Genomic DNA, 57671 nt, shown 5'->3' with positions numbered 1-57671 from the left:
GTTCATTATTTATAGAAATATCTCATTCTAATAATTATGTCTTCAATAACTCAGAGAGGATTTATATTGAAAAAATTAATGAAATATAAAGAAATTATTTTGCTATTTATATTGTTAATATTACTTTTTGTATCACTAGTTTTGATTATGTCAATAAAAATACCTTCATATAAATCATGCTACATATATGAAGATCATGGAAAATTATTTGTTAATGAATCACTAAATTCTATAAATAAAAAAAGTGAAATAATTATTAAGTTCGAAAATAAAATATACAAATATTCATGTTTAATACTTGAAACTAAAAATCAAAAAACTAATATTAATATATTAGAACCTATTAATGAAAAGCTTAATTTTACAAATGGTCTTAGTTGTTCTATGTTTATCAAATCAATTAATATATTTTGTATATTAACAAATAAGTAGTGTTTTAATTTGAGAACAAAAAAGTTAATTTAGCAATATTCTTGGACCTAAATGAAATAAATAATATGCTATAATTTTTTTATGAATAATTTGGATAAAAATATAGAAATCAATTATGCAAATCATAGGAAATACGGTTTTAAATTCAAAAAGGAATATCAAGAAATTTTAAAAAATCTTGTTAAACATTTTAATATTAAGAAGGATATTCAGGTTGATGTAACTTTTGTTGATAACAAAAAAATTAAGGAATTGAACAAATCGTACAGAAACAAAGATTATGTCACCGATATATTATCATTTGACTTTGGAAAAATAGATTTTAATTCAAAAATACCTTTCATTCATTTGGGTGAATTAGTAATATCTTCGCAAAAAGTTGAAGAACAATCGCAAGAGTTTAATCACTCTTTAAAGAGAGAATATTGTTATTTATTTGCTCATGGACTAATTCACCTGATGGGTTATGACCATGAACTAGAAGATGAAAGAATAGAAATGAATAAATTGGTTGATACTATATTTTCACCTTTAAACATTACAAGAGAAGAGGAATAATAATGGAAAATAAAAAATTAAGAGAATTACTTGCTAAGTCATACTCACCATATTCAAAATTCAAGGTTGCCGCAATCGCAATTGACAATGATGGAAAAGAATATTATGGAGTTAATGTTGAAAATGCAGCCTATCCATCAGGACTTTGTGCTGAAAGAAGCGCTTTATTTGGTTCGGTTGCTTATGGTGGAAAAGTGGGTGATTTTAAGGAGATTCATATCATCTCTCAACTTGATGATTATATCAGTCCTTGTGCTGGTTGCAGACAAGTTATGACTGAATTTATGAAAGACGATGCAAAAGTATTTATGTACAAAAACAATGCAATAGATTTTAGAAAAGTGACAATTAAAGAGTTGGTTCCATTCCCAATTAGAAATGATGATATATTCTAATGAAAGTATGTTTCTGCACGATATTAGGAAGGCCAAATGTTGGTAAGAGTTCTTTATTAAATTCGATACTTTCTTATAATCTTTCAATAGTAACTCCAACGCCTCAAACTACCAGAGATCAAATTACAGGTGTGTATAACGAAGAAGGATATCAAATCATATTCACAGACACACCAGGAATACATAAACCAATCAATAAATTAGGTGAAGCATTAAACAAAAATGCCTATGACACAGTTAAAAACAATGATCTAGCGCTCTTTTTAACACCTGCTGATGAAACAATTGGTAAGGGCGACATTCTTATATTAGATAATTTAAAACACATTAAAAACAAAGTAGCAGTTATAACAAAAGTTGATAAAATCAAAGGTAAGCCTGAACTAATCGAGCAAAAATTAGAAAGCTTAAAAGAATACGGATTTAATAAAATTCTTTCAACATCAACCCAAAATTCTAAATCAATAGATTTTCTTATAAGTACACTAAAAGAATTTACATATGAAGATAACGCTTATTATGATCAAGACTATTTAACGGATAAGCCAATGCGTTTTTTAGCAAAAGAAATTATAAGAGAAAGTGCTATTAATTCATTATATGATGAACTACCACATTCTATAGCTGTTGAAATTGATGAATTCATAGAACAAGATGAATTCATGGAAATAAAAGCAACTATTTTTGTTAAAAAAGATTCACAAAAAGGTATGGTTGTTGGAGTGGGTGGCAAGAAAATTAAAGAGATAGGAACGTCATCACGTTTAAAAATATCACATCAGTTTGGTTGTAGAGTTATTCTTAACTTAAATGTTAAAGTGGCTAAAAAATGAGTTGATGATGAAAAAATAATTAAAAAATTCGGATATTAATTTTAAAAAACAAAGGTGTTCAAAAATAATTCCTTTGTTTTTTAAAAGTAATTTATAAATCATAATGCATATTAAAATTAATTATTTATAATATATACATTGAAAGGAAACTATGATTACAAAAATAACAAATACACGTAATAGTTCACAACTATTAAAAGCCGTTTTTAAAAAGGATGCATATCCAAAAACATTACTGGAAAAGAAGTTTTCTGTGACAGATTACTTTGATACAAAAGAATCGCTTGTTTTTATGGGTGACAAAAAAGAATATAAATTAGAAGATGCTATTTCATTTGCTAAAACAATTTCAAAGTCAGCACAAAGAGATTACCAAATAGATTTAGATTCATTCGTAGCAGGTGATGTAACAATTCAACAATTGGTTAAATTCTTTGTTGAATCATATAACTATACTAGTTACAAACTTTGAAATCTAAAAACAAAGAAAGATGAACCTAAATTCGAAATTACATTATTTAGTTCAGTTAATGAAACGGAATACAAAGAAGCGCTTACCGAAGCTTTGATTCTTTCTGAATCACTTAACTTTGCTAGAGAATTACAAATTATGGCTCCTAATGTTTGCAACTCAGAATATTTAGCTGATGTAGTAGCAAAAGAAGTTAAAAAACATAAAAACCTTACACTTAAAGTTCTAAACAAAAAAGAAATTGAAGATCACAAAATGGGTCTATTACTTTCTGTTAATAAAGGAAGTGTTTATGAACCTAGAGTTGTAGTAATCGAATATACCGGAAATCCTGCAAGTAAAGAAAAAACAGTTCTTGTTGGAAAAGGAATTACTTTTGATTCAGGAGGTTATAGTTTAAAACCTTCTAAATCAATGCTTGGAATGAAATTCGATATGTCTGGTTCAGTTATAGTAGCTTCAACATTATTAGCTATTGCACAACTAAAACCAAAAGCAAACTTTTCAGCAGTATTATGCATTACAGATAATAGAGTAAACGGTGATGCTTCATTACCCGATTCTGTATGAGTATCGATGAATGGAAAATCAGTTGAAATTAATAACACTGATGCTGAAGGAAGATTAGTTATGGCTGATGGATTAACCTATGCAGTAAGAAAACTTAATGCTACAAGATTAATTGATGTCGCTACATTAACTGGTGCTATTCTTGTTGCTCTTGGATCAACATACACCGGAGCATGATCAACAACCGAAAAAGGATGACAAGAATTATCAATGGCTGCTAATACACAAAATGAATTGATTTGAAGAATGCCTCTTGATGAAGCTTTTGCAAAAGAAATTAGAAATAGTTATGTAGCAGACCTTAAAAACACTGACTTATCAGGAAATGGCGGTGGTTCATCATCAGCTGCTATGTTCTTAAAAGAATTCACCGAAGGTGTTGAATATATTCACCTTGATGTAGCTGGAACAGCAGACCTTGGCGGACAACCAACAGGAGTAATGATCAAAACACTTACACAAATGGCTTTAAACAACAAATAGTAAAATAATAACGACCTTACTTAGGTCGTTTTTTATGTAGTCATATATAAATCTAATGATTTTCTATATTTTAATTTTGTTCATAAAATCATGACTAGTTGTTCCACCAAAAAACAATGTCACCTTATACAATTACTCTGAATTTTTCAATAAACTATTACTAAAGTTTTTTAGAATTAAAATATTGTTTTGTCGTTTTTATAATAATTAACCAAGACGTGTTTTAATCGTTATATTTTGATAAATTTCACTGAAAACATCAATATAAAACGAATTATTAACCTACAATGGAGTTCTATTAGATAAAAGAACACAACTTTTAATTACATAGTCTTCAAGTTTACTAATTTACTCAACACTTAAATTAAAAAGTCACTATCTATATTATATGAACTATGAGTGATTTACATTTCATAACTTTTTTTATTTTTGAAATACATTTATAATCAATAATTTTAATCACCTTTTTCTCTATTTTCTTCCTAAAAAATTCTTTCGTAATATAATTTTTAAAGTAATAAAACATAAAGAGGATGGTAGTCTAGCAACTAACACCATTGCCAACCTGCTTACTTTTAAAAAGTAAGTAAGGTGGAATGCTAGGAAGTGAAAACTTTAACATGTTTAAATTTTTATTTCTCTTTTTTATTACATAGAAGAGGTATATTATGAAAAAATTATTTACAAGCGAATCGGTTGGAAAAGGACATCCAGATAAGGTATGTGATCAAATTTCTGATGCTATTTTGGACACATACTTAATGGCTGATCCATATTCAAAAGTGGCAATAGAAACTTTAGCAAGTGGTCATACAATAGTTATAGCCGGTGAAGTTTCAACTAATGCAGAAGATATAGATGTAATTGCTATAGCAAAATTTGTTTTACATGATTTAGGCTATTTGACACCACACACAAAGTTTATAACTGACATTAGAAAACAAAGTCCTGATATTGCTCAAGGCATTGATTTAAAAGATGGTCAAATTGGAGCAGGTGATCAAGGGCTTATGTTTGGTTATGCAACTGATGAAACTAAAGAACTTATGCCTTTAGCAATTATGATAGCTCATAAATTAGTTGAAAGAGCAGAAAAATTAAGAAAAAACGGTTCATTTAAATGAGCTGGTTCAGATATGAAAAGTCAAGTTACGCTTGACTATACAGATCCAAAACACACAAAAGTTGATACAATTTTAATGTCAATTCAACACAGTGAAAATTTTGAAAAAGATGTCTTTAACCGATTTGTAAAAGAACAAATTATAAAACCGGTAATTTACCAATATGGCTTTGATACAGTTGAAAACAGAATTTTGATAAATACTACAGGTAATTTTGTAATAGGTGGTCCTGAAGGAGATACTGGACTTACTGGTAGAAAAATTATAGTTGATTCATATGGTGGTTATGCTCACCATGGTGGTGGAGCTTTTAGTGGAAAGGATGCTACCAAAGTTGATAGAAGTGCAGCATATGCAGCTAGATGAGTTGCAAAAAACATAGTAGCTGCTAAATTAGCTAAAAAAGTTGAAATTCAAATAGCTTATGCAATTGGTGAACCAAAACCAGTTTCAATTTATATAGATACTTTTGGAACATCAAAATATGACAATGATTTAATTTCACAAGCTGTTCAAAATGTTTTTGATCTTACACCTAAAGGTATAATTGAAGGTCTGAAATTGAGAAGACCAATTTATTATGCAACCGCTGCTTTTGGGCATTTTGGAAGAGAAGAAAAAGATTTCACCTGAGAAAAAACCGATAAAGTTGATGAATTAATTAACGCAATTTCACAACTAAAAAAATAATTTAAATTTATGGAAACGAAAATTAGCCAACATATGGCTATTTTCTTAAATAAAAAATTATTGCATTATATTATTAAAATGTATAATATAAGATAATTATGCAAAAGAATAAAATTGTGCTTGCATGTCAAGAATGCAAAAGAAAAAACTACTCAACCAATAAAAGTTCTGGTAACCAGGATAGAATTTCGGTCAAAAAATATTGTACTCAATGTAAGGTTCATACAATGCACAAGGAAGAGAAATAATGAGGAAAAACAAAGAATTGGTAGTTCCTAAAAAGGAAAGAAAAAAGAAGTATTACTTTCGAAAATTTGTTTTAGATATCAAAAGAGTTAGATGACCTTCAAATAAAACTAATTGAAGTTCATTAACCAAGATAATTATTTTTACATTAATTGTTGTGGGATTTGTTTTTGCTATAACAACACTATTTGCATATATTTGAGCCAAATTAAAAATTGGTCTATAGGAGATTACAAGATGTATAAGTTTAATTGATATATGGTTTCAACAGTATCCGGAAAAGAAGATAGAGTTGTTGAAGCACTTAAAAACCGTATAATAGCAGAAGAAGTTAGTCATTCATTCGATTCAACAGCTACTGAAAATGGGGCTTTTAAAATTTTTAAAAAACCTGTTTTAACACCTAAAGAAGCAGAAAAAAAATTAAAAGGTGAAGAATACAAAATAAAATGGGCTAACATGTACCCAGGATATATTTTTATCAAAATGGATATGACTGATGAGGCTTGATTCGTTATCCGTAATACTCAATTTGTTACAGGATTAATTGGTTCAAGTGGTAAAGGAGCTAAACCAACACCAGTTCCAGAAAAAGAAATTAGAAAATCTTTAATTCAAGAAGATAAAGCACTGGAAGACTATAAAACAGGTAAATACTTAGTTGAATTTAAAGCTGACGAAATAGTTGAGGTTATAGACGGACCTTATCAAGGTGAAAAAGGTCCTATTCTAAGTATTGATCATAATAAACAAACAGCGATAATTGAATTGGAATCTTTTGGAAAAAAAGTACCTGTTGAACTTGAATATAAATTGCTAAAATCAGATAAATAACTTTTACAAAAAAGTTATTTTTTTCATTTTTTTTACTTATTTTTTAAAAAATAAAAATTCTGAAAATTGAATAATTTATTTTAAATATTAATGTAAAATAAAAAAATAAAAACGCGTGCGTATATTTTAAACAATAGGAGGTTGTATATGAAAATAAATTTAAAACTTCAAATTTTTAAAGAATGATTTAAAAGACAAAGAAACTTAATTAATATTTTAAAGTTAGTAATTATTGTTGCTCTATTTGCATTTAACATGGCGCTACTTGTCAAATTCGATAAATCATTTTTTAGATTTGGAGTAGAAAGAAATCCGTTGTATTATGTGTTATTTACTAACTCAGAAAAATGGTATCAAGCGAATGTCGTCTCGATAACTTCTTCATTGATTTTTTATATAGTGATAGTTTCTACATTATTAAAGAATTCAATTAACTTAACAGAAAGTAAAAGTAATGCAAAAAAATATTTACCTATTTATTTAATTTATCTTTTCTTTTCTATTGGACTTATGGCTACATTTTTTTCACTTGATAAATTGCAAAAATTCATAAATCCATTATTTGTTGTTGCAATAGTTGCATTTGTATATTTACTTTTAAACATAATAAATGTTTTTATCAAAAGATTTATTAATGCTAATAAGTTATATCCAATGGATTATCAAAAAACATCAATAATTTTAATAACATACATATTTAGATTTATCTTATATTTCTTAATAGCTTTATTAATTTACTTTTGAACTGATTTATTAATTGGAAATGAAGCAATTGATCAAAACGCAACAATTATAAACATAAAATCGTTCTTTAAAAAAGGAACTGTAATTAGTACTTTTGCATTTACAGTTTTAATAACATTAGTAATCGTTTTACTTCTCGGTTCAAATCTAGATACTATTTACAGATTAATCAAAAAAGAAAACGTTTCAAGAAAATATAAAGTTTATGCAAGTTTTGCATACACAATATTGGCAACATTAGTAATTTGAATATTTATGCATTTTCCAAGAATATCAAATAACTTATCACTAATAAAACCAACAGTAATTAACTTTGAACTTCTGGTATTCCCGATTATTTTATTAGTTTTATTTGCTGCATTAGTTTTAATAAATACTACAAAAATTATTAAAACACCAATCTACCAAAGATTAACAAATTTACTATTTGTTTTAATAACATGAATAGTAATATTAGTTTTTGAACTACTAAATAAAAACAATTATTGAATATCTCTAGGTTCAATACTAATAGCAATTTTAACAACAGGATTGGTAGGAATTTGAGAAATTAAAAATCCTAAAAATACTGCAACGAATCTATATATGCTAATTGCTTTAATATATTTTGTTGTAATAGCAACATTTATTAATGCATTTAGTTTAGATTTATTTAATAATGGAAATTACATCTACTTGATGAAACATTATCAATTAAAAGTGTCAGATATTATAAATATATTAATTGTTGTATTAGCCTTGTGTATAGTTGTTTACAACTCAACTACAATAATAAAAGTTGCATTTATAAAAGAAAAATCAATAGAAAAAATCACCATTGATGGTGAACAACAAAGTAATATTAATCTAAAGGAAATTAAGGAGTAACCATGTTTAAAAAGAACAAACAAACAAATGAAGAAATTTTCAACGACCAACAATATAACCAATATTCAAATGATAAACAATTTATATCGTTTGAACAATTAACTAATAACGCACTACTAATTAATAATATTTCAAGAAGTTCAAATGCTTACCAAGAACTTCTTGAAAAATTTAACTTAGTAATATCTAAAAAACTTGAAGTAGTTTATAAATCTTTTACTATTTCATGATTAACAAATAAAAGATTTACCAAAGTTAATTTAATCCCTGTTCTTCTTGAACATGAAACACAACATGTTGATAATATTAACTTATCAAACACACAAGACCCTGAATTAGGAAAATACTTTGAAGATTTAAATCTGCTTATTGAAAAACTTTTATTTGTAGATTACAAAAAAGTTGAAGTTTTTCCAAAAATAATTGTTTATGCTTCACAAGAAACAAATACATTAAAAATTGCTTTTGATGAATCGGTAGCTAAATAATGGATTTAAGAAAATTAGTACAAAAAACTGTTGTATTAAATAACGCAAAAACCGTTTTAGAAGTTGAGAAAAGTTTATCTCTTTTAACAATTTTTAAATTATCTAAACTTCTAAATGCTAACCTAGCAAGAAGTAATCTAAACAAAAGCAATATAGAATACGTTTCTAGATTAATTGATTACAATAACGTTTTCTTTGTAAAAAAGAATAGAAACATAAAACCTAATATTTGAATCTATTTAACTGAAGATGAAAAATATGAAGTAGATGGTTATTCAAGATTTGAAAAAGTTATTCTTCAAAATTTAAAAACCGACGATCTTTTAATAACAATTGGTAAAAGAGCAAAAGAATTTACAGAAAAAAATAACTTAGTGACTTACAAAAGTTTTGATAATGCTCAAAGCGACAATATAATTAATAATGTTGTGTCTTTAATTATTAAAAATTATTCAACAGGAAAATTTGATTTTGTAAAATTTGTTCTTAACACAACAAAGTTACATAATAAATACATCGATATTTTACCTATTCAAAATATGGATGAAAGCTTCCTGGGATACAATGAAAACAAAACAAATGATTTAACTAATAAATTTGTATATCCAAATGCCGAAATTTTTGTACAAAATGAAATTCACAACTATTTAATTTATGTTGTGCAATCACTTTTTATTGAATCATCATTTTATACAGCAAAAAATAAACTTGTTTCTGAAAACCAATTATTAAATAAAATTGACGATGATATTTTTATTATAAAAAGAAAAATAGCAAGAATTAAATCAGAAAAACAAATTGAGGAAATTGTTATGTTATCTAAAAACAAAAGTTTTGTTCAGTTAGAAAAAGGTAATGATGAAAAATAGAACAATCTCAAAATTTAGCAAAATAACTTTTATTAGCATCAGTAACACAACATTATCACATTCAAATGCATCACTACACATTAATAAATCCTTAATTGATGAATGAAGTGTTTTAAATAAAAATGCAACAGGTTCTTTTTCATATGCATTAATAAGAATTGATGAAGAAGGAAATAATGAATATGTATACTACTTGTTAGAAAATGCAACAATTTATTCAAATGAGCAAGACGTGCAAATTGTTGTAAATAAATTACCTGAACCATACTTGTCATCAGCAAAAATTTCTAAACTTGATGATAAATTAAACTCAAAACTCAAATCAAGAATTAATAAACTTAAAGCCTTTGATGAACTTGGGCTTAATTTATCAAGTAACTATGATGTATATGAAATCGAAAAAGAAAACTATAAATTGGAAGCAATAAGAAACTTTCAATTAGTAAAGGAGTAAAATGAAAAAGAAAAACAAATTATTAATTCTTGGCTCTTTATCAATCATATCTCCTGTGCTATTGTCTCTTTCTGTTTCAACAACAATATCTAATAACGAACATAATTCAATAGTTAACAAAGCTGTTATGTATAAAGAAGGAACAACTCCATCAAATCCGACAGATCCTAAACCGGTTACTCCTCCTAAACCAAAACCGGTAAATGCAGTTGACTTTGGTGATTTCGATAAAGCTTTTGACGAATCACTTAAACAAGAACTTTTAAAAATAAAAGAAAACTTTAAACTTATGGTTGACGCAAGATTAGATGAATTAGGGAAGGACAACGATTTTCCAACACCAGAAAAATTCGAACAAATTCTTTACGCAAGGGCAATGAAAGAATTCTTAACAACTAAATTCGATAAGTTAATGACATACAAAGAACTTTTTGATAGCGGATATAGAATGGTCTTTCCTAAAATGTATGGAAATAGTAAAAACATTACTCTTGTAGCAGTCAAATATAGAGGAAATGATTATAATCCTGTAGGAATCGGTGAAGGCAATCCTTATGATTATAAGTACTTAATTGATGATAAACCAGTCCTTAAAGATAAAGATGGGAATGAAGTTAAAAACTTAATTAATATTGATCCAAAAGAAGTTCCAGAAGTAAATGCTAATTCAAAAGCTGAATACATCAAATTAGTAACCGATTACTTACAGCACTTTGGAAAAGCACTTCAAGATATTTTCTTCAATAAAAACGATGCTCCTAAATATGGAAAAGATTTCGAAATAGCAATTGACAAAATCAACACATCTATAGGTTTTTACAACATCAAACCTCTTAAATATGCTTCATGAGATGAATATATTGCAGAAAAAACAAAAATTCGTTTTACAGAGTTTGACTTAGAGGAGAACGTAGCTTATCATCAGGAACAACAACAACAAAACCAACCTCCTATTGTTCCACCTGCACCAGCTGATTTTTTCCCAGAAACAACTGAGCCAGCTAAACCAATTAATCCAAACATTGAAAACATAGCTCCACTTGAACCTTTATTAAATCCTGTAAATTTAACTAAGGACGAGTTTGAAAACGACTACAAATCAATGGCTGCTGGTTATGATTCAAACCCTGCTTTACTTGAACAAAAATCGAAAAAATGATTTTATTTTAACAATCCAATTAATATAAGATATAACTACCAAGTTACTAAAATTGTTCCAAACGGTAAAAAATATATTGCAACCGTTTTAATAACAGATAAAGCTAACTCAAGTACAAAAAGATTTTATAACCATGATCTCGATTTTAAAAAATATAGCTACTCAAGCGGAATGTCAAGATATGTAATTTATGAAGAATTTAGAAGAATATTTGAAAGCATCTATGGAGCTTTTAAATTAGATGAAAAACTTAATTACAATGAAATTCCAGATCAAAGTCTCAGAATAGACTTATTCAACGCAGTATATTTAGCCATTAAAACATTTGAGCTTAAAGAATTTGAGAATGAATATGAAAAACTAGCTAACAAAGTAGGAAATTCAAATGGATATAGCAATGCACTTGAAAATTCAAATGCAGTTAAAGTTGAAGAGTACAACCAATATTTAAGAAAACATACAAAAGCTTTGGTTTCTAGATTTCTTGAAGCTAGAGGAATAAGAACCGGTAGAGATGTTAAGGAAGATAAACCAAGAACATTTTGAGAATTCTTAAGTAAATCACTTGAATATGTTATAAATGGAGAGCCTTTTAAGACATCAAAAGGTGATTACAGAATACTAAAATTAAGACAATATTTAGAAGACAAAACATGAGAACCTAAGTTTAAAACATTCTTTGATTTGTACAAGAAAAATAACATAAAGATATCTGAAACATTTAGCGATTTACAAACAAGAACTGTTAATTTAAGAAAAATATCTAATCAGTTTTTAGTTTCTATTGACGATAGAATTAAAATGATTACTGATGTTTATGATGGTTTTTATAACCACGCTTCATTGTTTAGATTAGTTGATGAAGCAGGACAATATAAAGTTATTAATGATGATAATAAAGATAAAAAAGAAGAATATGATAAAAAAACTTTACCTATACTTAAAGATCTGCAAAATCGTCAAGACAATATACAAAAAGATAACTTTGCAAGAAATACAACATATTCCGTATTAGCCTTGCTTACAGCACTTTTTGGATCATTTCTTGTAATAGCAATGTTCATAATAATGAAAAAGAAAAATATAAAAATAAGTAAAACAATTATTTCTATAGCAAGCATAATTTCAATTATTGCCCTTGCTGCATTTATAAGCATTTTACTACTAATGATTGGAGTTTTATAATGAATAAAAAAATAATAATAATTGAAATTCATGACTATATAATCAAAGTTAAGGGTAATGTTGACTTTGCACAAAATCAAAAATTCGTTTTAGCAAAGAATAAAAATGCAAATGCTATTTTAATAACAGCAAACAATGACGAAGCCTATTTACTTGTATCAGCAAACGCTGGAAGTTATGAAGTTGGGGATATTTTAGTTCCTACGGATGATACCGAAGTTGTTACAACATCAAATAATTTTTATGGAAAAATTATTGACATTCACAACAATATAATTTGACCTGAAAGCAGTTTTTTTGAACAAAAACCTGAATATTTTGGGGATGCTAAGATATTTGGAAAAACACATAATTTAATGAGTGTTAAAACATTAAATAAACAACTTTATACAGGATTAATAATGGTTGACTTACTTGTACCAATTGGAAAAGGACAAAGAGAAGCAATTATAGGTAATAGACAAACAGGTAAAACTCATATTGCACTTAATACTATAATTAACCAAAAAACAGATAACGTAAAATGTATATATGTTGCTATTGGAGCTAAAAAACAAGAGCTTTCATTAATTTATAAAACACTTAAAGAAAATGGGGCTCTTAACTATACAATAATAGTTAGCGCCTCAGCTAATTCACCATATGAACAATATTTAGCACCATATGTTGGAATGGCTCACGCTGAAAACATTTCAGCAAATGATGATGTTTTAATAGTATTCGATGATTTGACAAAACATGCTAATATCTTCAGAGAAATTGCATTACTTGTAGATAAACCAGTCGGTAAAGAGGCTTTCCCTGGTGATATGTTCTTTACTCACTCAAGACTACTTGAAAGATCAGGAAACTTCGTTGGAAGAAAAACAATCACAGCATTACCTATTGTTAAAATAATTGATAATGATATTACATCTTTAATAGCTTCAAATGTTATATCAATTACTGATGGTCAAATTGTTACAAATTCAGATATGTATGCAAGCGGTAAAAGACCAGCAATCGATATTAACCTTTCTGTTTCTCGTACAGGTTCATCAGTTCAATCAAAAACATTAACAAAGATTTCAGGTGAAATGGCTAAAATTTATAAAGCTTATAGAAGACAAATTAAATTAGCTTCACTTAAATATGAATTGAATAAAGAAATGTCTGTATTATTAAATCAAGGTAAAATGATCGAAACAATGTTTAATCAAAAAGGTTTTTCATACTTTAGCCCAAATATACTTTTATTAACAACTAAGTTAATTCATTGAAATGTTTTTAAAGATATGAAAGACTTGCAAGTAGCACTTAAATTCTTAGATAAAATGATTATAAAAGATGAAACAACCAAAAAAGTATTTATAAATATTTTGAGTGGTGAAATCAACGATGAAGACTTAACTAAAAACTTCTTTAAATCACTATTATTAGACTTTTCTAATCTAAATAATTTAGGTTGAAAAATTAAGGTTAAATCAGAATTCCTAAAAACTGATAAGCAAATCATTGAAGAAATTTCAAATCAATTGGAGGTAAAATAATGAACGGTATTATAACAAGCATATCTACTGACGTTGTTAGCGTTAAGTTCAAAGTTGGTGCAATGCCTAAAACTAATAATGTTTTAACAATGCATAACGGTAAAACATTATTACTAGTTAAAAGTGCTATTGATGAAAAAACTGTAACAGCAATAGTTGTTTATAATGTTGCTCCAATAAAAATAAATGAAGAAGTTTATGACACAGGAAAAACATTCATGGTTCCAATTGGAAACGAAGCAAAAGGACACGTTTATGACTTTTCAGGAAAAGTAATTGATTCACTTCCTGTAAAGGAACAAATAAGGTATGTTGAAATGAATACAACTATACCAAAGCAAAATATAGTTAAGGTTAATCAAGAAATACTTGAAACCGGAATTAAAGTTATTGACTTTTTTATCCCAATATTTAAAGGATACAAACTTGGAATATTTGGAGGAGCTGGAGTTGGTAAAACTGTTTTGATGAAAGAAATTATTTTTAACACATTAAAACAAAACAATACAGATTCATCAATCTTTATCGGTTCTGGAGAACGTAGTAGAGAAGGTATTGAACTTTATGAAGAATTAATAAATTCAAAACTTATGAACAACTCAATGATGTTCATTTCTAAAATGAATGAATCACCTGGTGCAAGAATGAACATAGTTCCAATAGGAATTACATCAGCTGAATATTTAAGAGATATTCAAAGAGAAAATGTTTTGTTATTTATAGATAACATTTATCGTTATATCCAAGCAGGAAATGAAGCAAGTGCTTCACTTGGTAAAAAACCAAGTATTGGTGGATATCAATCAACTCTTGATAGTGATGTTGCCACAATTGAAGATCGTTTATTTGCAAACGAAAACGGTTCAATTACTTCATTCCAAACAGTATTCTTACCAATGGATGATATATCTGACCCTTCTGCTGTTGCTATCTTCAACCACCTTGATGCAACATTGGTTTTAAGTAGAGAATTGACATCAAAAAATATTTTTCCGGCAATAGATCCAATTTCTAGTTCATCAAATACATTAGATGAAAAAGTTTTGGGTAAAGCACACTATGATGCTATTATTGAAACTAAAAAAATACTTAAAAAATATGAAGAACTCGAAGATGTTATTTCAATCTTTGGTGTTGATGATTTAGACGAAGAAAATAAAGAAATAGTTCACAAAGCGCTTCAACTACAAAACTTCTTTACACAAAACTTCTTTATGACTGAACACTTCACAAAGGAACCCGGAGTTTATGTTCCGATGGAAGAAACAATAAAATCTGTTATTAAGATTCTTGATGGTAAATATATGAAACAAAGCCCAGAAATATTCTCTTATGTTGGTGGAAATAGTTCAATTCCAACTGATGAAGAATTAGGTTTGAAATAATATAGAAAAAATAGCCCAGGGATGGCTATTTTTATTATTCATTTAAAATATTTGGAAAGAAATATAAATTTAATTAAAGAATTTTTATTAAAAAAATAGAAACTTTGAAACAAACATAGAAATGAGAACAAACATTTCAGACAAAAAAGAGTGAATATGTTTAAGGGTTTATTATAATAGATATATAATTAATAACAATTTTATATAAGTGATTTTTTATTTTATGATAGATTTTTTTTATGATTTTTTATAATTGATTTGTGTACCTTGCGGTACATCATTATTATACCCCATATTTATGAAAATATTTGTTTATTTATATAAAATTTTCATAGATTATTTTCATTATAATATAGTATGATATTACTTATATATTGAAGGAGTAATATGTCATTAAAAGCAGGAATTGTAGGTTTACCTAATGTTGGAAAAAGCACACTTTTTAGTGCTTTAACAAAAAAACAAGTTGAAGCTTCTAACTATCCTTTTACCACGATTGAGCCAAATATTTCAACAGTTGCACTTAAGGATGATAGACTTGACAAAATATCTCAACTTGTAAAACCAAACAAAATAATTCATGCAACTTTTGATTTTGTTGACATTGCAGGTCTTGTTCAAGGAGCATCTAAAGGTGAAGGACTTGGTAATAAATTCCTAACCAACATCCGTGAAGTTGATGCAATAATACATGTTGTTAGATGTTTTGAAGACAAAGGAATTATCCACGTTAATAATTCAATAAACCCACTCAGGGATTTGGAAGTAATTAATTATGAACTAATACTAGCCGATTTAGAGACTTTAAATAATGTAATTAACCGTATAACAAAGAAGGCTAAAAGTGGAGATAAAGAGGCAATTTTTGAATATAACGTTGCACTAAAAATTAAGGAAAATCTTGAAAAGGAAACTTCAGCTAGAGATATAGAATTGAGCGATGAAGAATTAAAGGCTATTAAGTCATATCAACTTTTAAGTCTAAAACCAATGATATATGTAGCTAATTTGTCTGCTGAACAACTTCAAAATTTAGAAGATCCTAATTCATGGTTTTATAAGTTAAAAAACCATTTTAACAACAAGGTAAAAGTAATTCCTATTTGTGTTCAAGTAGAATCTGAACTTGTCTTAATAGACGATGAGAAAGAAGCCAAAGAGTTTCTAGGTATATATAATATTGAAACTTCTGGTTTAGATTTATTAACAAGAAATGCTTTTGATCTACTGAGACTTGAAACTTATTTTACCGCAGGTGTTCAAGAAGTAAGAGCATGAGTATATAAAAAAGGTACTGCTGCTCCGGGCGCAGCAGGAATTATTCATAGCGATTTTGAAAATAAATTCATAAAAGCTGAAATAATTTCATATAATGATTTTATTAATTTTGATGGAGAACAAGGAGCAAAAACTGCCGGTAAACTTCGTCAAGAAGGAAAAAATTATATAATGAAAGATGGCGATATTTGCCACTTTAAATTTGGAAAGTAATTTCCATAATGGGAGTTTAGCATATTGGCTATGCACCAGTCTCCAAAACTGTTTTAAATGGGTTCGATTCCTATAACTCCCGCCAACAATGACTAAGGTCATTTTTTATTTTAATTACTTATATTTATCAATAAATTCTATTTCTAAAAAGTTTATGATATAATAACAAAGCCATTAGAACAATAACATCGTAACCCGGTCAGGGCGTGATTGCAGCAGCCGCATCGAAACGTGTTGTGTCTAGTGGTTTTTTATAAAAATAATATTTTGTTTATTTATTTAATAAAGATTAAAAAAATGCTAAAATATACATAGTGTGGTCGCGTAGCTCAGCTGGATAGAGCACGAGCCTTCTAAGCTTGTGGTCGGAGGTTCGAATCCTCTCGTGATCGCCATTTTTTTATTCTTTTTTTGCTATCTAACTGATTTTTATTGTGCAATTTTTTTCATATTTGTGGAAATTTTCCACAAATATTATGATAAGATAATAACATGAAAACTATTTCTTATAAAGACATTTCTCGCATAGCTAATGTGTCCATTTCTACAATAAGTAGATATTACAATAATGGTTATGTTTCAAAAAAAACTAAACAAAAAATCGAAGACGTAATTGAAAGGTATGAGTATTTTCCGAATCATGGAGCAAGATTAATAAGAGGAAGAGATAATTCAATTTTTATTGTTATGCCTGATTGACCTCAAAATTCATATGCAACAATTGCTAATGGAATTGTGCAAGCGGCAAAAAGTCATGGTAAAAAAGTTAACATAACATTTACCGAAACAACAACAAGAGAATATATTGAATCGATTAGATATTTATTATCTTGAAGACCTACATCTATGGTGCTTTTTGTTCCTGAATATAATGAAGAATTATTTGACTATTTAAGAACAATTGAAGATACATCAATCGTAATTTTTGGCCACGAAGTTAAGGGACTGAATTGAATTAAAACTGATGATACAAACGCCTTTTATGTATTGACAAAATCATTCCACTCATCAATTAAAGATAATCAAAAAATGCTTTTTGTGGTAGATAAAAAACTTAACGATACGCTAATAGAAGATAGAAAATCTGGTTTTATTAATGCTTGTCATGAACTTGGAATTGAATTTGATTTTTATTATTTAGAATCAAAAACCAAAAAGGTAATAAGTGAGTTTATTAGATATACAAAAAAAGAAAATATATCTAATATTATTTGTTCAACACATGAAGTTTTTATAGCGTTAAGTGTTCTCGGAGATAAAGGTTTAAGATTAACAGATATTGGTTATCAATCAGTTTATGATTATATCCAAACATATAAAGCTAAAATATTTATTGACTATGCATATATTGGAATTGAAATAGAAAAAATGATATTAATTAATAGTTCTGAAGGTAAGTTGCAATCTAAATTAATAAGGGCTAAAATAATTAAATAATATGATCAAATTAGGAAGTCACATTTCTTTTACATCACCACGTTATTTAGTAGGTGCTGTTGAAGAAAGTTTAGATAATGGGGCTAATGTAATGATGATATATCTAGGGGCTCCTCAAACAACAAAAAGAGTTGATGTTGAACGTTATAATATTAGTCAATATCAACTCTTTTATAAAGATAAAATAGCTCCTGAAGATATCATAATTCATGCACCATATATAGTCAATCCGGCAAATCCTCTTAAATGAGAATTCTCTGCTAATTTCTTGGTTGAGGAAATAAATAGAATGAACAAAATAGGAGCTAAATATCTAGTTTTACACCCAGGAGCTTATACAACTTTTGATAGTGAGGGTGCACTTAATACGCTTGCTAATAGCTTAAAATGGATTTTAAACAAAACAAAAGATGTAGTAATTTGTTTAGAAACAATGTCTGGTAAGGGTACTGAAATAGGAATTACATATGAACAAATCATGTATCTTATTAACAATGTTAACTCAGATAGAGTTGCAGCTTGTTTAGATACATGTCACATTTGAGATGCAGGTTATAACATCAAAAACTATGATGAATTTAAAACACAACTAAAAGCAAGTGGGTTGTTAAAACACATAAAAGTTATTCACTTAAACGACTCTAAAAATGACCTTAACTCTCATAAAGATAGACACGAAAATGTTGGAGTTGGGTTTATAGGTTTCGAAACACTACAAAAAGTTGTTTATGATAAAGATTTTGATAATATTCCTATAATATTAGAAACCCCATGAGTAGATAATAAACCAATTTATAAAGAAGAAATTGCCAGACTGTTAGATAAGAAATAATTAAAATATTGCACATTTTGCAATATTTTTTTAAAATTTATTTGTGTGAATTTTTTATATCAAAAATTACACATTTTAGTGAGTTAGTAATCAAAAAACGTAAGTATATAAAATTATGATAATGATTAATATATACTTATTAGGCTACCATACAAGTATTTTAGAAAATAAGAGACAATTTATTTGGTTGAAATTATTTTTAAATTTATCATTATTAATAAAATTAATATCATAATTAGTAAAATCGTTTTTAGCAAGGGTTTTCATTATTACAATATTTAGGTTATTTTTTCTTAATTTGTAATTTCATTGTAATTTTTCGTTGCACTATCTTTATCTAAAAATTTATTTGATATAGAGAAAATTATTTGCGAATTACTTGAAATAATTTAGATTAATATTTTTTCTTTTTTTATTATCAACAGAAATATTTGTATTTGTAGATTTTACTATACTCAAAGCATTTACAACTTTGTTTGATGTGTTTATTAATTTAAACATTTTTTCTCCTTATAATATTTTAGTCTTATTATAAAAATTAATCTATATGCTTGAATTTTAATTAAGTATAAGTTTTATTAATTCATAAAGAAAACCCAACTCTTAAAAAAAGAATATTGGTACTTTACTTTATGAACGAATAATGATTAATAGAAATGAATATTATTTTCCATAATATTTTTTTTATTGTATAATTAACAAGAATTATGAAAAGGAGCTTAAAAAATGGCAAGAGAAGGTTACACACTACAATGTACAGTTTGCAAAATGGAAAACTACATTAGTAAAAAGAACAAAAAAGCTCACCCAGAAAAAGTTGAGTTAAACAAATATTGTGCTAAATGTAATGCACATTCATCACACAAAGAAAAGAAATAATCTTTGTATAAATAATTTAAGAATGTTCAAGAAATTGAGCATTTTTAAATTATTATTAATGAACTTAAATATAATTTTAATATGAAAAAAGACGAATTACTTTATAGCACCGAATGAATTGATATGTATAAAACAAAACATGGTTTTATATATTGTCAAAGAAAAGGAATCAACTCTATAGCTGCACTTGTATACAAAAAAACAAATGAAGGTTTTTTGTTCCTGGTTAGATATCAACCTTTGCCTGAAATAGCAGATAAAAAGGACGATTTTGAGCCTTATCCTTGTTCAATTACAGGAACTATTGAAAATAATAAAACAACCTTGCAAACAGCCATAAATGAAGTTTGAGAAGAAGGCGGAATAAAGGTTTCAAATAAAAACTTAAGAGCTCAAAATCAATATGTAGCAACAACACAAAGTAATGAAATAGTTTATGGATTTCTTTTTGAAGTAGATTCGAAAACAGAACAAAATAACAATAATTGTGATGGAAGTATTTTTGAGACAAAAAGTTTTAATGAATGACATACTGAACAAGAAGTACAAAAAATAATATCAAACAAATTGCATCACTCATCGCTAGCTGAACTTTATCTTCTTTTTAAAATTATTGGTAATAAATAAAAAAACATTATAAGAATAAAGTTAAAAATTTGTGTAAATAATTTATTACTAATCAATAATATTTTGATTATGTTTTTTATTATTGTTTATAATAGAAATAACTATTATTATAAAAGGAGAGATAAAAATGGATAAATCAAGACTAAATAAAATGTTTAACGAACTTAAGGTAGAGGCACTAGTTTCAGAAGCTCCTCAAACAAGATTATGATATTCAAATGTTCAAACAACAGATGGTTACATAATAATAGAACCAAAAAAAGCAACACTTTTTGTTGATGGAAGATACATTGAATATGCTCAAAACAAAGCAAAAAACGTTGATGTTAAACTCTTAACAGCAACATCAATGAAAGAATGATTTAAAGAAAGAGCATTTAAATCAGTTGCTTTTGAAAGCAATTATTTAACAAAAGATTCTGAAAATTATTTAACAAAAATAATAAATCCAAAAGAAGTTAAATGAGTAGATGGTCAAGTTCTTAGAATAATTAAGGATAAAGAAGAAATTGAAACAATGCAAAAAGTTGTTGATATATCTCTATCAGCATATGATGAATTATTAACATGAATTAAACCGGGAATGACTGAAAAAGAAGTAGCTGCATACTTAAACTACCTACTTAAGAAACATGGTGGAGACAAAGAAAGTTTTGATGAAATAGTTGCGGCTTCTACTTCATCAGCTGAACCACACCATCATCCAACAGATAAAAAACTTGTTGAAGGTGAACTGCTTAAAATTGACTTTGGTGCCTTATATAAAGGATTTTGTGCTGATATAACAAGAACACATGTTCTTGGTGGAGAAGATAAAGTTAACAATCCAAAATTATTAGAAATTCTTAACATTGTTAAACAGGCAGCTAAAAAAGGTAGAGATATTGTTAAACCAGGAATTAAAGCAAGTGATGTTGATAAAATATGTCGTGATTACATTGAGGCAGCTGGTTATGGCGAATATTTTGTTCACTCAACTGGACATGGTTTAGGTATTGATATTCATGAATTGCCAAGAGCTTCAAAAAATGATCATACAATTTTAGAAGAAGGAATGATAATAACTGTTGAACCAGGAATTTATATCGAAGGACTTGGTGGGGCAAGAATTGAAGATGACGTCTTAGTTACTAAAACAGGGCGTTATGTATTTTCAAGACCAGATGAAAGATAAAATAAAAAATCATACCGTGGTATGATTTTTTTTACTTTTTGGTTCTAAGTAACTTTAATTTAAGAAAAATCTTTCTCATTACTAGATGTCTAATTAAAAAGTTAGTTAATCTAAATCTATCTGCGTTATTTTTTTGTTCAAGTTCAATAGTTAACGAATTTGTTAAGAAATTGTAATATATTATAAAGTTAATTCCAGATGATGTTATATAACCGTTTATATAATAAATGTTGTCTCTTCTGAAGTTATAGTTAATAATTTCCATTATTTTATCTTTCTTAGTAATGTTCATGTTTAAAGGAAATGTACATTCTACTTCATTTATTTTTGAAGTGTCAAGTTTAATTGATTTTGTAAGTTTTGAGTAATTCGAATAAATTTCTAAACTTTGGTTATATTTATAGTTAAGCAAATCATTTTTATTTTTGTAATTATTCAATAATATAACAAGCATAATAATAAAACTTGTGTTATTTAAATTAAGATTGTTTTTAATTCCGCTTGAAAATTGGAAATTAGAATAATTAAATAAAACATTTTCTTCTGCAATATATTCGTTTTCATATATATGTTTAATGTGATAATTATCTAAAAGAGTAATTATTTTTTTACTTGCATTAGGTGGTAAAACAACCTTTCTATCAAGCATATTATTTTTTTTCCAAAACGAAAACATAAAATCTATAAAAATAAAAGCTATTGAATCCTGCCCAAATTTTTTTAGCGAACCATTTATTTTTAAATAAATTTCAAGCATGTTTCTTTGGTCACAAATAAAAAATAAATCCGGACTTTTTTTTGTGATTTTTAAAATATTTAGAAAGTTAAAAGCACCTTTTACCAAGTCTCTTCCCAACATATTTTTAGATACATTATTGAATTTAAAACCTAAATTTCTAATAACCTTTGTAAAAATTTCATATTGCAATTTATCATAAAAGTTTCCATATATAAATAAATTTTGAGTGTATGAAGGAAATTTTTCAACATAAATTTTTACTAATTCTTCAGACAAATGACTAGTTATTTTTTTTAGACTTGTTTGATCATATGAAAGCATAACTTCATCTAATTTAACTGTTTCATAGGTAAATATGGAATTAATTATGGATGTATAAACATCCTTATCAACTAGTTTTCCATTATTTTTAAAGAGTTTAATTTTACCATGTAAATTATCAACTTCATTCATAATAAATATTGAACAATCAAAGTTTTGACTATCAGCAACAGTTCTTATAATGTCTTCATTTATATTTTCATCAAAACCATTAGATAAAACTTTATGACCATGGAAATTAAAAGTTTTTATTAAATGTTCTTTCCAAGAATTAGGAAGAGTTTTGTCCATACCAACAAAGACATTTTTCTTCATCCCAAGACCACTAGAAATAATTGAACAAATGGTACTTAGGGTAAAAAGATTAAATGATGAATAACCAAATTCATCACTAAATTCTATAAAACCATTATAAATAGAAGGCTTGGTTAAAAATGACTCTTGCACATTTTCCCAATCAGAGTCTATTGTTTTTAAATCACCTAAAATATTAAGGTCATTTTCATAAAATTCAAATCACTTTTTAAGAATTACATATTTATCTATTTGCATATGATAATTTTAAAATATTTATTGTTTTTTAAAAATAAAAAACGGATAACCGTTTCTTAATTATTGTCATTGTCAATATCCAATAAATCTCTAGGATCAATAGTAATTTCTTGAGTTAAAGCTTTTTCTAATTCTTGTTCATTTTTAACTATTTCAACAGCAATAATTTCATCATTATCGCGAAGGTTAATTATCTTAACACCCTTTGTTGCTCTTGATGTTACCGAGATTTGAGAAATTAATATTCTAATTGTTGTACCTGCTGCAGTAATAATTAAAGCTTCATCATTTGGTTTAACAAATTTAGCAAAAATTAAATCTCCTGCTTTATCTGCATTAATTGCAGTTACACCCTTACCACCACGCTTAATTAATCTAAATTCTTCACTTGGTGTAAGTTTTCCAAATCCTTTTGTTCCTATCGAAAGAATGAAATCACCGTCTTTATCTGAAGAAGCTGTAAGAACTTTTTTGCCTTCAGCTAGTGTTATTCCACGAACACCAAATGAACTTCTTCCTAATGGACGTAAGTCATTTGAAGAGAATTTAACAACATTTTTACCGTTTGATGCAATAAGAATTTCATTTCCATCCTCAACAATAAATGCATTTACTAAGTGATCATTTTCTCTTAATTTAAAGGCATATTTACCGTTACTTCTAATTGATTCATATTGAGAAATTTGTGTTTTCTTAATTATTCCATTTTCAGTTACAGTAACTAAGTATTGCTCATCACTATAAGTTTCAACAGCTAGTAATGAAACAACTTTTTCACCCTCTTTTTCATTCAATGAAGGAATTATGTTTATAAATGGAGTCCCTTTAGACTGTTTAGAACCTTCAGGAATTTGGTGAGCTCTTATTCTATAAACTCTTCCTAAGTTTGTAAACAACATTAAATCAGTATGAGTTGTTGTTTGAAGAATTGTTGAAATATCATCATCAGCATAAGTTTTCATTGTATTTACACCAATACCACCACGATTTTGAACGTTATAGTCATCAAGTTTCATTCTCTTAACGTATCCCTTAACACTTGTTGTAATAACAATTGTATTAACGGGAATTAAATCTTCATCACTTATAGAACTTATAGCTGATTCATCAATTTCTGTTCTTCTCTTATCACCATATTTTTCTTTAATTATTTCTAGTTCATCAACAATTAAATCAATAAGTTTTTCTCTTGATTCTAATATGCTTCTGATATAAGAAATTTCTTTATTCAACTCATCGATTTCTTGGTTCATTTTTTCAATATTTAATCCAGTCAAACGACGTAAACTCATATCAAGTATTGCTTTTGTTTGTTTTTCAGTTAAATTAAATCTTGTTCCAAGTCTTTCTTGTGCTATCGCATCGTTTGCTGATGTTTTAATAATTTGAACTACTTCATCAATGTTATTGACAGCAATTTTTAAACCATCTAAAATATGTAATTTATCAAGTGCTTTTTCTAAATCGAATTTAAGTCTTCTTGTAACAACTTCAATTTGGTGATTTAAATAAATATTTAAAATTTGTTTTAAATTAAGTAGTTTCGGTTCACCATTTACTAGTGCAACTAAGTTTGCATTAACATTTGTTTGCAAATATGATTTTTGAAATAATTTATTTAATAAAACATGAGGGTTAAACCCTTTTTTAACATCAATAACAATTCTTATTCCTTCACGGTTTGATTCATCTCTTAACTCACCAATACCTTCAACAACTTTGTCTTTGTGAAGTTCAACAATTTTTTCAATAATTGTTGTTTTTTTAACTGCATAAGGAATTTCAGTAACTATAATTCTTGATTTTCCATTTGCAAATTCTTCAATTTTTGTTTTTGAACGAACAGGGATTTTTCCTTTCCCAGTTTCATACATATCAAGTATTCCTTTAACGCCAAGAATTGTAGCGCCAGTGGGGAAGTCTGGTCCTTTAATATGTATCATTAATTCTTCAGTAGTAATTTCATTATTTCTTGCAAAAGCAATTGTTGCATTAATTGTTTCACTTAAGTTATGAGGAGGAATTTCCGTTGCCATACCAACAGCTATTCCTGTTGCACCTGAAACTAGTAAATTTGGAAATCTAGAAGGTAAAACAACTGGTTCTAATTCACTGGCGTCATAGTTATCTACAAAATCTACGGTGTCTTTTTTAATTCCGTCTAACATTTCAGAAGCTAATTTGCTCATTCTAGCCTCAGTATAACGCATAGCCGCAGCTGAATCACCATCTATAGAACCAAAGTTACCATGACCATCTACTAATGGGTAACGCATTGAGAAATCCTGAGCTAATCTAACCATAGCTTCATATACAGAACTATCACCATGTGGGTGATACTTTCCTAAAACATCCCCAACAATACGAGCACTTTTACGATGTTGTGAAGAATAAGTAATTCCTAGTTCTAACATATCATATAAAATACGACGGTGAACCGGTTTCAATCCATCTCTTGCATCTGGAAGAGCTCTGGAAACAATAACACTCATTGCATATTCAAGGAATGAGTTTTTCATTTCATTGTCAACTCTAACTGGACTTAATCCTTCAAACGATTCAAGAATAAGCTGTGATTGAACTTTATATTCTTCTTTATCTTGAGGAGCAACCTCTTCTTCTTCAACAGGTTTTTGAACAACTTTTTTCTTGAAAACCATTCTATTGTTTTCTTCGTATTCATACTCTTGATCAAGTTCTAGTGAAACTTTTTTTTCTTCAGTTTCAAGTTTATTTTTATCTTTATTTTCACTCATTAGATACCTCTACTAACTATTATTTATATTTTACCAAAAAATAAATTTAAGTTATTTCATTATTTTAAATATTTTAAATAAAATCTACATATCTATCTTGAAAAAAATATTAATTTATTTAAATAACTAACATTAACATTAACTTAAGTACTATAAAAATAATTGCCTTAGATTTATTTAATTGTTTTAACTAGAAATTTTTTAATTTAACTTATTCACAGCCTAATATGAAAAAAAATAAAAAAACAACTAATTAGTTGTTGGTTTTTTTGCTTCTAAATAATTAATATTTTTTCCAACTTGTGACCATTTTAATTCATAGCCTGTTTTTTCATTTTTTTCATTATATTTACTGTTATGTAAATCATTAGTAAGTGCATTAATTTTTCAATTATTTTCGTTGAGTGATTCAACTGAAAAATTAAAAAATTCGTCGTTATCTGTCTTAACTTTAAGCGTTCCGTTTTCATTTAATATTTTTGCATATTCAGTTAAAAAATCCTTGTGTGTAAGTCTTCTTTTTTCATGTCTTTTCTTTGGTCAAGGATCGCTAAAAGTTAGTCACAATTCATTAACTTTTCCTTCAAAAATCTCGCTCAATTTATTTGCATCTTCACAAATAACAAATAAATTTTTTAAACTTAATTCATCAATTTTTTTTATTATTTTAGCCGCAACAGTTTGATACTTTTCTAATGCATAAAAAGTTATGTCTTGATTTTTTAAAGCTAATTGACTAATCATTTCACCTTTTCCTGCACCTATTTCAATAATGCAATTCTTATTAATTTTCACAGGAAATTTATTTAAAAAATAAATTGAATTATTTAACTTATCACCTGCACTTTTATCGTTTCTTAATCTCATAGATTTAATTTTAACACATAAAAACACAAGCAATAATGCTTGTGTAAATAATTTAAACTATTTTTAGTACCTCTTCTTTAGAAGATTTTTTACCTTCTAAATTATTTCTTTCAATATGGATTATTTCGATTTTCTCATTAGCCCTTGTGTGTTCACCACGTTTTTGACCACGTCTAAAACCTTTTATTAAGCCTTCTAGTTCTTCTAGTGAATTTGCATTTGCAATTATTTCTTGGCTAGCAACTAGTTTTGCCTTGTATTTGTACATTAATACCTCCATAATATTTTGATACATAATTATTATAACATTATGGATATGTAATTGGAAAAATTGCAATAAATTCCCATATTTTTTTTATTGTATATAACTTTTGGGTAATATAAATTATATTTAACAACTATTTTTGAATATACTTTAAAAAGCCTTTATAATTAATGAATAATGAAGATAATTGCTGACAACAAAAAAGAGAGAAGAAATTATGAAATTTTTGAGCTTTACGAAGCAGGAATTGTGCTTGAAGGTTGGGAAGTTAAAAGTGCAAGGGCTAATAAAGTTTCATTAAATAATTCTTATTGCTCAATTAATAAAGAACAAATGTGGCTTAATGAAAGTCATTTTAGTCAGTACATGTTGGTAAAATGCAACGAAGTCAGAGAACGTAAGTTATTACTTCATAAAGAGGAAATAAAAAAAATTAAGTTCAAATGTGAAAGTAAACAACTTACTATAATTCCAACCAAAATATATTTCAAAAAAGATAAAATAAAAGTTGAAATTGCATTGGCAAAAGGACTTAAGAAATTTGATAAGAGAGAGAAAATAGCTAAAGAAGAAGTTCAAAAAAATATCAAGAAAAAAATAATGAATGCTTTAAGATAAAAAGTTGAAAGGGGGTATGAATGAAAAAATCAAATAAAGGGTTAATTATAGGATTATTACTTTCTGGTGGATTGATTTTGGCTGGTGCTGTTGGTGCTTTTGTTTATATTTGACCAACAATTCAAAGAGAGTTCTTTAATGCTGGTAAAAAAGGTAATGAACCTTCTGGATCAGGAAATATCTTAGGCGGTGATAAAAATTCAATTATTCATAAAGATGACATGGATGAAAAATCAATAGATTTAAATAAAATTAGTTTTGTAAATTATCCAAAAAATCCAACAATGACCGATGATGAATATAAAAATTACATAGATAATATGAATATTTATTTCAAAGAAGAGACTCAAAAGATTACCGAACATGAAGATACAGAAGCTGGATATAAAAATGTTTTTTATAGACAATATGTAGATCCTATAACTCATGTCGCAATTCGTGATTATGCATATCATTTTAATGAAGATACAAATGAAAAAAGATATTTTTTAGGAGATAACGGATTAATTGCTCTAGCTATAGAATTTAGAAAAAAAGTAACATTTGGACCAGAAGTTGAAATGTTAAAAGCTATAAATATTAATGATTTTAGAATTATAACTTCCGAATCAAAGGGTTTATATATACCACTCAATAGATCAATATATATTAATACAATTTGAGGAATTGAAAAAGGAATTGATATTTTTTCAAAAACACAATTAATTCTTCCAACACTTTTCCATGAATATATGCACCATTGAGCTACTTGTTATGCAGAAGTTGGAGATAATAGAGTTAGCGAAGATAGAAGTTTCAATATCTTTAAACAACAAGTAAAAGATCCGCTTGTATTTAAAGAAAACATTGTTCACATTAATGAAGATAATATTTTAAATAAAGTTCCTTTCACAACAAAAATTGCATATTATGGTAATAGTAATTCCTTAAATCTAGGATACTGAAACTCTAGTTTTGTTAATAATTTTTACAAGACTTTAAATTATGATATACCAGTAAAATATAATGATATTCCAACCGCAAATAACTATGTAAAAAATAGTTTTAAACCAGATTTTGCTTTTAGAAAATTCAGTATTAATGACCTTTGAAATTATTCTAATGCAGACAGAAGTCTCATGACTATAGGTGAATACGACAAATTAACAAGAAGATTTGTAAATGAAGGTGATATTAAATTTACTTCATACAGTTCTTTTGGTTCATCGCAGAAAGGATATACACCTGAGCAAGTAAAATACTATTATTCAATGACTGAATTAGTACCAAGAGAGTGGTCTAAATTTACATTTGATTCTGAATTTGATAATACAAAAGTTGTTAAATTTAAAGGTTCAAATTACAATAAAAATAAATGAGCTTTAAGTTGATCTGGTTTATACATAAAAACAAATGATCAGATATTATTTTACCCTTCTTCAGTAGCGGACGATTGAGCCAAAGTTTATTTGATGGATATTTCAACGGTAAATTCTGATTCTGTTGGTCCTTACAATGCAAGTTCAAGAGATTTGGTTTATCCAAATACGACTGATTCATTAACTTATTCAGCGTGAGAGACAATTCAAAATAATAGCGACACAAATAAAATAAGAAAAGAAAATCGTGATATAGCATTTTATGAAAACTTTTTAAACGCAATGGGATATGGAAAAACTATTTCTCAAATAATGTATAAAAACGGAACAAAATGAATCAACTATAAAAACGGAGAAATAGAAACAAGTCAAGATTCATTTAGCAAAATAAAACTAATGGGTTATTTACCGAATAATAGCCAATATAAAGGTTTTGTTTTTGCTAATAAAAACGGAAAAAACGAACTTGTTAAATTCTCAATAAATCCTTTTAATGATTTCTTTAAAGGAAGCAAGTCAAAATATGAAGCAGAAGTAACAAATAATATGGCTTACAAAAGTTATATAACTCAAACTTACATTGACTTTAACACACTCGATTTAGAAACTCCAATAAAATATTGAATTGATAAAAATGGAGATGGAAATCTAGATGAAAACGAAATCGAAAACGGTGAAATAACACTACCTACAAGCCGATATGTTTCAACATTAGCAAGTTACAATTACAATAATAGAGATAATAAAAATTTCAAATGATATTCATTATCAAAAGATAAAGAAAATAATGTTAAAATATTATTTAAGAAGCTCCCAAGGTAATATGATGTTAGAAAAAAATTTATCAACACTAAAAATTGGTACTATGTTAAATGTTCAAGCTTACAAATATGACGGTGTTTTATATAGACAATGAAATAGCGCTAAAGTACTAAATAATAATTCAAAACACTTAGTTTTGTTTTTACTCAAAGCTCGTGTAAGTGACATAGATAAAAAACGTTGAGCTTATAGGGATCCCGTTTTATGATTTTTTCCAAAAAATAATTTATTTAATGCAGTTGTATTACTCCGAAAAAACGGTCCTTATATTTATATTAATGTAGCTTCGCAACCGGTTATTGAAGACGATGTTTTAAAATACATTGACTTTGATTTAGATATTAAATATTACCCAAACAAGGAACTCAAATTAGTTGATAGAGAAGAATATTACAAGAACAAAAAACAATTGAAATATCCTAAGAAACTTCAAAAAATGATTTATGAAGAACTTACAGAACTTATAAATCTATATAATAATTACTCATATATTTTTGACAACAAAGTAATTGATTATTATAAACATCAAGCGGTTGCCGACAAGAGTATTAGATATGATGCAATTTTTCAAGAAGAAGAATGCAATCACAAAAGTAACAGACCAACATTTAAAGTTAATAAAGAAAACAAAAACATAGAGTTTCAAAAAAATAAATTACGCAATGAAGCGTAATTTATTTTTGGTCATTTCTGAAATGGCGCGCCCGAGAGGAGTCGAACCCCTAACCTTTTGGGCCGTAACCAAACACTCTGTCCAATTGAGCTACGGGCGCAAAATAATGGAGGCGCCAACGGGATTCGAACCCGTAATCAAAGTTTTGCAGACTCATGCCTTGGCCGTTTGGCTATGGCGCCATAATAATGTGCTTATTATACCATAATATTTTTAAGTTAGCCACTTGTTCTATATTAAGTTTTGCCACTTATTTTTTTAATAAGTTTTTTAACCCTTCATTTAATTAAAAACAAGACAACGTTTGTAAAAGTCATTGTTGATGTAAGTATTCAAAAGTTAACTTTTGTAAGTTCTCCTCCTAATATATCAATAACTTTTAATCTAAATTTAGTGCTAGTTTGTGTATCTAAAAGATGGGCGCCAATAAGAACTATGGCAATAAAAACTAAATTAAGAATTAATCCTGAATAAAGCCATGTAATAAATTTCCTTTTTGTTTCTTTTCCACACATATATAATATTCAAATAACGATTAAGGATAAAATTTGCAAACCAACAAATACATATGTCAGCATTAATGCAAGAGCAAAATATTTTAATAACATACTTAAATGTTATCATTTATTTATATTAAGTATAAAAAAATGATAACCATTACTCAAATCTTTTTTTAGTTTTATAAGTCAAATAGCTTTATGCTTTATAATAAGCATAATAACTCTTCAAAAGAAAGGAATAAATGACACCACTTAAAGCTCTTACTACATATTTTAATAAAACTATTGCACTCAGTGAATTTGGGTCAAACTATTTTTTAACCTTCTTTATTCTTCTTGTTATTCTAATAATTAAAAAAAGAAAAAATAATTCAAACTTATTAATTAGTTTTCTTTTTGTGATAACCACTTTTGTAAGTATAGTTATTTTTTGAGGTTTAACCAAATCACTTGGTGCAGACTTCCCAATAAGTTACTTGAATCCCATTAATGTTATTTTTGATTCGGTAGTTGAATTTGTAAATGTTAAAAACGGTCAAAGTTCATTAAGTGGATTAGCCTACATTCTTGGTTTTCAATTTCTTGGAGTGCTTGCTGGTTTTTTAACTTTTATACTTTTTTACTATATTTTAAGAAGACAATTTAATTCATATTTTGAGCAAAATACAAATGTTACTTTGTATGAAATATGTTTGAAAAATTATGAAGAAAAGGTATCAACAAATTCAATAAAAGAAGTGTTTTTTATTTTTCTTTATACAATAACTATTCCTATTTTTAATAGAGTTTCTCACATACAAAGTGGGTTAAAAACATTTGACGTTTTACTAATAAATATGGCTATTTTATTTTTCATTTTCTTTTTATCAAGTAATTTTAAATTTTATACTTTTCATATTTTTATAGGGCTTGGCTTTACAATTATGAGTTTAATTTTAGAACAAAAACAAATAAGGAAAATTATTATAAATTTCTCTATTAGCCTATCCACAAGTATAATAATACCAATAGTTATTGGTTTAATTACATTTTTTATAATCAAAGGAGGTAGCCATGCGTTTTCATATTAAGCACAAAATAATATTCACATTATCAAGTTTAATAACTCCTATTTCAGTTGCTTCAGCAACTTCATGCAATTTAAATAACATAAAAGAAATTACTTTCAAAAGTCAATTAGAGGAACTTATTACCAATAAAGAAAATACTCATTTTGAAAAGGAATTTGATTATAAAAATATAAAAAATTTGGAACTAAGAAACGACTTGTTGAAATGAAAAAACAAAGACACAAATATAGAAAAAATAGATTGGAAAAACTTGTTTAGAAACTCTTTTATAGAAAAGAATTTAGAATTAGAACTAGATAAAATTTATGAAATATTAAAAATTAATGGTTTAAAAAAAACAGATCAAGTTGATATAAGTATTGTTTATAACAAAGTTTTTATAGATAGAAATTCAACAAAATCTATCATTGTACCTATTAAAATAAGAAGAAAAATTTTTATTAATGGACATGTTTTTTATCAAAGTCATATATATAATTTAAGACTAAATGGCTTAAAAGTCACACCTAAAAAAATAATTCAAATAGAGAAAGTTGATGAATTTAAGAAAAAACACCCTCTTCAAAATATTGAACTTTTAAATGAATACCAAAATTATTCAACAAGTCAAATTGTTGAGTTAGGAAAAGAAAAGTGAAATAAAATATTCAAATTTAACTTTAAAGATTTTGATTCAAACACTTTATACAATAACCTATCTTGAGAACAAAAACTTAAAAATAAAATAGACTTGTTTAATGTTCATATTACAAACATTACTTTTAATGAAAATGATTTTAATAACTTAAACATTGAATATGTTTTTTCATACGGAAAAACATCAACAAGCAGAAAAGATGAATTTAACTCATATGGTGAAAAATTTAATACAACTTTTAAAGTATTAACAAACAACACGTTAGATGACTATAAAAAAATTGCAAAAAGCTTTGCAGAACCTTATCTTAAATATTATTTAAGTATATACAATTATGATTTTGACAAATTTTCTAAAAGTGATTTTTTAATTAAATCAAGGAACAAGGAATTAGTTGATTTTAACATTATAGAATTAAAAAATGACCTCATCAATAAACAAGTAAAATATATTTTGAAGACAAAATCTACATATAATGAACTTAACAATATAACTATTGATGTAGATTTTGGGATCAAAAAACACACCAATATTTTAAGTGATGAATTATCAAATCATCATCAAAAATATAACATGATAATGGGTGAATTAAACCAAGCTAAAATTAATAAAATAACTACAAGTATTTATAGTTATTTGGGTGGAACAAAAATAATTCCAAGTGGTTATGGAGAAATTAGAGGTTTCTACTTTAATGAAGGTTTTACAAAACAATTGCACCTTGGCGAAGATGTTATGGTAAATGAAGGTTCATATATATATGCACCATTCAATGGACAAATTATTGCAGTTTATGATAGAAAAACAAAAAATGAAGGCGAAGGAATTGGAGCTGGTTTAGTTCTTAAAGTTGATAAAAGCGAGCTTAAAAAAACTTTTGATGAAAAAACTTTTAAAGAGTGGTTTTCTAATTCTGAATTTATTTATATAGGAATAATTCATCTAGAGGCTTCCGAAACATTTAAATTGTTTTATGATAGAAATATTATTAACGATCAAGATGGAAAAACAACATTTTTAGATGTTAATTTAACTAATCCAATAAATGTTATAAAAGGACAAGAAATTGCAGTTGTTGGTTCAAGTTCCACCAATGGAGGTTGAATGCCTCATGTCCACATTTCGGTTGTAAGAGATAATAAATATGTTGTTGATGAAAATGGTTTTTTAACGAGAAACCTATCTGTTTTCGATGATAAAAGAATAGTTAAATATTACAATCCAAAAATAAATAAATATACCTATGGCTCAATAAGAGTACCAGGAGTAAAAGGTGCAATAGCTACCGACATTAATCAAGTCGATTCAAATGGAAAGGTTATTGGTAAAAGTAATTCAAACAACGAAAAATATCGCAATGTATATAATAATATAATAGATGAAGAATATGAAACTGGTTTGATTGATCCTAATTTATTATTTAGTTTCAGAAATGAAGATTCATATGAATTTGACCTTGAACAATTTTTTAAGGAAGTTTATTAATTTATTAAAATATTTATCTTTAAAGACACAAAAATCATATTTAACTTGTTCATAGGTGAATATGATTTTTTAATTATAAAAATAAAGTTAAACTCGAATCATGAATTAAATAATGAAATATTAAAAACAAATATATAATATAAATGCATAATGGGGTTGTAATGGCTTCGACATGCACAGGATAATATTTAATGCAGTAGTGTTGCAGACTATAATTGCTCTAGGTTTCAATAAACGGAAAATCTAAAAAAGCTGAAAATGAATTTTCATTTTCAAACCCAGCTTTTGCTGGAAACTTAAATCTTGCTTTTGCTTAATTAAAAGTAAGTTGCACTCTTTGATGCTCTTAGAAGAAGTGTAGGTTAAGAGCACTTATCCAAGGATTCTAATTAATTGGAATAAGTATTTTTAGAACATATTAATTAGTGTTTGTTTATTCATTCATTAATATGCAAAATCAAAATAAACTAAACTGTAGATTTGGGTAGGACTTTTGTGTGTGGACCCGGGTTCGACTCCCGGCAGCTCCACCATTTTTTTTATTTCTTTTTTAATCATGTTGTTGTAGTGTAAAATAATAATTGTTTTTTGTAAAAGGGGATAAAAATGTATTTAAATCAACCTTATTACCATTAATTGGAGAAATATGAATATAGTAGAAATCAAAAATTTTTAAAAAATAGATAGACTTACTTCAAATTATTACACAATAAATAAAGATTTAGCATTTAGCAATAAGGATTTTTTTGAAATTTCAAAATTAATTGAATTAAAATTAGGAGATATTCCTAGTTATAAACTTACAAAATTGAATAACTTATTAGCGAAAAAAACAATATTTTTTTGCCTTATCCTGGTAATAATGGATATTTAAATTATTTGGATTATGATGAATTTTGAAAGTTGCTAATCTCACATAGCGTTAATACTACAATAGGTGATAAAAACCAAAATATAAATGAAAGATCGGAAAAATTCATGAAAAATTTGGTGGTATTGTAGTAAATAATATTACAAAAAAGTATCAATACTTGCGTCAATGGCTACATTAAAGGATGTTTTCATAGAAGAATTAACTCCATAAAAAAGATTAAATGAAAATGTTGTTCTTCAAGAAATTGAAAACAATAAAATAACTATACATTTTGAAAACTTGATGTTAGTTTTCTAAGTGGATTAAAAGATTTTTTAAATAACACATTCATAACTGAAAATAGATGAGACGCAATGGAAAAATATTGTATCCAAATTAAACAGTGGTTGGTGAAATGAATAAGCTAAATAAAAATTCTTTTACTTTCCGCGCCTATTCTTAGCGGAATTATTTTAGGTCCAACTATTTGTTGAACAATAGAAACACAAAAAGTTCTATAAATGGAACACCGGTTTCAGATTTTAATGGTAACTTGATTACAACAATATATTTGTTAAATTCAAATAGAAAGCATTTAAATCTTACATCTCGTTAATTAAATATAATGATCAAATCATCTAAACTTTATACGGTTTATTTAATTCCATATACAGTATCAGATAATGGAACGCGTTATTTTTATCCTCCGTACAAAAGTATAAAAATAAGTCTTAATAATTCAATCAGGAATATAATCTTGAAGGCTTTTTTAAATTCAACCATTATGTGATTACAATAAATAATCAATCTATTCTAAAAGCTTCTGATTTAAATTTAAAGGGGCGAAATATAATCAATTTATATAGTGAATAAATATAAAAATGTTGGAAAAAATCCAACATTTTGTTTATTTGTTTTGCAATTTAAATTCTTTTACTGCAACAATGCAATCATCAACAACTTTGTTGATTTCTTCAAAAGAGTTTAAAATACAACCCGATGCTCTGTCATGACCACCACCACCGTGTTTTCTAGCAACTACATTTACAAGTGGGCCATTTGATCTTAATTCAACTCTAATTTTTTTATCTTCTTCTTCGGTGAATTGAATTCAAATTGGATATCCTTCAATATTTGCGATTGCATTTGGACGAACTGAAGTTTGGGCTGTTTTACCAAATTTTTTTGTTGTTTCCAAATCATTTTTTATTCATGCAACTCCGTCTTTTGTTTGTAAAGTTGACACCAATCACGAATTATATTTAAGTTCATTTAGATTCGTTTTTGATAAATTTTGAAGTATAAAATCTGCTTCTAATCCTTTATCATATAACATTGCAACAAGTCTCATTGTTCTTGCACATGTCTTGTCATATAAGAATCTTCCTGAGTCTGTATTAATTCCTAAATACAATAAATTAGCTGCCCTTTTTGTGATTTTTCAATTATTGACAAAAGCTAATTGAGTAATCATTTCATCAGCTGCTATGTATGAACTATCCACTCATCTAGTACATTTATCAAGATCATCACCATTAGGATGGTGATCAATTCTAAGTGTTTCTATAAATAAATTTTTATCTAAAAGTTCTCTTGATTCTAAACGTTCTTTATCCCCCGCATCAACTATTATTCCAAGTGATTTTTTCAAGATTTTGTCACTTGGAATAGGATCGTGTTTTAAATTTAAAAAAGTAAAATTTCCTTTTGTTTCACCTACTACATATACTTTTTTATTCGGGTAATTTGTTTCAATTAATTCCTTCAATCCAAATTGAGAACCTAAACAATCACCGTCTGGTCTTATGTGGTGGAATATAACTATTGAATCATGTTTTTCAATTAATGCTGTGGCTTCTTTTTCATTTCCTATTAACATTACTCTCCTTATCTATAGACATATAAGTCTATTTTTCGTTTTTTTCAAAATCAACTATACATTGATTTAAGTGTTTTAACACTTCAGGAATTTGATCTCATGAATCAATGGTAATTCCTGCTGCATTATCGTGTCCACCACCATTATAAATTCTAGCAACATTATTTACTAATGGACCATTTGAACGTAATCTTCCTCTTACTTTCCCATCATCTAGTTGGATGAAAAATGCTCAACATCTGTTGTCATCAATGTTAGCTAATTCATTAACAAAAGCCGCGGCTTTTAAATTATCTAAACCAAATTTTTTCATCACTTCATTTGTTACTTTATAGTATAGAACTCTACCTGATTTTTCAAAATTACTCAATATATGTCCTGAGTATTGAATATCTTTTAAAGTTCTTTTATTTAATTCATAAAGAATTTTTTGAGGATGAAACCCATTTTCCATTAAGAAAGCCACTAATCTATGTGTTCTTGCTGATGTATCAGGATATAAAAATCTTCCTGAGTCTGTATTAATTCCTAAGTAAACGTGTTCTGAAGCTTTTACAGTAACTTTTCATTTTGAATCATAAGCGAGTTGGGCTATCATTTCTGCTGCTGCAACATAATGTTCATCAACTCATAAGTAATCATATTTAATATCACTATCATTTGGATGGTGATCAATTCTTAATTTTGCTGTTGTTTTGTTTTCATATAAAAGCGATGCACATTCTAGTCTATCGCCGCTTGAAGCATCAACAATTATTGCAAGCGAATTATTAAAATCAATTTCATCGAATGAATTAAATTTATAATTCATGAAATCATAAGTGTGCATACTGTTTCCAACGGTATATACTTTTTTGTTTGGGTAATTTGTTCTAATTAATTCGGCTAATCCAGCTTGAGAACCCAAACAGTCTCCGTCTGGTCTTATGTGGTGGAATATAACTATTGAATCATATTTTTCAATTGCTTCTTTAGCTATTTTTGAATTTCCTATTATCATTTTCGAATCTCCATTCTATGTTTTAAAAACATGCTTTTAAATTATATTAAAAAAAACAATATTTCAAATATTGTAATTTTAAAGTATTAAAAAATTATTAGGTTGGTTTGTATGGTAACTACTTTTTAGTAAAGCCGGCAATAAAAACATTTGTCGCTGCTAAAATAGTTAAATCACCAAATTCATTCATAATTAGTCCGTCACCAAAACCAATAATTCCATGTTTATCACTCACTATATGGTTAGAAAGGTTTTTTGTTTCTAGTTTACCTTTTTCATTAAAATTTTTAAATTCATGTTGAATATTGTCACTAACTTTTCTCATAATTTTTAAGTCAGTATCAATAGTTTCTGGACTTAAAATTAATCTTGAATAATGGAAGTGTGGATATAAAGTAAATAAATAGTCTAACTTATGTAATTTTCTACTTTTTGAAATTGGATAAGCGATTCTTACCTCAAAATCATAAGTAAGTGGCTTATATCTAGGCAATAAAGTTTTTAAATATTCTCTAAATGGTTGATCTTGATTTTTATAATCATTATGAATTTCTACAAATTCACTTGCAGTTAATTTTTTTAATTCTGGGTTTTTAACTTTAATTAAAACTTTTACTACATTTTGCGTATGTGAATTAAAGTCTTTTTGGATTTCATTTATGTGATTACGATAAGTTTTAATTTTATTAGTTAGTTCATCATATTCTTTTTGAGTTTCTGCATATCTTCTTCTTTGAACTTCAACATCAATGGCTCTTTGTTTTATGTCATTGATCGCTTCAATAAAAGCGAATTTAAGTTGTTGCATAGTTCCTGTTTCATAAGGTCTAACAACTTTTCCGTTTTCTTTTATTCCTAAATCATTGGTTTCGTTGTAAAGTTTTTTAAAATTGCTATTAAGCATTAACTCTTGAAAATATGGTTGTTCTTTTTTTAATCATGTCGAGAAACTTAAGTTAGGTAAATCTGAAAACTTATTTTCGTTTTCAATTACATCAGAAAACGATCTAAGAAGTTTTTCTTCTTTGGTTTCACCACAAGATGTAGCAATTATTGGAGTTAAACAAATTGAAGTTATAAACAAACTGTTTAATATTTTAATTTTTTTCATAATTTAATTATATTACAAGAAATAAAATTTGATATTTAAATAAGACAACAATAAGACTATATATTAGTTTATTTAGGTATGTAAAATTAAAAAAATAGGTAAACTGAATTACCTATAATTAAACTATTTATTTCTTGTATTTAATTCCAAGTGCATTAAGCATTGGCATTAAGAAGAAGTTAAACGGTTTATTAAAGTGTGGAAGGAAATAAACATCTGTAAGTGCTATTTCAGGTAATGTTAAACCTCTTTGAATTGCAAGTGCAAACATATAAATTACTTCTGTGTGGATAGATTTACCTCATGAACCAATTTGAACTCCTAAAAGTTTAAATGTTTTTGGATCGAAAGTAATTTTACATGCAACCTTTTCATAAGTAGTCATAAATTCAGGTCTATCATTGTCAATTCAGTATTCTTCAGCAACATCTTTAATTCCGTGTTTTAATGCAACTTGTTTTGTTAAACCGGTTGAAGCATAATGACATCCAAATACATTAATAGCATTTGTTCCTGCTACTCCTGGGAATGGTACATTTAGACCGGCAATATGTAAAGCAGCAACCAATCCTGTTTTAACAGCATTTGTTGCTAAAGCAGCATGTTCAGGTTTTCCAGTAACACAATGTTTCATAGCTGCTGAATCACCTAGTGCATAGATGTTTTCATCAGAAACTGATCTTTGGAATTCATCAACAACTATTGCACCATTAGCTATTTTTTCAACACCATCTAAAACATCTGTTCTTGGCTTAAATCCAATTGATAAAATAACTAAATCGGCAGGATATTCACCTTTATCAGTGACAACTGACGAAACATTCTTTCCATCTTTTGATTTAAATTCTTTAACTTTTTCACCAAGTTGCAATTTAATTTTATCTGCAACCATTCTTTTTTCCATTTCAGAAGTGAACTCTTCATCAAAGTAATTTGGTACAACTCTATTTTCTAAATCAATTAATGTAACTTTTTTACCTTGCATTTGGAAAGCTTCAACAAGTTCAATTCCAATATATCCAGCACCAACAACAACTACGTTTTTAACTGATTTATCTTTTGCTTTTTCAACAATTTCTTCAGCATGTTGGAATAATTTTGAAAGCATAATGTTGTTATATTCACGTCCTGGGAAGTTTGGTTCAACTGGTCATGTTCCGCCAGCAAAAATCAACTTATCATAATTATCTGTGAATTCTTTTTGAGTTGCTAAATCACGAACTAAAACTTCTTTTTTCTTCTTATCAATTTTAATAACTTCGTGGTTTGTTTTTAAATTAACTCCATATTCTTTTACTAAAATTTCTGGTGATGAGTAAAACAATCCTTTAGGATCATCAAATTCTCCACCTACTCATATAGCAATACCACATCCTAAAAATGATGTGTTTGTGTTTCTGTCATAAGCTACCACCTCTGCTTTTGGATTAACAGTTTTTAATGTTCTTAAAAATGATGTTCCAGCGTGGTTTGCTCCAATAACTAGTATTTTCATTTGTCTCCTTAAATATTTATTTGAAAATATACTAATATTTTATAGAAAAAATGGCTTTTTACTAATAAATGGCTAACTTTTCCATAATTTTCCATATTTTTAAAATATATTTAAAATATATTACATATAATTTGATTATGAAAAAAGTTATTACTGGTGGATATACAAACATCTCTTACAAAGATGGTGACAAGTTTTATCAAGAAAAAATATTAACAGGTTTTAATCACAAAATTGATTATTCAATATTAAGCGGTTTTGGTTTTGTACCTAAACTTATTTTTAACAACGAAAAAGAAATATCATGAGATTTTATTGAAGGAGAAATTCCTACTTTAACAATTGATGAATTAAAGATAATAGCTGACCAATTATATGAATTACACAATAGTAAGGTTAAATTTCCTCCTTCTAATCATGCAGCAAGAGTTAAAAAATACAGAAAAATATTAAATGAAAGGGGAATTAATTTACCTGTTATTAATGACTATTTCAAAAGAATTAATAACATTCTTGCAAAAAGCAAAAAAGATGTTCCTTTGCATAATGATTTGTGAAATAGAAATATGATTAAAAAGGATAATAAAATATATTTTATTGATTGGGAATATGCAACAATGGGGGATAGACATTTTGACCTTGCTTACTTTATTTGTTCTTCTAATTTAACCGAAAAAGAAGAAAAAGAATTCCTTGATCAATATCATAATTATTGAGAAGACTATTTAATTCAGCAAAAAATTTTAGTTAATTATTTAATAGTTTTATGAATTAATGCACAAGATATTAAGCCTTTTGATGATAAATATTATATAGATCAAATATATAAATTAGATAAGTTATATCAAACAAAAAAACTAAACAAAGAGTTTTAAAAAACACATCAATAAGGGTATGTGTTTTTTTATAATTTGAAACTTGTTTTACATACATTTTTTAGTTCTTCTTCACCAAATTTTTCTTTAAATTTTTGAACTAATTCTTTGACTTGTTTACTTGCACCAAGTTTAAAATCAAAGTTGTATTTTGCTTTCATTTTTTTCATATTTTCAAGCAGCTCTGCTCTTGCTAAAATAGAAGCGGCCGCAACTGATATATGAATACTTTCAGCCTTGTGTGATAGTAATATTGGTTTTTTAAATACTTTTATTGATGACCAATTATTTATATAAATCATATTATTAAAATACTCAATAAAAGCATTCTTAGTTGTATATTGATCTATAAAAACATAGTCATACTCACTGCCTCTTGACTCCAGCAATTCTTCAAGTGAATTTATAACATGTGCATGAGTAAAAAACTTAAGTTTATTACTATTTCTATATGTCTGTTCAACTCTATTATAACCGGCATTGCTTAATGTATAAACTTTATATAAGCATTTTGATTTTATTTGATTTGCAAGGTCAATTATTCTACTGTCACTTGTAATTTTTTTAGAGTCTTTTACACCAATACTTTTTAAATACTCTATTTGTTTATCCGAAACTAAAACAGCAGCTGATATTAATGGACCAAAATAATCACCTACTCCCGTCTCATCAACACCTATAATTCTTTTTTCTTTAAATGAAAAAGATGAGTCGATTTCAATTATCGTCTCTTCTTTTTTGTTTGTATCAAATAATGTATTACTATACATTTTCCTCTATTTCATTTAGTTTTTTGCGTCTCTCTTTTGATTTTTTCATTTGTTCAGCAGGGTTATCTAGAAACTTATTAATGTAATATCCAACACCACCTTCTTTATTTGTTTTAGATATTTTAATACTTGCATGTTTTTTAATATCTTTTGAACTGTTACCCATTGCTACTGATACATTAGCAATTTTAAACATAGAAACATCATTAAATCCATCACCTATTGCAACTGTATTTTCATTAGGAATATCATAATAACGCATTAATAAGCTAATTGCTTTACCTTTGTTAACTGTTACATTTGTAATATCGAAAACCGGTGTTAATCCTTCACCTTTTGATCAATAAGAAAACTCACCCAAATCGCCATATCTTGCTTTTAAATACTGTCTTAAGTTTTCTGGATCTGTTGAAGGTTGAACATCAAATATAATTCCTGTTGGTTTCATAGGAATTTTATGAAAGTCAAGTCCTTCAATAAACTTAGAAGTGTTTTTAAAACCAAAAACCTTTTCTAAATCTTCATCTCTTTTTTGTAATTGAACTCACCCCGGACCTTCTATTGCAATATTAGAAATTTCCTTTTGAAGTCTTTCATCACCCAAAACATAAAGCATTTCATTTAAGTCCAAATATTTAATATAAGGAATAAAATCATCATCATATGGATGGTGGATATGAGCCCCGTTGTAGTTAGCCACAATTGTATCCAACTTTAAAGCATCATAAATGGGCTTTGTACTTCTTCATGGTCTTCCTGTTAAAATACAAACAACATGACCTTCTTTTTTAGCTCTTTGTATAGCAGCTAGTGTTTGATCATGTATTTGTCCTGTTGCTGATGAACTTAGTGTAGTTCCATCTAAGTCAATTGCAAATAAAAATTTATCTTTTTGCATGTTACCTCTTTTATTTTTTTATCTTTGTCGGATTAATAAATTCTACTTTTTCTATTTTATTGTTATCAATATTTAAATTTATAATCGCAAATGAAGGTTCACTTCCAAATCTAGGATAAGTTATACTTCCTGGATTTAAAAATGCTTTTTCATTATTTTGTTCATTAAAAAACAATGGAAAGTGACTGTGTCCAAACGCAAACAAATTAATGTCGTCTAATTTGGAAGTTGCTTTTAACAAAAGTTCATAATTCATCAAAGTGTTATAACCACCAAATAAATGACCATGAGTCATAAAAATTTTATAATCAAAAATTTTTACAATACTATAATCACCTAATGAACTACTAAAATCATTATTACCAGCTATTGCATAGGTAAAATGAGACTTTACTCAAGAATCATCCAATTCTGTATCACCCATAGATAAGCTTATATCATGTTCTGTATTAGTTAAAATGTATTCAGCCAATGATTTATTACCATGGATATCAGATATGCACAAAATCTTTACAATACCATGTTTTTTTAACATATTATTATTTTAATATATTTATAAAAAAAGATAAACATTTTCATATTTGTTAATATAATAAAAATATGATTAATATAATACTTTATCAACCCGAAATTTGTCCTAATACTGGAAACATAATAAGAACCTGTTTTGCATTAGGTGCAAAATTGCACATCATTAAACCAACTTCTTTTGACTTACATCCAAAATATCTAAGAAGATATGGAGCTGGTCGAATTTTAAGTGATATTCAACATGAAATTCACGCTTCATATGATGACTTTGAAAATAAATATAAAAATAAAAATATTTTTTATATTACTAGATATGGACTTAAAACATACACTGAACAAAATTTTAAAAAAGCATATGATCAAAGTGGTGAAGTTTGATTGATGTTTGGAAGAGAATCAACAGGAATAGATAAAAATATTTTGCATAAAAATATTAATAATTGTTTAAGAATTCCTATGGTTTCAGAAATGAGATCAATTAATTTGGCTAATTGTGTTTGCATAGTTGGTTTCGAAGTTATGAGACAGTTAGATTTTAAAGATTTAAGTAAATTTGAAGTTCAAAAAGGAAAGGATTTTTTACTAAATGACTAAATCAATAATAAGTTCAAATAATGATACTTTTAAACTTCTTAAGAAGTTAAGCGAGAAAAAATATCGCGAAAAAGAAGGTCTTTTTATTATCGAAGGAGAGCATTTAATTGATGAAGCAATTGACAAGAATATAGTTGTTGAAATTTTTGAAATTGGTTCTAGTTCAAAAATTTTAAAATATGAAAGAACAACCTTAATAACCTATGAGCTAGCCAAAAAAGTATTAGATGCACAAAGTCCACAATCAGTTTTTGCTGTTTGTAAAATCGTAAAAAATAATATTGTATTGGGTGATAAAATTGTTTTTTTAGACGATTTACAAGACCCTGGGAATATTGGTACAATCATAAGACTTTGTAAATCATTTGATATAGATACACTAATAGTCAAAAACTTTGACATATATAATCCAAAATGTTTAAGAGCAAGTCAAGGTTCGTTTTTTAAAACCAATATTGTTCAAGTAGATAAATACGATGAACTATCAAAATTAATGAGTAAAGATTTTAGTATAATTAGCACATTATTGGATAAAGAAGCAACAGAATTGAAGAATTTCACATTTCCTAAAAAATCAGTTTTAGTTTTAGGAAATGAAGGCAATGGAATATCTCAAAATGCTATTGATTTATCAAAACATAAAGTTTATATACCAATATCTTTTGAGAGTTTAAACGTTGCAACATGTGCAGCAATAATTCTAAACAAATGAAGAAATGAGTAAAAAATGACAATAACAGAATTGCTAAAAGAACTAAGTGAACACGAATTTAAAACCGATGTTTTTGGTTACAACATTGAAGATGTGAATAATTTTATTGAGAACCTAGCTAACAACTTATATGCTTATGATCTTGATTCTCAAAATCAAATTGTTTACACAGAGAAATTACAAAACGAATTAGATATATTAAAAAATGAAAACGATAGTCTTAAATTTGAGATAAAAAAATATAGAGAATTATTGAGGGAACTTACAAGTGAAAAAAAATAATAACGAAGAATTTCAAAATTTAATTAACTGGTTTCCAGGACATATGGCTAAAGCTATTAAAGAAATAAAATCAATAGCAAATTTAGCCGATCTTTTTATTGTAGTTTTAGATGCTCGTTGTCCAATCAGCTCATATAATGAGGACTTTGATAGGATATCGCCACAAAAACCAAGGTTATTTATAGTGACTAAATCCGATCTAATGGATCAAGAAAAAAAATCTTTAATAACAAAGAGATTTAATTCAGAAAACATTCTTTGGTTGGATTTAAGAAAGTCAAAATCAAGATCAATCATTATCAATAAAATTAATTTTATTATGAAAGAAAAAATAGAAAGAGACAAACAAAGAGGAATGATTTCTTCAAAAATAAAAAGTTTCGTTGTCGGTGTTCCCAATAGCGGTAAGAGTACATTAATTAATTTAATGCAACAAAAATCAACTCTTAAAGTTGCCAACTTTCCTGGGGTTACAAGATTGAAACAATGAGTCGCTGTTGGTAATCACTATTTTCTTGATACACCGGGAATATTATTGCCTAAGTTTGAAAACCAGGAAATAGCATCTAAATTAGTTGCAATAGGATCGATAAAAAGTGATATTTTTCCTCTTGATTTTATTTCAACGCAATCTTACAAACTTATTTCTAAATACTATCCAAATAAAGTTATTGAACTATTAAAATTAATTCCTTCAAGCGATGAAAATGAAATCTACAGTTTATTCCATGACCTAGCTAATAATAATGGTTTTTTCAATCAACATGGTAAACCAGATTTAATAAAAGCACGTATATTTTTTATGAATTGATTAAAAAATTTAAGTGGTGTAACATTTGATTAAAAAAATCAGGAAATTAATCCTGGTTTTTTTATTATTCGCCTTTAATAACATCAAAGTAAAGTTCGTTAAGATTTACTTTGTATTTTCCAATTGACTCTATGTTTAAGCCTGATTTGAATAATTCAGCCGAAATTTTTTCAATCTGTTTTGGTTCTAATTTCATAAGAATTGTATTCTTGTTTTTCTTAAATTCGAATGGGCTTTTAAGAGTGAAATTCTTGATAATTTCTTCAACTTTATCAATTTCTGCTGAAGTAACATAGTAGTTGTAATGACTTGATTTGGATTTTTCTTCAATGGTTTTTGTTTCGTACACTTTACCTTTTTCGATAACGGTATAACTATCAATATATTGTTCTAATTCGGCTAAAATATGACTTGATATAAAAATTGTTTTGCCTTCTTTTTGAAGTTTTTTCAATATCTCATAAAGTTGAATTCTTATTTTCGGATCAAGATTTGCAGCTGGCTCATCAAGAACAAGGATTTCAGGATCACTAATAAGTGCCTGCATTAATAAAACTTTTTTCTTTTCTCCTGATGAAAGTTTATTGCCGTTCTTAGTTTGAAGCTCTTTGGCAAACTCATATTTGTCCATTAAATTTTGAACAAGTGTTTTAGATTCTTCTTTTGTTTTACCACTTAGTTCGCAAAAAAAGTTTAAATAATCTCTAACATTTAACTTTTTAGGAAAAGTTGAATCTTCAGGAATATAGCCAATTTTTTGTTTTGACTTGGGATCTGTTGAATTAATTCCATTGATAAATATTTCACCTTTAGTGTCTGGATAAAAATCAAACAAACATCTAAATGAAGTTGTTTTACCCGCACCATTCGCACCTATAAATCCGTGAAATTGACCTTTGAAAACAGTAAATGAAATATTGTCAAGCGCTATTTTAGAACCAAATTTTTTGGTTACATTTTTAAATTCAATTATTTTTTGTTCCATAATCAACCTCCTAATTTATAACTCTCTTCTTATTCAAGAAATATGCTAACGAATAAGAACCAGATGATAAAAGAATAATGATTAACAACGATAAATATAATGGGTATTTTCAAGTAACAAGTTCTCCAACATAAGGTTTGTTTGAATATTGTCTTGAAAATACATCACTACTTATTAATTTATTTGGATAAACTTCATAACTATATTTTTTTGAATCTTCATCAAAATATTTTAATAGTAGACCATACAAAATAGTTGAACTATCATTTATCTTAGCTTTTGTTTGAGCTTGTAACTTCATAGAAAATAGTTCTCACATTAGTTTTTTATCTAAATATGATGCTTTAACAGAAGCAATATTTTCTGGTAGTTCGTCTGGGTATTCACTTTTGAGTTCTTCAATAAAAGTATTAACTTTTTCTTCTCATCCTTCTCAATTGATTTTTACACGATTTTGAACTTCTTTTTCAAAGTTTATTGAAATTCTATTAATTATTGAATCTTGTAAAATGTTTAATTGTTCAATTAAAGCATTTGGTATTGAATTTATTTTTTCGGGATTTAAATATGGCTTAATTTTATCATCGATTTCTTTTAATTTAGTTTGCTCATCATCAGTTAATTTAATTAATTCATTAATGTTAAATTTAGAATCGTTACTACTTGTTTCTTTAATCTTGAATGCTCTCGAATAAAACAAATAGTCCTTTTTAATATTATTGTTGGTTTTTGTATCTTCAATTTTCGGTAATACAATTTCATATGTTCTTGCTTTATTGAGAAAATCAATTGTTTTATAGTAGTTTAATCCGTTATTATTGCCTAAATCAATAAAACTTTTGACAGAATTGTTTGTTCCTCCTAGTGAGTAGTAATTAAAATATCTATTTTCAAATTCATCTTTAGTTAAATTTTTATAATACTTAACTTGTATTGAAGTGGGTATTAAGTGAGTTTCTTCGTAATCTGATAAACTTAATGAACTAATGCTATTGAAGCTCGAATCTATCATTCCTTTAATGTTGAAAATATAAAGAAAATTTAAGAAATGTGAATAAAAATTATTCTTAATTTTTTCATCAGATAGTAAGGCCGAAACTTTTTGACCACCATATGAATTCTTCTTTTCAACATTGAAATAGTTAACGATTTTTCCGTTTTTAGTAACATAATTTTCTGCATGTTCTTTTATGAAAATATCTGATACTCCAAATGAAATAGTTCCTATAATCGCATTGAAAAACATAAATCCAAAGTAAGAACCGAAAACTAAACCACTTGTTGATTTTCTTCCTAATTTTGTTGAGCACAGCGCAACAACAGAAATGAAAAATAAGTTTAGTAATAATGTTACAAGCATATATCCAAGACTAAAGAAAACCAGATATTTAAACTCTCCAGAAACATTTGGATTGTTTTTAAACACAATAATTAATGAGGCAAAAATAATAACAATTAGTCAAACCAAAAAGCTAAATATTGCATTAAAAATAAATGAGTTTAAAGAATTTGACAAGAATATTTTTTTTCTCGATATTGGTTTTGATTGCATTATAAATGAGAGACCTTCGGTCTTATAGAAATAGAATGAAAAGACCGTAGCAATAATTGTAAATATAGTAATCAAAGTAGTTAAATTAGGATAAATAAATATTAAAAAACTTCTTGTAATTAAACCGGATTCACGAATATTGAATGAAATGGTTGTTGCAAATATTGATAAGACCGAGACAAAAGTTATAGCTAATAAAACATATACAAAAGGACTTTTTATAAATGTTTTTAATTGATATTTAAATAGTGTTTTCAAAATAAACCTCCACTATTATTATAATCATTTATAAATAAAAAAATACCTTTAATATTTTATAGGTATTTTTTCATCAAACTATCGATAAGTTGTTTTTGCAATTCTGGATCTACAGAATCATCTGAATATTTTTCAACCATGTTATTTATGATACTTTCTATAGATTGTTTACCAGTATCATTCAATTTATCTTTTAAATTTAAAGTATCAAACATTTCTGAAATTGGTTTGTTGTTTACTTTAACTTCGTCGAGATTTGTATCAAGAGCTTTTTTGATTAAATCATTAGTAATCTTTTGTTCTGGATGATTTTGAAGAGCTTTTTCTGCTTCTTTTTCAATTTTTGAATTAATCATGTCCGTGGCTTCTTTGGTAAATTCTTTGTTATTTAAAAAGCTTGCAGTTTTTTCTATTAATTCTTGTCTATCGTCAGGAGATAAACTAAGAGGATTGGTAAAAAGTAATTGAGCAACATCTTTATTTTCGAAAATATCTGATACTGTTCTAAGATTTTTTCCTAACCCAACACCTTTTCCAAAGGTAAATAATTTAACTTGTGGATTAATAAAATTATCAGTTAATTTATTTTCAGCTCTCGTTGAGAAGTTAATCGTGTTAGTAAAGAAAGTTGCAACCGGAAAACAAGTTCCTAAAGCTAATAAACCACCTAAAAATCTAAATACAAGTTTTTTATTTCCTTTGTTTGGATTTAAAGATTTAAGTATTTTTAGAACTAACATAGCAATACCAAAAATAAAATATGATATAAAAAGCGAAATGAAACAAACAATAGGTACAATCAACTTTGTAAGTATTAAAGCACTGCTTTTTATGGTTTCAGCATCAATTTTATTATCTTGTAAAATGGTAATCATCTTAGATGAAATTATTGGTTCTGAAACAAATATTACTATAGCTAAAATACCAATAATAATTGCTGTTGATATTATACTTCTTATGAAACTCATAAAGAACCCCATGAAGAAACCAATAACCAAAATCGAGATAAACAAAATAGGAACTACTATATCAGGACGAATTACTTGTCCTATTCTTTCAATACTTTCAAGAACGCTTTGGAAGTGGTGTTTTTCACCTCTAATTAATGTTGTTGTGTTCATTTTATCTCCTATAAATATAATGCGTTTTTATGCTTTTTTCAAGGGTTCTTTTTGTCAATTCTATCAATGAATAACTTACCTTCTAAATGGTCAAGTTCGTGTTGGAAAACAATTGCTACATAGCCAAATACATCAAATTCAACAACTTTTTTTTGCATATATGAGTAGGCTTCTACAACTATTCTTGCACTTCTATGAACAAGTCCGCTTTGACCCGGTCAAGACTCAGAAACACTTAAACAACCTTCTCCGTCACTTAAAGCTGTTAATGTTTCACTTTTCGAGATAATTTTAGGATTGAATAAAACATCTCGAAAGATTTCTATATCTTTATCAAAATCTCTAACGTGAACATAAAATACATTTTTTAGAATTCCATATTGAACAGCAGCAACTCCTACACCCGCTCTGAATTTTGAACCTTCTTTTTGACTATCATCAATATGATAAATCATTTTTTCTGCAAGTTCAACATCTTCAGGCAATAAAGGAATTGGAACATCCTTAGATTTTTCTCTTAATACCTTTTTAGGCAATTTAACTAATTTTACTTCGTACATATTTTAAATTATAAACAATTTATTTTTATATTAACTTAATTTACAATATAATAAAAATATGTTAAGAATTATAGCAGGAAAATACGGAAAAAGACTAATTGAACAACCGGAATTAGAAACCACAAGACCTACAACAGATAAAATAAGAGAATCTGTTTTTTCCAGTATTCAATTTGATCTTAAAGACAAAATAGTTCTTGATTTATTTGCCGGAAGTGGCGCATGAAGTATTGAAGCTTTATCAAGATATGCTATGAAAGCAGTAGCTGTTGAAAAAGATAAAAAAGCTTATGAAATAATTAAAAAAAATATTAAAAACCTTGATATTAATAATCTTGAAGTTTGAAATTCTGATGTTATTTATTTTCTTACAAAAAGCGGCGGTAAAAAGTTTGATTTTATATTTATTGATCCGCCTTATGATAGAAAAGACTTGCTTAATCAGTCTCTCGAAACAATTAAAGAAAACGACTTATTAAACAAATTTGGAACAATTATTATAGAGACAAATGATGAAAATGCAATTGTTATTCCAAAAGGTTTTATAATAAATAAGTCAAAAAAATATGGAAGAGTTTTTGTAATATTTTTAAGTAAATTTGCTTAAATCTTCCCAACTTATTGCAAAGCCAATTTCACTTAAATGATTGATTAATTTTTGATAAATTAATTTGTTTATTGTTGGGGTAACTTCCTCGATATATTTTTTGTGGTCATTTCTAAGTCAATAATATGCTTCAAGTTCTTCTATAGATATACTATTTTTTGAATGATTTTGGCATAAGTAACCGCCTTTATAAAATTCAAAATCAGATATATTTTTAAAACTACCACACTCAGAGCATTTTGAAAAATTTGGTTCATATCCGTTATAAGTTAAAATATAACTTGCTAGTATAGTTAAGATATGTGAGTTACGACCTATACCAATAAAATCAATTAACTTTTCGTAAATGTCTACTAAGTTGTTTTTAACTGTGATATAGTCAAATATGTAAATTATTTTTTGGATAAATAGAGAATTAAACAATTGAGTAACATCAACTTCTTTAAGGATTGAAACCTTCTTTAACTTACTCATTTTGTTGTTAAGTCTTGCTCTAAAATATTCAACTTCCACTAGTGAACCAAGAATTAAATTGCTTCTATTTTTGCTGTTTGTATTAAAAATACCTTCTGCATAAAGGCTTAAATGCCCAGAATTTGTAAATATTAAAATTGATGCTTTAGGATGGATTGTTTCAATAACTTTTAGAGTTATACCTTTAATAATACTTTCAGCCATATTTTTAATTATATATTTTTAAATATAATAAAATACTATAAAATGATTATTTTAGGAGAGTTGTTAATGAATTTACTAGATATCAAAAGAACATTGATAAACATAATTAAGGAAACGCCTGGCGTTAAAGGCTTTAATGTTTATGATTTTGAAAACTTAAATGCAATTGACTTGCAAAATGATGAATGTCTTGAAAGTATTTTTGCTGAGCGTACCGAAAAAGGTTGGTCAATAAGATGCGCACTTACAATCTTAAGAGGGCTTTCAGCTAAAAGGATAGTCAATGAAATATATCAACAAATGAATTACATATTAAAACCAATGGGTGAGAAAATTTACAAATTAAACATAATGATTAAAGGAGTTTCTGATGAATAAAAGTTTAGATGGTCAAATGTTCCTTAATGCTATGATTTCAGCATCTAATGCATTAAGTAACTCGAAAAATAGGATTGATGCATTGAATGTTTTCCCAGTCCCAGATGGTGATACTGGAACAAATATGTCTTCAACAATTAATACTGCAATTGATAATTGTAGAAACATAACTGATGAGAGCATCTCAGTAGTTTCATCTTCGATTGCAAAAGGAATGCTACTTGGTGCAAGAGGTAACTCAGGAGTTATTTTAAGTCAAATATTCAAAGGATTTTCTATGGGGCTTTCTGAGAAAAATTCAGCAACAGTCAAAGATTTAGTCCAAGCCTTAAATACTGCGCAACAAAAAGCATATGGTGCTGTTCTTAAACCTGTTGAAGGAACAATTTTAACAGTAATAAGAGAAACAAGCGAAATGATTCAAAAGGAATATAAAAAGGATTTTACAAAAGTAAGTATTCTTGATTTTTTTACTAAAGTTCTTGAATTTATGAGAATTGCTTGCGATAATACACCAAATAAATTAAAAATTTTAAGAGAAGTTGGAGTAACCGATAGTGGTGGTGAAGGTTTATTTGTAATTTTCGAAGGAATGCTTTCATACTTCCAAGGAAAACCAGTTCAAATATCAAAAACAACTGATGACATTAATAGTTTTATTAATGATACAGAAGTTTTTGATGGAGAGTTTGGATATTGTACAGAGTTTATAATTGACCTTGAAGAACAAGATAAATTCGATAAAGAAGAATTCACTAGACAAATTGAATCTATTGCAACTTCACTTGTTGTTGTAACGGACGAAAATATTTTAAAGGTGCACGGTCACACACTAAAACCAGGTCAAATGCTTAACTTAGCACAAGAATATGGTGAGTTTATAAAAATAAAATCTGAAAACATGACGATTCAAGCAAATAATTCAAAGGCAATCGCAGAAACAAAAAAACATGTTGAAGTAGTTGAAAGTTCAGAGTGTGGAATAATTTCATGTAATTTAGGTTCGGGAATTATTTCAAAAATGAAAGAATATGGATGTGATTACATTGTTGAAAGTGGACAAACACAAAACCCAAGTGCTCAAGATTTAATAAATGCAGTTAATGCAGTTAATGCAAAAACGGTTTTCATCCTTCCTAATAACTCAAATATAATTCTAGTTTCTCAACAAGCTGCACAAGTTATTACAGATAAAAACGTTATAGTAATTCCTTCAAAAACACAGATACAAGGTTTAAGTGCTATATTGAATTTTAATAAAGAAAATAGTGCTGAAGATAATCTAGAATTTATGACTGAAGCAATTGAAGAAGTTGTTACTGGTGAAGTTACCAAGGCAGTTAGAAGTACTAAAATTGGCGGAGTAAAAATTAAAGAGGGTGAATACATTTCAATCCTGAAAGGAAATATTATTTCTTCAAGCGAAACCTATCTTGAAGCAGCCAGAGAAATAGTTGACAATATTTTAGAAAATGATGAAAAAGAATTAATTACAATATACTATGGTGATGAAGCAAGTCAAAGAGACGCTGAAGAATTAGCAAATATAGTTCAAGGTAATTATGATGTAGAAGTTGAAATTTTTGAGGGTGGTCAACCTAATTATCACTTCATTATAGGAGCCGAATAATGTCAAAACATATTATAGCCTTTGATTTTAATGGTAATGATAATGGACCTCTTCCAGTAATCAAAGCTGCTAATTTATTCCTTGAAAAAAATCCTTCTTTCAAAATAATTTTAGTTGGTGATGTTGCTAAATTAAATGAAGTTTATAAGGAAAAAATTCATGATAATATTGATCTTGTTAATAAACCATTAGTTTCAAGCGACGTTAAAAATATACGTCAATCACTAAATGAAGACACTTCGATGAACTTTGCTTTAGATTTAGTAAAAAATCAAAAAGCACATGCAATTATGTCTGCTGGTGATAGTGGATTATATTTAGGTGGTGCAACATTAGTTTTGAAAAGATTACCTGGTGTATCCCGTCCTGCATTTATGCCACTTATGCCTACAACCAAGGGTAAAAAGTTTCTTTTACTTGATGTAGGCGCTAACATTTTAACCAAATCTGAATATCTTGTTGAATGATCTCTGATAGCAAACGAATATGCAAAAGTTCTTCTTGATGTTTCAGTACCAAAAGTTGCTTTATTGAACATCGGAACCGAAGATTACAAGGGAACTGATGAAGTAAAAACTGCTCATGAAATTTTAAAGACAAAAAATATAAATTACATCGGATTTCAAGAACCAAGAAATATTTTAAACTACACAACTGATGTAGCAGTTATAGATGGATATGGTGGAAATTTAGTTTTAAAATCGCTAGAAGGTGCAATATTAAGCTTTAAGGATTTAATAAAAAACAAGATAAAAATTAAGCTTATTAGAAAAATCGGATACTTGTTTTTGAGAGGTGCTTTTCATGATGTTGCAGAAACTCTTGATTATAGAAACGTAGGTGCTGCCTGAGTTATCGGTGTAAATGGGGTAGTTATAAAATGTCATGGAAGTAGTGATGAAAAATCATATCTAGGTGCTTTAAACCAAGTAAAACTCGCTCTTGAAAAAGATGTTCTAAACAAAGTAATAAAAAGTATTAATAGCAAGGAATTAGAAAACAATGCTTAAATGCTCAAATTTAACAGAATTTTTCCATATACATGAAATTGAACCAAATAATACAAAAATATATTTACAAGCAATTACACATAGTTCTTTTTTTTCAAGTTCTAATAAGAAAAATAGTTATGAAAGACTTGAATTTCTAGGGGATTCGGTAATCCAATTTGTTGTTAGTTCTGAATTATTTAAAATGGATGATTTGAACCAAGGTAAAATGACAGAACTAAGAGCAAAAGTCGTAAGAGCAGAAACGCTTGCTAGCATTTCTATAGCAATTGGTCTTATTGATATTTTAAAAACAGCTCCCGGAGGTTCACAAGAAACTATAAAAAATTCAACCAAAATACAATGCGATGTTTTCGAAGCTATTGTTGGAGCGATTTATGTAGATCAAGGTCTTGACATTGCATATAACTTTGTTTTTAAATTCATAAAACAGTATATTAATGGTGCAAGACAGGTTGAAAACAAAGATCCAAAATCAAGATTGCAAGAATATTTTCAAAATTTTAGTAAAGAAAATATAAAATATAATGTGAATCAACTTCCAAACAAAATTTTTCAAGCAAGAGCTATCCATGAAGGTAGTGTATATGGAATGGGTCAAGGTTATTCAAAAAAAGAAGCAGAAATTGAAGCAGCAATCGATGCTTTAAAAAAACTTAAATAGGTTAGGTAAATATGAAATTAATAAAAATTGAAGCGCATGGTTTTAAATCGTTTGCCGATCCGGTTGTTCTACATTTCGATGGCGGAGTAACAGGAATTGTTGGACCAAACGGTTCAGGAAAAAGTAATATAAACGATGCAATAAAATGAGTACTTGGAGAGCAAAGTTCAAAAGAATTACGTGGAGATAATATGCATGACGTTATTTTTGCTGGTTCAAAAACTGTTAAAGCATTAGACAAGGCAGAAGTAACTTTAACGTTCGATAATCGTCTCGGAGCTTCGTCATTCCCTTCTGAAATTATCACAATTTCTCGTGTTTTAGAAAGAGGAAAAGGTGCTAATCAATACTATATAAATGGTGAATTATGTAGACACAAAGATATTAAAGCAATAGCAATGGAAACAGGAATAGGTAAATCATCACTTGCTATTATTTCTCAAGGAACAGTTGCTGATATTGCCGAATCAACAGATGAGCAAAGAAGGGCTATTTTTGAAGAAGCAGCAGGAGTGTCTAAATATAAATTTAGAAAATTAGATGCAATTAAAAAACTAGAAAGAACAACTGACTCTCTAGAAAAAATTGGACTTGTTGTTAGTGAATTAGAAAAACAAATTACACCACTTAGAAAACAAGCAAGTAAAGCAAAAGAATATCTTGAAAAAACAGCTCAACTTAAAGATGTAGAAATTGCTTTATTAGCCCATGACATACAACAATATGATCAACAATTTAAACAATTAACTAACGATCTTGAAGGGGTCGAAGAAACCAAAAAAGACTACACAGAAAAGATCGAAAACTTTGAACTTCGTTTAAATAAAAGTATTCCACTTAGAGATACATTGCACAAAGAAATTACTGCTTTAATGGGTAAGGCTAAGGGAATTAACGAAAGACTTAAAGACCTTGAAATAATTGCAAGTAAAGAATCTCATCGTCAAGAATTAATAGCACGTGGTGAAATTAAAGTTTCTAGCCACGAGCAAATCGAATCACTTAAATCATTATTAGAACAAACGTCACATAAAATTTCTTACTTTAAAGATGAAGAAGAAATTTTAAAAAATAAATCAAATCATTACTCCAAAGAAGTTAATGAATTAAATGAAAATATTAACGAATTAACAATTCAAATTAATGATAAAAAAACAAAGAAAGTTAAACTTGAAACTAAACTTCAAATTTTAGAAGATCAAAAAGAAAATAAAACCAATCTTTTTAAAGGAACAAAAACTATTGTTGAAAACAAGAGTTTATTTAAAGGATACCATGGAATTGTTGCTGATTTGATAAAAGTTAATCCTGAATATGTGACAGCTATTGAAACGGTTTTATCAAACGCTACACAACACATTGTTGTTGAAGATTCAGAAGTTGCTGTAAAAGCAGTTAACTTCCTTAAATCAAATAATTCAGGTCGTGCAACATTTATTCCTCTTAAGTCAATCCAAGCAAAATCAATAAGAGATGATCATATGCTTGTTATCCAAACTCAACCTGGGTATATTGGAATTGCTAGTGAATTAGTTGATATTGAACCGAAATTTGAAATTCTTAATAAATTCCTTTTAGGAAATATTATTGTAGTTGAAGATATTGAAACAGCTAATAAGGTTGCTAATATCCTTGATAAAAAATATATGGTAGTTACCAAAGATGGTGATGTTGTTAGAGTTGGTGGAATTATTGTTGGGGGTTCTAAGGAAAGAAGTCAAAACCTAATTGGAAGCGATGACCAAATTAGAGAAATTAAAGAACTTATTCCTGGACTTAATTCATTAATTAAAGCACAAGAAGATAAAATTCTTGATTTTAGATCAAAAAGATCAAACATATACCAATATAATTCAGAAATTCAAAAAGAACTTTCTGCTTTAATAGAAAAAAGAGTTAATACTCAAAATAAATTTGCTGAATTACAAAGTAAATTTGCAAGTCTCTCAAAAGAAGAATTAAAATTTGATAATGAATCAGGAAAAAATGTTGAAAAC

General features: G+C 27.2%; 57 protein-coding genes, 4 tRNA genes and 2 other RNA genes (2 of these 63 cut by a window edge). 43 read left to right on the top strand and 20 right to left on the bottom strand.

Annotated features, from left to right (window positions below):
• The 23 genes from MCRO_RS00570 to MCRO_RS00470 all read left to right on the top strand — a co-directional run.
• Positions 1–89: the 3' end of an Mbov_0121 family peptidase domain-containing ABC transporter gene (locus MCRO_RS00570; RefSeq protein ID WP_041594003.1), read on the top strand. It extends 1927 nt beyond the left edge of the window; only the last 89 of its 2016 coding nucleotides appear in the window; the start codon falls outside the window, past its left edge; the stop codon is at positions 87–89.
• A gap of 58 nt (positions 90–147) precedes the next feature.
• Positions 148–432, top strand: a complete 285-nt coding sequence (locus MCRO_RS00565; protein ID WP_013054736.1) for a hypothetical protein — start codon at positions 148–150, stop codon at positions 430–432.
• Between the two features lie 81 nt (positions 433–513).
• Entirely contained in the window at positions 514–990 is a 477-nt protein-coding gene (gene ybeY, locus MCRO_RS00560) for an rRNA maturation RNase YbeY (protein ID WP_013054294.1), read from the top strand.
• A 2-nt stretch (positions 991–992) separates the two neighbouring features.
• A complete protein-coding gene (gene cdd, locus MCRO_RS00555; protein WP_013054166.1) occupies positions 993–1385 on the top strand; it encodes a cytidine deaminase in 393 nt (130 codons plus the stop codon).
• Positions 1385–2257: a GTPase Era gene (era, locus tag MCRO_RS00550; RefSeq protein ID WP_013054678.1), complete on the top strand. Its 873-nt coding sequence runs from the start codon at positions 1385–1387 to the stop codon at positions 2255–2257. The genes cdd and era overlap by 1 nt, the downstream gene beginning before the upstream one ends.
• A gap of 112 nt (positions 2258–2369) precedes the next feature.
• Positions 2370–3743, top strand: a complete 1374-nt coding sequence (locus MCRO_RS00545) for a leucyl aminopeptidase family protein (RefSeq protein WP_013054603.1) — start codon at positions 2370–2372, stop codon at positions 3741–3743.
• 668 nt (positions 3744–4411) lie between these two features.
• Entirely contained in the window at positions 4412–5557 is a 1146-nt protein-coding gene (gene metK / locus MCRO_RS00540; protein ID WP_013054455.1) for a methionine adenosyltransferase, read from the top strand.
• A gap of 98 nt (positions 5558–5655) precedes the next feature.
• Positions 5656–5805, top strand: coding sequence for a 50S ribosomal protein L33 (rpmG, locus tag MCRO_RS04025; RefSeq protein WP_083757850.1), 150 nt, complete (start codon positions 5656–5658; stop codon positions 5803–5805).
• Entirely contained in the window at positions 5805–6029 is a 225-nt protein-coding gene (gene secE / locus MCRO_RS00535) for a preprotein translocase subunit SecE (RefSeq protein ID WP_013054320.1), read from the top strand. The genes rpmG (MCRO_RS04025) and secE overlap by 1 nt, the downstream gene beginning before the upstream one ends.
• 11 nt (positions 6030–6040) lie before the next feature.
• Positions 6041–6637: a transcription termination/antitermination protein NusG gene (gene nusG, locus MCRO_RS00530; RefSeq protein ID WP_013054218.1), complete on the top strand. Its 597-nt coding sequence runs from the start codon at positions 6041–6043 to the stop codon at positions 6635–6637.
• Between the two features lie 147 nt (positions 6638–6784).
• Positions 6785–8248 carry an MSC_0624 family F1-like ATPase-associated membrane protein gene (locus MCRO_RS00525; RefSeq protein ID WP_013054138.1) on the top strand — a complete coding sequence of 488 codons (1464 nt, stop codon included), beginning with the start codon at positions 6785–6787 and terminating at the stop codon, positions 8246–8248.
• Between the two features lie 2 nt (positions 8249–8250).
• The gene (locus tag MCRO_RS00520; RefSeq protein ID WP_013054248.1) at positions 8251–8736 is read left to right on the top strand and encodes a DUF2714 domain-containing protein; all 486 of its coding nucleotides are present in this window, start codon (positions 8251–8253) and stop codon (positions 8734–8736) included.
• Complete coding sequence (locus tag MCRO_RS00515; protein WP_013054337.1) at positions 8736–9605, top strand: MSC_0622 family F1-like ATPase gamma subunit; 870 nt, start codon at positions 8736–8738, stop codon at positions 9603–9605. Before MCRO_RS00520 ends, MCRO_RS00515 begins: the two co-directional genes overlap by 1 nt.
• The gene (locus tag MCRO_RS00510; RefSeq protein ID WP_013054778.1) at positions 9595–10059 is read left to right on the top strand and encodes an MSC_0621 family F1-like ATPase epsilon subunit; all 465 of its coding nucleotides are present in this window, start codon (positions 9595–9597) and stop codon (positions 10057–10059) included. Before MCRO_RS00515 ends, MCRO_RS00510 begins: the two co-directional genes overlap by 11 nt.
• A 1-nt stretch (position 10060) precedes the next feature.
• Positions 10061–12403, top strand: a complete 2343-nt coding sequence (locus tag MCRO_RS00505; protein WP_013054687.1) for an MSC_0620 family F1-like ATPase-associated subunit — start codon at positions 10061–10063, stop codon at positions 12401–12403.
• Positions 12403–13932 carry an MSC_0619 family F1-like ATPase alpha subunit gene (locus MCRO_RS00500; RefSeq protein WP_013054274.1) on the top strand — a complete coding sequence of 510 codons (1530 nt, stop codon included), beginning with the start codon at positions 12403–12405 and terminating at the stop codon, positions 13930–13932. The genes MCRO_RS00505 and MCRO_RS00500 overlap by 1 nt, the downstream gene beginning before the upstream one ends.
• Positions 13932–15317 (top strand): MSC_0618 family F1-like ATPase beta subunit, encoded by a 1386-nt coding sequence (locus MCRO_RS00495; protein WP_013054227.1) that lies wholly within the window; start codon positions 13932–13934, stop codon positions 15315–15317. The genes MCRO_RS00500 and MCRO_RS00495 overlap by 1 nt, the downstream gene beginning before the upstream one ends.
• A gap of 387 nt (positions 15318–15704) precedes the next feature.
• Positions 15705–16808, top strand: a complete 1104-nt coding sequence (ychF, locus tag MCRO_RS00490) for a redox-regulated ATPase YchF (protein WP_013054717.1) — start codon at positions 15705–15707, stop codon at positions 16806–16808.
• A gap of 10 nt (positions 16809–16818) precedes the next feature.
• Positions 16819–16893 (top strand) — tRNA-Trp (locus MCRO_RS00485).
• Positions 16894–16971: 78 nt separating this feature from the next.
• Positions 16972–17068, top strand: an RNA gene (gene ffs, locus MCRO_RS04020) — signal recognition particle sRNA small type.
• Between the two features lie 58 nt (positions 17069–17126).
• Positions 17127–17203: transfer RNA gene (locus tag MCRO_RS00480), tRNA-Arg, on the top strand.
• A 97-nt stretch (positions 17204–17300) separates the two neighbouring features.
• Positions 17301–18245 (top strand): LacI family DNA-binding transcriptional regulator, encoded by a 945-nt coding sequence (locus MCRO_RS00475; RefSeq protein WP_013054610.1) that lies wholly within the window; start codon positions 17301–17303, stop codon positions 18243–18245.
• A 1-nt stretch (position 18246) separates the two neighbouring features.
• The gene (locus tag MCRO_RS00470; protein WP_013054434.1) at positions 18247–19077 is read left to right on the top strand and encodes a deoxyribonuclease IV; all 831 of its coding nucleotides are present in this window, start codon (positions 18247–18249) and stop codon (positions 19075–19077) included.
• A 375-nt stretch (positions 19078–19452) separates the two neighbouring features.
• Here the strand turns inward: MCRO_RS00470 and MCRO_RS04220 are convergent, their stop codons facing one another.
• The gene (locus MCRO_RS04220) at positions 19453–19578 is read right to left on the bottom strand and encodes a hypothetical protein (protein ID WP_013054546.1); all 126 of its coding nucleotides are present in this window, start codon (positions 19576–19578) and stop codon (positions 19453–19455) included.
• A 225-nt stretch (positions 19579–19803) separates the two neighbouring features.
• Between MCRO_RS04220 and rpmG (MCRO_RS00465) the strand changes: the two genes are divergently transcribed.
• From rpmG (MCRO_RS00465) to MCRO_RS00455, 3 genes are all read left to right on the top strand, one after another.
• The gene (gene rpmG, locus MCRO_RS00465; protein WP_013054705.1) at positions 19804–19956 is read left to right on the top strand and encodes a 50S ribosomal protein L33; all 153 of its coding nucleotides are present in this window, start codon (positions 19804–19806) and stop codon (positions 19954–19956) included.
• Between the two features lie 81 nt (positions 19957–20037).
• On the top strand, positions 20038–20583 hold the full coding sequence (locus MCRO_RS00460) for an NUDIX domain-containing protein (protein WP_013054162.1): 546 nt from the start codon (positions 20038–20040) through the stop codon (positions 20581–20583).
• Positions 20584–20710: 127 nt separating this feature from the next.
• Positions 20711–21757: an aminopeptidase P family protein gene (locus MCRO_RS00455; protein ID WP_013054651.1), complete on the top strand. Its 1047-nt coding sequence runs from the start codon at positions 20711–20713 to the stop codon at positions 21755–21757.
• Between the two features lie 31 nt (positions 21758–21788).
• Here MCRO_RS00455 and MCRO_RS00450 read toward each other — a convergent pair whose 3' ends face one another.
• The 4 genes from MCRO_RS00450 to MCRO_RS00435 form a co-directional block, all read right to left on the bottom strand.
• Complete coding sequence (locus MCRO_RS00450) at positions 21789–23369, bottom strand: MAG5620 family putative phospho-sugar mutase (protein WP_013054752.1); 1581 nt, start codon at positions 23367–23369, stop codon at positions 21789–21791.
• A gap of 56 nt (positions 23370–23425) precedes the next feature.
• On the bottom strand, positions 23426–26125 hold the full coding sequence (gene gyrA, locus MCRO_RS00445; protein ID WP_013054665.1) for a DNA gyrase subunit A: 2700 nt from the start codon (positions 26123–26125) through the stop codon (positions 23426–23428).
• A gap of 249 nt (positions 26126–26374) precedes the next feature.
• Positions 26375–26992, bottom strand: a complete 618-nt coding sequence (gene trmB, locus MCRO_RS00440; RefSeq protein ID WP_013054383.1) for a tRNA (guanosine(46)-N7)-methyltransferase TrmB — start codon at positions 26990–26992, stop codon at positions 26375–26377.
• Between the two features lie 52 nt (positions 26993–27044).
• Complete coding sequence (locus tag MCRO_RS00435; RefSeq protein WP_013054505.1) at positions 27045–27260, bottom strand: MAG6790 family protein; 216 nt, start codon at positions 27258–27260, stop codon at positions 27045–27047.
• Positions 27261–27434: 174 nt separating this feature from the next.
• Here MCRO_RS00435 and smpB point away from each other — a divergent pair, with 174 nt between their 5' ends.
• From smpB to MCRO_RS00420, 3 genes are read left to right on the top strand one after another with little or no spacing between them, the layout of a single operon-like run.
• The gene (gene smpB, locus MCRO_RS00430; protein ID WP_013054469.1) at positions 27435–27875 is read left to right on the top strand and encodes an SsrA-binding protein SmpB; all 441 of its coding nucleotides are present in this window, start codon (positions 27435–27437) and stop codon (positions 27873–27875) included.
• A 20-nt stretch (positions 27876–27895) separates the two neighbouring features.
• On the top strand, positions 27896–30055 hold the full coding sequence (locus MCRO_RS00425) for an MYPU_1760 family metalloprotease (protein ID WP_013054241.1): 2160 nt from the start codon (positions 27896–27898) through the stop codon (positions 30053–30055).
• 1 nt (position 30056) lies between these two features.
• Entirely contained in the window at positions 30057–30728 is a 672-nt protein-coding gene (locus MCRO_RS00420; RefSeq protein ID WP_041593999.1) for a DUF402 domain-containing protein, read from the top strand.
• Positions 30729–30751: 23 nt separating this feature from the next.
• Here the strand turns inward: MCRO_RS00420 and MCRO_RS00415 are convergent.
• The 3 genes from MCRO_RS00415 to MCRO_RS00405 form a co-directional block, all read right to left on the bottom strand.
• Positions 30752–30828: transfer RNA gene (locus tag MCRO_RS00415), tRNA-Arg, on the bottom strand.
• Between the two features lie 7 nt (positions 30829–30835).
• Positions 30836–30910: transfer RNA gene (locus MCRO_RS00410), tRNA-Cys, on the bottom strand.
• A 54-nt stretch (positions 30911–30964) separates the two neighbouring features.
• Positions 30965–31336, bottom strand: coding sequence for a hypothetical protein (locus MCRO_RS00405; protein ID WP_013054332.1), 372 nt, complete (start codon positions 31334–31336; stop codon positions 30965–30967).
• Positions 31337–31470: 134 nt separating this feature from the next.
• On the opposite strand from MCRO_RS00405, the gene MCRO_RS00400 reads away from it, so the two are divergent.
• The 3 genes from MCRO_RS00400 to ssrA all read left to right on the top strand — a co-directional run bounded on the left by MCRO_RS00400 (position 31471) and on the right by ssrA (position 34953).
• Positions 31471–32298, top strand: a complete 828-nt coding sequence (locus MCRO_RS00400) for an MAG4940 family membrane protein (RefSeq protein WP_041593998.1) — start codon at positions 31471–31473, stop codon at positions 32296–32298.
• Positions 32282–34420, top strand: a complete 2139-nt coding sequence (locus MCRO_RS00395) for an MSC_0775 family lipoprotein (protein ID WP_013054415.1) — start codon at positions 32282–32284, stop codon at positions 34418–34420. The genes MCRO_RS00400 and MCRO_RS00395 overlap by 17 nt, the downstream gene beginning before the upstream one ends.
• Before the next feature lie 152 nt (positions 34421–34572).
• Positions 34573–34953, top strand: a transfer-messenger RNA (tmRNA) gene (gene ssrA, locus MCRO_RS04015).
• A gap of 1227 nt (positions 34954–36180) precedes the next feature.
• On the opposite strand, the gene nrnA (MCRO_RS00390) is transcribed toward ssrA, so the two are convergent.
• The 4 genes from nrnA (MCRO_RS00390) to MCRO_RS00375 form a co-directional block, all read right to left on the bottom strand.
• The gene (gene nrnA / locus MCRO_RS00390; RefSeq protein WP_013054531.1) at positions 36181–37152 is read right to left on the bottom strand and encodes a bifunctional oligoribonuclease/PAP phosphatase NrnA; all 972 of its coding nucleotides are present in this window, start codon (positions 37150–37152) and stop codon (positions 36181–36183) included.
• Between the two features lie 28 nt (positions 37153–37180).
• On the bottom strand, positions 37181–38152 hold the full coding sequence (gene nrnA, locus MCRO_RS00385; RefSeq protein WP_013054801.1) for a bifunctional oligoribonuclease/PAP phosphatase NrnA: 972 nt from the start codon (positions 38150–38152) through the stop codon (positions 37181–37183).
• Positions 38153–38270: 118 nt separating this feature from the next.
• On the bottom strand, positions 38271–39263 hold the full coding sequence (locus MCRO_RS00380) for a hypothetical protein (protein ID WP_013054794.1): 993 nt from the start codon (positions 39261–39263) through the stop codon (positions 38271–38273).
• A 127-nt stretch (positions 39264–39390) separates the two neighbouring features.
• Positions 39391–40758 carry an FAD-dependent oxidoreductase gene (locus MCRO_RS00375; protein WP_013054685.1) on the bottom strand — a complete coding sequence of 456 codons (1368 nt, stop codon included), beginning with the start codon at positions 40756–40758 and terminating at the stop codon, positions 39391–39393.
• A 137-nt stretch (positions 40759–40895) separates the two neighbouring features.
• Between MCRO_RS00375 and MCRO_RS00370 the strand changes: the two genes are divergently transcribed.
• Positions 40896–41633, top strand: coding sequence for a phosphotransferase (locus MCRO_RS00370; RefSeq protein WP_013054269.1), 738 nt, complete (start codon positions 40896–40898; stop codon positions 41631–41633).
• 29 nt (positions 41634–41662) lie between these two features.
• Here the strand turns inward: MCRO_RS00370 and MCRO_RS00365 are convergent, their stop codons facing one another.
• From MCRO_RS00365 to MCRO_RS00355, 3 genes are read right to left on the bottom strand one after another with little or no spacing between them, the layout of a single operon-like run.
• A complete protein-coding gene (locus MCRO_RS00365; RefSeq protein ID WP_013054146.1) occupies positions 41663–42403 on the bottom strand; it encodes a ribonuclease HIII in 741 nt (246 codons plus the stop codon).
• Entirely contained in the window at positions 42396–43301 is a 906-nt protein-coding gene (locus tag MCRO_RS00360) for a Cof-type HAD-IIB family hydrolase (RefSeq protein ID WP_013054503.1), read from the bottom strand. Before MCRO_RS00360 ends, MCRO_RS00365 begins: the two co-directional genes overlap by 8 nt.
• 10 nt (positions 43302–43311) lie before the next feature.
• On the bottom strand, positions 43312–43836 hold the full coding sequence (locus MCRO_RS00355; RefSeq protein ID WP_013054340.1) for a metallophosphoesterase family protein: 525 nt from the start codon (positions 43834–43836) through the stop codon (positions 43312–43314).
• Between the two features lie 65 nt (positions 43837–43901).
• Here MCRO_RS00355 and MCRO_RS00350 point away from each other — a divergent pair, with 65 nt between their 5' ends.
• From MCRO_RS00350 to ylqF, 4 genes are read left to right on the top strand one after another with little or no spacing between them, the layout of a single operon-like run.
• Positions 43902–44426 (top strand): tRNA (cytidine(34)-2'-O)-methyltransferase, encoded by a 525-nt coding sequence (locus tag MCRO_RS00350; protein WP_013054329.1) that lies wholly within the window; start codon positions 43902–43904, stop codon positions 44424–44426.
• Positions 44419–45150, top strand: a complete 732-nt coding sequence (locus tag MCRO_RS00345) for a TrmH family RNA methyltransferase (RefSeq protein ID WP_013054246.1) — start codon at positions 44419–44421, stop codon at positions 45148–45150. The genes MCRO_RS00350 and MCRO_RS00345 overlap by 8 nt, the downstream gene beginning before the upstream one ends.
• Positions 45151–45153: 3 nt before the next feature.
• Positions 45154–45420, top strand: a complete 267-nt coding sequence (locus tag MCRO_RS00340; protein WP_013054776.1) for a hypothetical protein — start codon at positions 45154–45156, stop codon at positions 45418–45420.
• A complete protein-coding gene (gene ylqF, locus MCRO_RS00335) occupies positions 45407–46264 on the top strand; it encodes a ribosome biogenesis GTPase YlqF (RefSeq protein WP_013054719.1) in 858 nt (285 codons plus the stop codon). The genes MCRO_RS00340 and ylqF overlap by 14 nt, the downstream gene beginning before the upstream one ends.
• A gap of 31 nt (positions 46265–46295) precedes the next feature.
• Here the strand turns inward: ylqF and MCRO_RS00330 are convergent, their stop codons facing one another.
• Genes MCRO_RS00330 through def form a run of 4 tightly spaced genes read right to left on the bottom strand, consistent with a single transcriptional unit; the run spans position 46296 to position 50707 of the window.
• Positions 46296–47216 (bottom strand): ABC transporter ATP-binding protein, encoded by a 921-nt coding sequence (locus MCRO_RS00330; protein ID WP_013054715.1) that lies wholly within the window; start codon positions 47214–47216, stop codon positions 46296–46298.
• Positions 47217–47226: 10 nt separating this feature from the next.
• The gene (locus MCRO_RS00325; protein WP_013054628.1) at positions 47227–49026 is read right to left on the bottom strand and encodes an ABC transporter permease; all 1800 of its coding nucleotides are present in this window, start codon (positions 49024–49026) and stop codon (positions 47227–47229) included.
• A gap of 56 nt (positions 49027–49082) precedes the next feature.
• Positions 49083–50147 carry a hypothetical protein gene (locus MCRO_RS00320; RefSeq protein ID WP_013054560.1) on the bottom strand — a complete coding sequence of 355 codons (1065 nt, stop codon included), beginning with the start codon at positions 50145–50147 and terminating at the stop codon, positions 49083–49085.
• Between the two features lie 8 nt (positions 50148–50155).
• Positions 50156–50707, bottom strand: coding sequence for a peptide deformylase (gene def, locus MCRO_RS00315; protein WP_013054300.1), 552 nt, complete (start codon positions 50705–50707; stop codon positions 50156–50158).
• Positions 50708–50765: 58 nt separating this feature from the next.
• Here def and rsmD point away from each other — a divergent pair, with 58 nt between their 5' ends.
• Positions 50766–51314 (top strand): 16S rRNA (guanine(966)-N(2))-methyltransferase RsmD, encoded by a 549-nt coding sequence (gene rsmD, locus MCRO_RS00310; RefSeq protein WP_013054797.1) that lies wholly within the window; start codon positions 50766–50768, stop codon positions 51312–51314.
• Here rsmD and MCRO_RS00305 read toward each other — a convergent pair.
• Positions 51297–51992 carry a DNA repair protein RecO C-terminal domain-containing protein gene (locus MCRO_RS00305; protein WP_013054579.1) on the bottom strand — a complete coding sequence of 232 codons (696 nt, stop codon included), beginning with the start codon at positions 51990–51992 and terminating at the stop codon, positions 51297–51299. The two genes, rsmD and MCRO_RS00305, sit on opposite strands and share 18 nt — an antisense overlap.
• 66 nt (positions 51993–52058) lie before the next feature.
• On the opposite strand from MCRO_RS00305, the gene MCRO_RS00300 reads away from it, so the two are divergent.
• The 5 genes in view from MCRO_RS00300 to MCRO_RS00280 are tightly spaced (at most 11 nt apart) and all read left to right on the top strand, a layout consistent with a single transcriptional unit that may run on beyond the window.
• Complete coding sequence (locus tag MCRO_RS00300) at positions 52059–52370, top strand: hypothetical protein (protein ID WP_013054641.1); 312 nt, start codon at positions 52059–52061, stop codon at positions 52368–52370.
• On the top strand, positions 52363–54000 hold the full coding sequence (locus MCRO_RS00295) for a DAK2 domain-containing protein (protein ID WP_013054642.1): 1638 nt from the start codon (positions 52363–52365) through the stop codon (positions 53998–54000). Before MCRO_RS00300 ends, MCRO_RS00295 begins: the two co-directional genes overlap by 8 nt.
• The gene (gene plsX, locus MCRO_RS00290; protein WP_013054501.1) at positions 54000–55010 is read left to right on the top strand and encodes a phosphate acyltransferase PlsX; all 1011 of its coding nucleotides are present in this window, start codon (positions 54000–54002) and stop codon (positions 55008–55010) included. The genes MCRO_RS00295 and plsX overlap by 1 nt, the downstream gene beginning before the upstream one ends.
• Positions 55003–55674 (top strand): ribonuclease III, encoded by a 672-nt coding sequence (rnc, locus tag MCRO_RS00285; protein ID WP_013054413.1) that lies wholly within the window; start codon positions 55003–55005, stop codon positions 55672–55674. Before plsX ends, rnc begins: the two co-directional genes overlap by 8 nt.
• 11 nt (positions 55675–55685) lie before the next feature.
• Positions 55686–57671, top strand: partial view of an SMC hinge domain-related protein gene (locus MCRO_RS00280; protein WP_013054425.1) — the 5' portion only. The gene runs 963 nt beyond the window's last position; 1986 of the gene's 2949 nt are visible here — the first part of the coding sequence; its start codon is at positions 55686–55688; its stop codon lies beyond the right edge, outside the window.

Source organism: Mycoplasma crocodyli MP145 (assembly GCF_000025845.1).
GTDB lineage: Bacteria > Bacillota_I > Bacilli_A > Mycoplasmatales > Metamycoplasmataceae > Mycoplasmopsis > Mycoplasmopsis crocodyli.
The sequence above is the reverse complement of the archived record's forward strand: the minus strand, read 5'-3'. Positions and strand labels throughout refer to the sequence as shown.